This is a genomic window from Methylocystis sp. Se48, assembly GCF_056269425.1.
On record NZ_CM149850.1, the window covers coordinates 726,641 to 782,806 of the forward strand.

Annotated in this window: 47 protein-coding genes and 5 pseudogenes (1 of these 52 running past the window's edge); 26 read left to right on the plus strand and 26 right to left on the minus strand. The window is 65.9% G+C overall.

The annotated features are described in order from the left end of the window. Positions 1-57: 57 nt before the first annotated feature. Complete coding sequence (locus ACV959_RS03450) at positions 58-780, minus strand: VIT1/CCC1 transporter family protein (protein WP_475739579.1); 723 nt, start codon at positions 778-780, stop codon at positions 58-60. Between the two features lie 484 nt (positions 781-1,264). On the opposite strand from ACV959_RS03450, the gene ACV959_RS03455 reads away from it, so the two are divergent. Together ACV959_RS03455 and purB are read left to right on the plus strand one after the other, a co-directional pair. Further along, entirely contained in the window at positions 1,265-1,702 is a 438-nt protein-coding gene (locus ACV959_RS03455) for a DUF4345 domain-containing protein (RefSeq protein ID WP_475738530.1), read from the plus strand. A gap of 76 nt (positions 1,703-1,778) precedes the next feature. Next, on the plus strand, positions 1,779-3,122 hold the full coding sequence (gene purB, locus ACV959_RS03460; RefSeq protein ID WP_475738531.1) for an adenylosuccinate lyase: 1,344 nt from the start codon (positions 1,779-1,781) through the stop codon (positions 3,120-3,122). 3 nt (positions 3,123-3,125) lie between these two features. Here purB and ACV959_RS03465 read toward each other — a convergent pair whose 3' ends face one another. Together ACV959_RS03465 and ACV959_RS03470 are read right to left on the minus strand one after the other, a co-directional pair. Then, positions 3,126-3,632: a DUF2721 domain-containing protein gene (locus ACV959_RS03465; protein ID WP_475738532.1), complete on the minus strand. Its 507-nt coding sequence runs from the start codon at positions 3,630-3,632 to the stop codon at positions 3,126-3,128. 33 nt (positions 3,633-3,665) lie between these two features. Beyond that, a pseudogene (locus ACV959_RS03470) lies at positions 3,666-3,869 on the minus strand (AAA family ATPase); the annotation flags it as partial. A gap of 102 nt (positions 3,870-3,971) precedes the next feature. Here ACV959_RS03470 and ccmI point away from each other — a divergent pair. From ccmI to ACV959_RS03515, 9 genes are all read left to right on the plus strand, one after another. Further along, positions 3,972-5,108, plus strand: coding sequence for a c-type cytochrome biogenesis protein CcmI (ccmI, locus tag ACV959_RS03475; RefSeq protein ID WP_475738533.1), 1,137 nt, complete (start codon positions 3,972-3,974; stop codon positions 5,106-5,108). A gap of 148 nt (positions 5,109-5,256) precedes the next feature. Further along, positions 5,257-5,694, plus strand: a complete 438-nt coding sequence (gene ccmE / locus ACV959_RS03480; protein ID WP_475738534.1) for a cytochrome c maturation protein CcmE — start codon at positions 5,257-5,259, stop codon at positions 5,692-5,694. Between the two features lie 211 nt (positions 5,695-5,905). Beyond that, on the plus strand, positions 5,906-7,882 hold the full coding sequence (locus ACV959_RS03485; protein WP_475738535.1) for a heme lyase CcmF/NrfE family subunit: 1,977 nt from the start codon (positions 5,906-5,908) through the stop codon (positions 7,880-7,882). Continuing rightward, entirely contained in the window at positions 7,882-8,373 is a 492-nt protein-coding gene (locus tag ACV959_RS03490) for a cytochrome c-type biogenesis protein (protein WP_475738536.1), read from the plus strand. The genes ACV959_RS03485 and ACV959_RS03490 overlap by 1 nt, the downstream gene beginning before the upstream one ends. Positions 8,374-8,460: 87 nt before the next feature. Continuing rightward, positions 8,461-8,706, plus strand: coding sequence for a zinc-finger domain-containing protein (locus ACV959_RS03495; RefSeq protein ID WP_475738537.1), 246 nt, complete (start codon positions 8,461-8,463; stop codon positions 8,704-8,706). A gap of 15 nt (positions 8,707-8,721) precedes the next feature. Then, the gene (locus ACV959_RS03500; protein ID WP_475738538.1) at positions 8,722-9,912 is read left to right on the plus strand and encodes an FAD-dependent monooxygenase; all 1,191 of its coding nucleotides are present in this window, start codon (positions 8,722-8,724) and stop codon (positions 9,910-9,912) included. 126 nt (positions 9,913-10,038) lie between these two features. After that, positions 10,039-10,857 (plus strand): MipA/OmpV family protein, encoded by an 819-nt coding sequence (locus ACV959_RS03505; RefSeq protein WP_475738539.1) that lies wholly within the window; start codon positions 10,039-10,041, stop codon positions 10,855-10,857. 545 nt (positions 10,858-11,402) lie between these two features. Then, positions 11,403-12,032, plus strand: coding sequence for a transglutaminase-like cysteine peptidase (locus ACV959_RS03510; RefSeq protein ID WP_475738540.1), 630 nt, complete (start codon positions 11,403-11,405; stop codon positions 12,030-12,032). A gap of 92 nt (positions 12,033-12,124) precedes the next feature. Next, positions 12,125-12,760, plus strand: coding sequence for a transglutaminase-like cysteine peptidase (locus ACV959_RS03515; protein ID WP_475738541.1), 636 nt, complete (start codon positions 12,125-12,127; stop codon positions 12,758-12,760). 21 nt (positions 12,761-12,781) lie between these two features. Here the strand turns inward: ACV959_RS03515 and ACV959_RS03520 are convergent, their stop codons facing one another. After that, positions 12,782-13,315, minus strand: a complete 534-nt coding sequence (locus ACV959_RS03520) for a gamma carbonic anhydrase family protein (protein WP_475738542.1) — start codon at positions 13,313-13,315, stop codon at positions 12,782-12,784. A 181-nt stretch (positions 13,316-13,496) separates the two neighbouring features. On the opposite strand from ACV959_RS03520, the gene ACV959_RS03525 reads away from it, so the two are divergent. From ACV959_RS03525 to ACV959_RS03535, 3 genes are all read left to right on the plus strand, one after another. Then, positions 13,497-15,230 (plus strand): heparinase II/III family protein, encoded by a 1,734-nt coding sequence (locus tag ACV959_RS03525; protein ID WP_475738543.1) that lies wholly within the window; start codon positions 13,497-13,499, stop codon positions 15,228-15,230. A 66-nt stretch (positions 15,231-15,296) separates the two neighbouring features. Continuing rightward, complete coding sequence (purH, locus tag ACV959_RS03530; protein WP_475738544.1) at positions 15,297-16,889, plus strand: bifunctional phosphoribosylaminoimidazolecarboxamide formyltransferase/IMP cyclohydrolase; 1,593 nt, start codon at positions 15,297-15,299, stop codon at positions 16,887-16,889. A gap of 160 nt (positions 16,890-17,049) precedes the next feature. After that, positions 17,050-17,364 carry a cellulose-binding protein gene (locus tag ACV959_RS03535; protein WP_475738545.1) on the plus strand — a complete coding sequence of 105 codons (315 nt, stop codon included), beginning with the start codon at positions 17,050-17,052 and terminating at the stop codon, positions 17,362-17,364. A gap of 51 nt (positions 17,365-17,415) precedes the next feature. On the opposite strand, the gene ACV959_RS03540 is transcribed toward ACV959_RS03535, so the two are convergent. Further along, the gene (locus tag ACV959_RS03540) at positions 17,416-17,694 is read right to left on the minus strand and encodes a hypothetical protein (RefSeq protein ID WP_475738546.1); all 279 of its coding nucleotides are present in this window, start codon (positions 17,692-17,694) and stop codon (positions 17,416-17,418) included. 212 nt (positions 17,695-17,906) lie between these two features. Between ACV959_RS03540 and ACV959_RS03545 the strand changes: the two genes are divergently transcribed. Together ACV959_RS03545 and ACV959_RS03550 are read left to right on the plus strand one after the other, a co-directional pair. Continuing rightward, the gene (locus tag ACV959_RS03545) at positions 17,907-19,307 is read left to right on the plus strand and encodes a TadE/TadG family type IV pilus assembly protein (protein WP_475738547.1); all 1,401 of its coding nucleotides are present in this window, start codon (positions 17,907-17,909) and stop codon (positions 19,305-19,307) included. A gap of 29 nt (positions 19,308-19,336) precedes the next feature. Next, the gene (locus ACV959_RS03550) at positions 19,337-19,693 is read left to right on the plus strand and encodes a hypothetical protein (protein ID WP_475738548.1); all 357 of its coding nucleotides are present in this window, start codon (positions 19,337-19,339) and stop codon (positions 19,691-19,693) included. On the opposite strand, the gene prfA is transcribed toward ACV959_RS03550, so the two are convergent. Together prfA and ptsP are read right to left on the minus strand one after the other, a co-directional pair. Continuing rightward, positions 19,694-20,764: a peptide chain release factor 1 gene (gene prfA, locus ACV959_RS03555; RefSeq protein ID WP_475738549.1), complete on the minus strand. Its 1,071-nt coding sequence runs from the start codon at positions 20,762-20,764 to the stop codon at positions 19,694-19,696. A gap of 47 nt (positions 20,765-20,811) precedes the next feature. Further along, on the minus strand, positions 20,812-23,076 hold the full coding sequence (gene ptsP, locus ACV959_RS03560; RefSeq protein ID WP_475738550.1) for a phosphoenolpyruvate--protein phosphotransferase: 2,265 nt from the start codon (positions 23,074-23,076) through the stop codon (positions 20,812-20,814). A gap of 503 nt (positions 23,077-23,579) precedes the next feature. Here ptsP and ACV959_RS03565 point away from each other — a divergent pair. Together ACV959_RS03565 and ligA are read left to right on the plus strand one after the other, a co-directional pair. Beyond that, positions 23,580-26,453, plus strand: a complete 2,874-nt coding sequence (locus ACV959_RS03565; protein ID WP_475738551.1) for an EAL domain-containing protein — start codon at positions 23,580-23,582, stop codon at positions 26,451-26,453. A gap of 44 nt (positions 26,454-26,497) precedes the next feature. Then, positions 26,498-28,615 (plus strand): NAD-dependent DNA ligase LigA, encoded by a 2,118-nt coding sequence (ligA, locus tag ACV959_RS03570; protein WP_475738552.1) that lies wholly within the window; start codon positions 26,498-26,500, stop codon positions 28,613-28,615. Between the two features lie 78 nt (positions 28,616-28,693). Here the strand turns inward: ligA and ACV959_RS03575 are convergent, their stop codons facing one another. From ACV959_RS03575 to ACV959_RS03590, 4 genes are all read right to left on the minus strand, one after another. Then, the gene (locus tag ACV959_RS03575) at positions 28,694-29,341 is read right to left on the minus strand and encodes a sterol desaturase family protein (RefSeq protein WP_475738553.1); all 648 of its coding nucleotides are present in this window, start codon (positions 29,339-29,341) and stop codon (positions 28,694-28,696) included. Between the two features lie 4 nt (positions 29,342-29,345). Beyond that, a complete protein-coding gene (locus tag ACV959_RS03580) occupies positions 29,346-30,344 on the minus strand; it encodes a fatty acid desaturase (protein ID WP_475738554.1) in 999 nt (332 codons plus the stop codon). Then, positions 30,341-31,510: a hypothetical protein gene (locus ACV959_RS03585; protein WP_475738555.1), complete on the minus strand. Its 1,170-nt coding sequence runs from the start codon at positions 31,508-31,510 to the stop codon at positions 30,341-30,343. The genes ACV959_RS03580 and ACV959_RS03585 overlap by 4 nt, the downstream gene beginning before the upstream one ends. 63 nt (positions 31,511-31,573) lie before the next feature. Continuing rightward, a complete protein-coding gene (locus ACV959_RS03590; RefSeq protein WP_475738556.1) occupies positions 31,574-32,818 on the minus strand; it encodes an aminotransferase class I/II-fold pyridoxal phosphate-dependent enzyme in 1,245 nt (414 codons plus the stop codon). Between the two features lie 193 nt (positions 32,819-33,011). Between ACV959_RS03590 and ccmA the strand changes: the two genes are divergently transcribed. Then, positions 33,012-33,674, plus strand: a complete 663-nt coding sequence (gene ccmA, locus ACV959_RS03595; protein ID WP_475738557.1) for a heme ABC exporter ATP-binding protein CcmA — start codon at positions 33,012-33,014, stop codon at positions 33,672-33,674. Further along, the gene (gene ccmB / locus ACV959_RS03600) at positions 33,671-34,342 is read left to right on the plus strand and encodes a heme exporter protein CcmB (protein ID WP_475738558.1); all 672 of its coding nucleotides are present in this window, start codon (positions 33,671-33,673) and stop codon (positions 34,340-34,342) included. Before ccmA ends, ccmB begins: the two co-directional genes overlap by 4 nt. 24 nt (positions 34,343-34,366) lie before the next feature. On the opposite strand, the pseudogene ACV959_RS03605 reads toward ccmB, so the two are convergent. Both ACV959_RS03605 and ACV959_RS03610 read right to left on the minus strand, forming a co-directional pair. Further along, positions 34,367-34,756 (minus strand): annotated as a pseudogene (locus ACV959_RS03605) (IS5/IS1182 family transposase); the annotation flags it as partial. Positions 34,757-35,136: 380 nt separating this feature from the next. Continuing rightward, a complete protein-coding gene (locus ACV959_RS03610; RefSeq protein ID WP_475738559.1) occupies positions 35,137-36,633 on the minus strand; it encodes a CoA-acylating methylmalonate-semialdehyde dehydrogenase in 1,497 nt (498 codons plus the stop codon). Positions 36,634-36,744: 111 nt separating this feature from the next. On the opposite strand from ACV959_RS03610, the gene phhA reads away from it, so the two are divergent. Then, positions 36,745-37,620 (plus strand): phenylalanine 4-monooxygenase, encoded by an 876-nt coding sequence (gene phhA, locus ACV959_RS03615; RefSeq protein WP_475738560.1) that lies wholly within the window; start codon positions 36,745-36,747, stop codon positions 37,618-37,620. Positions 37,621-37,629: 9 nt separating this feature from the next. Here phhA and ACV959_RS03620 read toward each other — a convergent pair whose 3' ends face one another. Genes ACV959_RS03620 through hppD form a run of 3 tightly spaced genes read right to left on the minus strand, consistent with a single transcriptional unit; the run spans position 37,630 to position 41,049 of the window. After that, positions 37,630-38,637 carry a fumarylacetoacetate hydrolase family protein gene (locus ACV959_RS03620; protein ID WP_475738561.1) on the minus strand — a complete coding sequence of 336 codons (1,008 nt, stop codon included), beginning with the start codon at positions 38,635-38,637 and terminating at the stop codon, positions 37,630-37,632. Between the two features lie 7 nt (positions 38,638-38,644). Then, positions 38,645-39,940 carry a homogentisate 1,2-dioxygenase gene (hmgA, locus tag ACV959_RS03625; protein WP_475738562.1) on the minus strand — a complete coding sequence of 432 codons (1,296 nt, stop codon included), beginning with the start codon at positions 39,938-39,940 and terminating at the stop codon, positions 38,645-38,647. Next, positions 39,937-41,049, minus strand: coding sequence for a 4-hydroxyphenylpyruvate dioxygenase (gene hppD, locus ACV959_RS03630; RefSeq protein ID WP_475738563.1), 1,113 nt, complete (start codon positions 41,047-41,049; stop codon positions 39,937-39,939). Before hppD ends, hmgA begins: the two co-directional genes overlap by 4 nt. A gap of 116 nt (positions 41,050-41,165) precedes the next feature. Here hppD and maiA point away from each other — a divergent pair, with 116 nt between their 5' ends. After that, positions 41,166-41,801, plus strand: a complete 636-nt coding sequence (maiA, locus tag ACV959_RS03635; RefSeq protein ID WP_475738564.1) for a maleylacetoacetate isomerase — start codon at positions 41,166-41,168, stop codon at positions 41,799-41,801. Between the two features lie 33 nt (positions 41,802-41,834). Further along, positions 41,835-42,890: a 3-hydroxyisobutyryl-CoA hydrolase gene (locus ACV959_RS03640; protein ID WP_475738565.1), complete on the plus strand. Its 1,056-nt coding sequence runs from the start codon at positions 41,835-41,837 to the stop codon at positions 42,888-42,890. A 47-nt stretch (positions 42,891-42,937) separates the two neighbouring features. Here the strand turns inward: ACV959_RS03640 and fixJ are convergent, their stop codons facing one another. Further along, entirely contained in the window at positions 42,938-43,564 is a 627-nt protein-coding gene (gene fixJ / locus ACV959_RS03645) for a response regulator FixJ (RefSeq protein WP_475738566.1), read from the minus strand. Then, the gene (locus ACV959_RS03650) at positions 43,561-45,846 is read right to left on the minus strand and encodes a PAS domain S-box protein (protein WP_475738567.1); all 2,286 of its coding nucleotides are present in this window, start codon (positions 45,844-45,846) and stop codon (positions 43,561-43,563) included. Before ACV959_RS03650 ends, fixJ begins: the two co-directional genes overlap by 4 nt. Before the next feature lie 361 nt (positions 45,847-46,207). Here ACV959_RS03650 and ACV959_RS03655 point away from each other — a divergent pair, with 361 nt between their 5' ends. After that, positions 46,208-50,392 carry a PAS domain S-box protein gene (locus ACV959_RS03655; RefSeq protein ID WP_475738568.1) on the plus strand — a complete coding sequence of 1,395 codons (4,185 nt, stop codon included), beginning with the start codon at positions 46,208-46,210 and terminating at the stop codon, positions 50,390-50,392. Here ACV959_RS03655 and ACV959_RS03660 read toward each other — a convergent pair. Beyond that, on the minus strand, positions 50,303-50,944 hold the full coding sequence (locus tag ACV959_RS03660; protein WP_475736756.1) for an IS5 family transposase: 642 nt from the start codon (positions 50,942-50,944) through the stop codon (positions 50,303-50,305). The genes ACV959_RS03655 and ACV959_RS03660 overlap by 90 nt on opposite strands. Continuing rightward, positions 50,914-51,084: pseudogene (locus ACV959_RS03665) on the minus strand (hypothetical protein); the annotation flags it as partial. The gene ACV959_RS03660 and the pseudogene ACV959_RS03665, both read right to left, overlap by 31 nt. Positions 51,085-51,122: 38 nt before the next feature. On the opposite strand from ACV959_RS03665, the gene ACV959_RS03670 reads away from it, so the two are divergent. Continuing rightward, positions 51,123-51,479, plus strand: coding sequence for a response regulator (locus tag ACV959_RS03670; protein ID WP_475738569.1), 357 nt, complete (start codon positions 51,123-51,125; stop codon positions 51,477-51,479). A 138-nt stretch (positions 51,480-51,617) separates the two neighbouring features. Here ACV959_RS03670 and ACV959_RS03675 read toward each other — a convergent pair whose 3' ends face one another. From ACV959_RS03675 to ACV959_RS03695, 5 genes and pseudogenes are all read right to left on the minus strand, one after another. Then, on the minus strand, positions 51,618-51,923 hold the full coding sequence (locus ACV959_RS03675) for a response regulator (RefSeq protein ID WP_475739580.1): 306 nt from the start codon (positions 51,921-51,923) through the stop codon (positions 51,618-51,620). Continuing rightward, on the minus strand, positions 51,920-52,309 hold the full coding sequence (locus tag ACV959_RS03680; protein ID WP_475739739.1) for a hypothetical protein: 390 nt from the start codon (positions 52,307-52,309) through the stop codon (positions 51,920-51,922). The genes ACV959_RS03675 and ACV959_RS03680 overlap by 4 nt, the downstream gene beginning before the upstream one ends. Positions 52,310-52,613: 304 nt before the next feature. Then, positions 52,614-53,054: pseudogene (locus tag ACV959_RS03685) on the minus strand (DUF4118 domain-containing protein); the annotation flags it as partial. A 172-nt stretch (positions 53,055-53,226) separates the two neighbouring features. Then, a pseudogene (locus ACV959_RS03690) lies at positions 53,227-53,511 on the minus strand (potassium-transporting ATPase subunit B); the annotation flags it as partial. 96 nt (positions 53,512-53,607) lie between these two features. After that, positions 53,608-54,654, minus strand: a complete 1,047-nt coding sequence (locus tag ACV959_RS03695) for an RluA family pseudouridine synthase (RefSeq protein WP_475738570.1) — start codon at positions 54,652-54,654, stop codon at positions 53,608-53,610. A gap of 78 nt (positions 54,655-54,732) precedes the next feature. Here ACV959_RS03695 and ACV959_RS03700 point away from each other — a divergent pair, with 78 nt between their 5' ends. Next, positions 54,733-56,106 (plus strand): BaiN/RdsA family NAD(P)/FAD-dependent oxidoreductase, encoded by a 1,374-nt coding sequence (locus ACV959_RS03700; protein WP_475738571.1) that lies wholly within the window; start codon positions 54,733-54,735, stop codon positions 56,104-56,106. Here the strand turns inward: ACV959_RS03700 and ACV959_RS03705 are convergent. Further along, on the minus strand, positions 56,034-56,166 hold the 3' end of the coding sequence (locus ACV959_RS03705; RefSeq protein ID WP_475738572.1) for a DUF411 domain-containing protein. The gene runs 341 nt beyond the window's last position; the window shows 133 of its 474 coding nt (coding positions 342-474); the start codon falls outside the window, past its right edge — the gene reads right to left on this strand; its stop codon occupies positions 56,034-56,036. The two genes, ACV959_RS03700 and ACV959_RS03705, sit on opposite strands and share 73 nt — an antisense overlap.

Sequence of the window (56,166 nt, forward strand, 5' to 3'; positions counted from 1 at the left end):
TCGGCATATGGCGCGCGCCGAGCGCCTGCGACAGGGCTCGCGATGCAAGCCGCATGCTCACCCGAAGAGCGAGGCCAGATAATAGGCGGCGCCCGCTGCGAGGCCGCCGACGAGAAAGGTCTGGACGCCCGATTTCAGCGGATGCGCGCCCGTGAGCTGGCCCTTCACCGCGCCGAAAACGAGCAGCGCGACCCCGGTGACGGCCGCCGAATGGACGAGCGCCCGATGGACGTCGTCTTCGACCATGTAAGGCGCAAGCGGAATGAGGCCGCCGACGAAATAGGCCGCCGCGATGGTCGCAGCGCTCACCGGCGCGCGTTTGGGATCGGGCTTTTCGAGGCCGAGTTCGAAGCGCATCATGAAATCGACCCAGCGCTTCTTGTCCGACGAGAGCGCGGCGACGACGGTTTCGACCTCCGGCCGTTCGAGTCCGTATTCCGCGAAGATCTCGCGCAACTCCTTGCGTTCCTGTTCGGGAAGCCGCTCAACCTCGCCATATTCACGGCGCTCCTCGGAAAGGAAATGCTCATGCTCGCTCCGCGCGGCGAGATAGCCGCCGAGCCCCATGGCGATTGCGCCGGCGACGATTTCCGCGAGGCCCGCCGTGACGACGATCCGGGTCGAGGCGATGGCCGCCGTGATGCCCGCCGCGAGCGCGAAGGGCACGGTGAGTCCGTCGGCCATGCCGATGACGACGTCGCGAACGGCCTGGGAATTGAGGAAATGCCGCTCGACATGCTCGCCCGGCGCGCCCTTGGGACGAGGTTTGCCGAAGAGCAGCCGTCGCAACTCCTGCGTCCCCAGCACGCGCTCGAGCTCGACGACGGCGAAGAAGGGGATGAGCCCGACCGTGGCGATGATGGCGGTCATGAGAATGGCTTGCAGCGAACCGTCCCCGATGGTCGGGATGGCCTCCCTCACCGTCTTGCCGTGGAAGACGCCGAGCGCCGTCTCCTCGACGGCATGGAAGACAAGGAGCAGGGCGCCGAAAATGACGGATTTGACGACCGCCGGCAGCGCGACCGGCGCGTCCTCCTTGGGATCGCCGATATGGAGCTGCCGGCCGATGACGACGATCTTGGCGAGCGCGAACGCATTGATGAGCGCCAGACCCTGTTGGTAGGTCAGTAGATCCTCGTTGAAGATGAGAGCCTTGTGGAGCGAGAAGACGGTGAGCAGCGCCCAGAGGTAGAGGAAGACGACGAGAGTTTGCCGGCCTTCCTCCACCGCCCCCGCCTTTATCCGCGCCAGCCGATCCTGCTCCATGTCCGCCCCCTTCGCCTATGCTAACCTGCGCCGCCTTACGGGACAGCGAGACAAGAACATGCAGGTAAAGAAATATTTCCTCATCTTCGCCTTTTGCGCCGTGTCGGTCATCGCGCTGCTCTACGGGGTCTCGCCGCGCTGGTTTGCGGCGGTCTTCCTCGACGTGCAAGAGCTGGACCCCGATTTCGCGCACATTCTGCGCGCCGTCATGGGCCTGTATCTCGCGCTGGGCTGCTTCTGGCTCTACGCCGCTTTCGACCGCCGCTATACGAACGCGGCCGTGCTGACGACCGCGCTCTTCGCGGGCGGCCTCTTCGCGGGCCGGCTCGTCAGCCTCGTCGCGGACGGCAGGCCCGCGCCGCTGCTCATGCTTTATGTGGCGATGGAGGCGTCGCTTGTTCCGGTCGCGATCTGGGTCTTCCGCCTGCCGGATTGACCCCGCGGCGCGAATTTGCGAACCGAAGACGAGAAGGCCGCAGTCCGGCCTGGCTGTCCCCCTACTCCGAGGCCCCATGATCCCCCGCTATTCCCGACCCGAGATGACGTCCATCTGGGAGCCGCAGACGCGCTTCCGCATCTGGTTCGAGATCGAGGCCTATGCCTGCGACGCGCTGGCGGAACTGGGCGTCATCCCCAAGGAGAGCGCCAAGAATATCTGGGACAAGGCCGATTTCGTGCAGTTCGACGTCGCGCGCATCGACGAGATCGAGCGGGTCACGAAGCACGACGTCATCGCCTTCCTCACCCATCTCGCGGAATTCATAGGGCCGGATTCGCGCTTCGTGCATCAGGGCATGACGTCGTCCGACGTGCTCGACACCTGTCTCGCCGTGCAATTGTCGCGCGCCGCGGACCTGCTCATCGCGGACGTGGACGCGCTGCTCGCCGCGATCAGGAAGCGCGCCTATGAGCATAAATTCACGCCGACCATCGGCCGCTCGCACGGCATTCACGCGGAGCCGACGACCTTCGGGCTCAAAATGGCGCAGGCTTACGCCGAATTCACCCGCGCCCGCGAGCGTCTCGTGACCGCGCGCAAGGAGGTCGCGACCTGCGCCATCTCCGGCGCCGTCGGCACCTTCGCCAATATCGATCCGCGCGTCGAGGAATATGTGGCGCACAAGATGGGGCTCGTGCCGGAGCCCGTCTCCACGCAGGTCATTCCGCGCGACCGGCACGCCGCCTTCTTCGCGACGCTCGGCGTCGTCGCCTCGTCGATCGAGCGGCTCGCGATCGAGATCCGCCATTTGCAGCGCACGGAAGTGCTGGAGGCCGAGGAATATTTCTCGGCGGGGCAGAAGGGCTCCTCCGCCATGCCGCACAAGCGCAATCCGGTGCTCACCGAAAACCTCACCGGCCTTGCGCGCCTCGTGCGCGGCATGGCGATTCCGGCGATGGAGAATGTGGCGCTGTGGCACGAGCGCGACATCTCGCATTCCTCGGTCGAGCGCATGATCGGCCCCGACGCCACGGTGACGCTCGACTTCGCCCTCGTGCGTTTGACGAATGTCATCGAGAATCTTGTCGTCTATCCCGAGAGCATGAAGAAAAATCTCGACAAGCTTGGCGGTCTCGTCCATTCGCAGCGCGTGCTGCTCGCGCTCACGCAAAAGGGCGTCTCGCGCGAGGACGCCTATGCGATGGTTCAGCGCAACGCCATGCCGGTCTGGCAAAGGGCGTCCGGAGGACGCCCGTCGCAGGACGACAACCTGGAGGGCGAGTTCCGCGCGCTGCTCGGCCAGGACAAGGACGTGAGCGCGAAACTCTCGCCCGCGGAGTTGGATGAGCTGTTCGACCTCTCGTACCACTTCAAACATGTGGAAACGATCTTCCGCCGCGTGTTCGGCGCGGGCTGATCGCTAATCGATGCGCGGCGGGACCGGCTCCCGCCGCCAGCCATGCTTGCGCAGCTTGACGGCGTTGGCGTCGATCTCCGAATAGCCGAGCCGCACTTCCTGCGCGAAAACGATCAAGGCGGCGGTGAAGAGCGCCATGGCGATGACGAAGAGAAGCGCCGCGCCATATTCGTGGCGCAGGCGCAGCAGCGCCGCCGCGAAGGCGATGATGACGAGAAAGCTCGTCACAACGCAGCTCGCCACGCCCCAATAGATCGAGCGATGCACGAGCACGGCCCGCCTGCGCAGGATCGGCAGTTCGATCTTGCGGTGCGCCCTGGCGTCTTCCTCGTCGAGTTCGGCGAGGTCGCGCGAGCGGTCGACGATGCGGTCGAGACGCGACACCAGCACGCTCAGGAGCTGGGCCTCCGCCGCCAGCAGAAAGGCGGGACCGGTCACCTGGGTGATGACGTTGGAAAGCTGGTCGATCGTCGGCGCGTCTAAAAGGATCGTCGGTGCGTTGAAGGGCATGTGCGACCTCGCTTGGCCGCTTTATAGCAAAGGCCGGAGAGGCGCGCGCCAAGTTTCAGCGCGTCGGCCAGACCCATTTCGGCCCGTCACGCCGTCGCCATCGGCGAGGAGCCTCAGCGCGCGGTAAAGGCTCGACTTCCCCGCGCCATTGGCGCCAGTGACGATGGTCAGCGGCCCCGGTGCGAGGACCAGTTGGCGAATGGATCGGCAGCCTGAAATGGCGAGGTAGGTAATCATTGTTCCAAAAGTCTTTCGAGGCCCTCCTATGCCAACGATTCCATGCGGGGCAAAGCGCGTGGCCCTTCCATTAAGGTCCGCGAAGCCTTAAACAGCGCTTCCATGATCTGGCTCGTCTTTGCGCTTCTGACCGGCGCCGCCGTGATGGCGGTTCTGCTTCCCCTCGCCATGCGCGGCGAGGCGCGGGACGCCGCCGCCGCCGACATTGCCTTCTTCGAGGAGCAGATCGCCGAGATCGAGCGCGAGCGGGCGGAGGGCCGGCTCGACCCGGCGGAAGCAGAGGCCGCGAAGACCGAAGCCGCCCGCCGCCTGCTGCGCGCGGAGTCGGCTCCGAGGGCGGCCGCGGGAGGCGGGCGCAAGGCGGCGCTCGTCGCGGCGCTGGTCGCGATCGTCGCCATACCGGTGTTCTCCGTGCCCATGTATCTGCGCCTTGGCAAGATGGACATGCCCGACATGCCCCTGACCGCGCGGCTCGACGCCGCGCCCGAGAAGGGCGATCTGGCGGGCGCCGTCGCGCGCATCGAGCAGCATTTGCGCGAGCACCCCGAGGATGGCCGCGGCTTCGAGGTCGTGGCGCCCTTCTATCTGCGCACGGGGCGCGGCGAGGACGCGATCGAGGCCTATTCCCGGGCGTTGAAGCTTCTCGGCCCGACCGCGCATCGCCATGCGGCGCTGGGCGAGGCCTGCATGGTCGTCGCCGGCGGCAAGGTGACGCCCGAGGCGAAGGCCGAGTTCGAGGCCGCTCTGGCGCTCGACCCGAACGAGGTCATGGCGCGCTATTACCTCGCGCTCGGCGCGGAGCAGGCCGGCGAAAAGGAAAAGGCGATCGACATGTTCGCCAAGATGGAGGCGGAGGCCCCGGCCGACGCCGCCTATCTCCCGGCCGTGAAGCGCCGGCTGGCGGAGTTGCGCGGCGAAGCCGCGCCCGAGACGCCGCCCTTCGCCGAGGCTGCGCCCGCGCGGGGGCCCATGAGCGAACAGGGCAAGGCGATCGCCGCCATGCCCGCCGATCAGCGGCAGGCGGCGATCCGCGGCATGGTCGACCGGCTCGCCTCGCGCCTCGAGACGAATGGCGACGACGTCGAGGGCTGGCTCAGGCTCATCCGCGCCTATAGCGTGCTGGCGGAGACCGAGAAGGCGAAAAAGGCGCTCGCCGACGCCCGAAAGGCGCTCGCTGGCAAGAATGCCGAGGCGGCGAGAATCGACGCGCTGGCGAAGGAATTGAACATCGGGGGTTAGCGCCCTCTCACTGTCCCTTCCCCGCTAAAGCGGGAGAGTGGTCGCTCATGATCGGCGTGAGCGGCTGTGTCTAGGAAGGCCCGAGCCTAACCCCCTCTCCCGCGAAGCGGGGGAGGGCTGGGGAGGGGGCAAGGATCGGCGAAACGACATGACGCGCAAAGGCAAGAGACTCACCCTCATCATCGGGGCGCTTGCCGCTCTCGGCGTAGCGGCGGGCCTGATGTTGTTCGCGCTGCGCGACAATATCGTGTTTTTCTACACACCCTCGGAGCTCGGCCAGAAGCAGGTCGCGCCCGGCGCGCGTCTGCGCATCGGCGGGCTGGTGAAGGAAGGCAGCGTCGTGAAGAGCGGCAAGGACGTAAGCTTCACGGTCACGGACAAGACGAAGGATCTCGACGTGGCCTATACGGGCCTCCTGCCCGATCTCTTCCGCGAGGGGCAGGGCGTCGTGGTCGACGGCGTGTTGCAGCCGGACGGAAAATTCAGGGCCGACAGCGTTCTCGCCAAGCACGACGAGCGCTACATGCCCAAGGACGTCGCAGACAAGCTGAAACAGCAGGGCGTCTGGCAGGGAGAGAAGAAGTGACGACGCCTCTTCCGTCAGTGTCGGCGCTGCGTCGCCCCCCACCCTTCATCCCTCCCCGCCGCAAGCGGGGGGAGGGAGGCGGCTCGCGTCCAGCATTGGCGCTGTTGGTCGCGAGCATAAGCGACGCCGCGTCATCCCTTCCCCGCGTAGCGGGGGGAGCGGCAGGGGTGGGGGCGGTTCAGCTACGACAAGCGATGGAGAACGCCCGTCCATGATCGTCGAAACCGGACATTACGCGCTCGTTCTCGCGCTCGCTCTGGCGCTCGTGCAATTCGCCATTCCCTTCGCGGGCGCGCGGATGAACGACGCCGCGCTGATGCGCGTCGCGCGGCCCACGGCCATCGCGCAATTTCTCTTCGTGGCGCTTTCCTATGGCGCTTTGACCTATGCGCATGTCGTTTCGGATTTCTCGCTCGTCAATGTGATCGAGAATTCGCACTCGCTGAAGCCATTCGTCTATAAAATCTCGGGCGTGTGGGGGAACCACGAAGGCTCGATGCTCTTGTGGGTGCTGGTGCTGTCGCTCTGCGGCGCGCTGATTGCGGCGTTTTCCGCGTCCATGCCGGACAAGTTGCGCGCCGACGCGCTTTCCGTTCAGGGCCTGCTCGGCGCCGCCTTTTTGCTCTTCATCCTGCTGACGTCCAATCCCTTCGCGCGCGTCGACCAGCCGCCGTGGGAGGGCCGCGACCTCAATCCGATCCTCCAGGATCCCGGCCTCGCGATCCACCCGCCGCTGCTCTATCTCGGCTATGTCGGCTTCTCGATCGTCTTCTCCTTCGCGGCCGCCGCGCTCATCGGCGGACGCATCGACGCCGCTTGGGCGCGCTTCGCCCGGCCCTGGACCCTCTTCGCCTGGACGGCCCTGACGCTCGGCATCGCCATGGGTTCCTACTGGGCCTATTACACGCTTGGCTGGGGCGGCTTCTGGTTCTGGGACCCGGTCGAGAACGCCTCGCTCATGCCCTGGATCGCCGGCACGGCGCTGCTGCACAGCGCGGCGGTGATGGAGAAGCGCGAGGCGCTGAAGGTTTGGACGATCTTCCTCTCGATCCTCGCTTTCTCTCTGTCGCTCCTCGGCACCTTCCTCGTGCGCTCCGGCGTGCTCACCTCGGTGCACGCCTTCGCGAGCGACCCCGACCGCGGCGTGTTCATTCTGGGCATTCTCGTCTTCTTCATCGGCGGGGCGCTGGCGCTCTTCGCCATCCGCGCCGGGTCGCTCCCCGTCGGCGGCCTGTTCAGCCCGATTTCGCGCGAGGGCGCGCTGGTGGTGAACAACCTCCTGCTCTCGGCGAGCTGCGCGACAGTCGTGATCGGCACGCTTTATCCTCTTGCGCTCGAAGCCCTGACGGGCGAGAAGATTTCGGTCGGCCCGCCCTTCTTTAACACCGTTCTGATCCCGATCGCGCTGCCGCTCGCCCTGCTCATGCCCATCGGCCAGATGCTCGCCTGGAAGCGCGGCGACCTGCCGGCGGCGCTTCAGCGGCTGCGCGCGGCCTTCGCCATCGGCGTCTTCGCAGCGGCGCTGTTCGCCGCCTTCTACGGGACGCCCTTCCTCTCCGTCGTGACGGGCGGCGTCGCTGTCTATCTCGTCATCGGCGGCCTAAGCGACATCGCCCAGCGCGCGACTTTCCGCGCTTCTTCGGCGAGTTCCGTCTTCTCGCGCCTCGCCGGCCTGCCGCTGTCGGCCTGGGGCACGTCGATCTCCCATGCAGGCATGGGGCTGACGCTGCTGGGCCTCGCCGCGACGGGCTGGGGCGTCGAGTCGATCCTCTCCATGAAGCCCGGCGAGTATTACGACGTCGGGCCCTACAAGCTCGGGATCGAGGAAATCTCTCCGCGCCAGGGACCGAATTATTCGGAAGTCTACGCGGCGATGGCCGTGCGCGCGGGCGGCCAGACGATCGCGACGATCGAACCCGCCAAGCGCTATTATCAGGCGCGCAAAATGCAGCGCTCCGAGGCGGGCATCGTGACTTTGGGATTGGGGCAGGTCTACGCCGCGATCGGCGAGTCGCATCCCGACGGAACGATCGACGCGCGGCTCTACTGGAAACCTTTCGTGACGCTGATCTGGATCGGCGCGCTGGTCATGGCCTTCGGCGGCTCCCTCTCGCTCGCCGACCGGCGGCTGCGCATCGGCGTGGCGAAGCGCGCGAGGGCGGCGGCGACGCCGGAGGCGGCTGAGTAATGCGGAACAAAGATATCAGCGCTTATTTGGCGGGGGCGCTGGCGCTGGCGGCGATTCTGCTCGTCGCGCCCGCCCACGCCGTCACGCCCGGCGAGATGCTGCCCGATCCGGCCATGGAGGCCCGCGCCCGCGCCATCACGAGCGAATTGCGGTGCCTCGTCTGCCAGAATCAGTCGGTCGACGACTCCGACGCCGCGCTCGCCAGGGATTTGCGCGTCCTCGTGCGCGAGAAACTGAGGGAGGGGATGAGCGACGCCGAGGTGAAGGACTATGTCCACGCGCGCTACGGCGATTTCGTCCTGCTGCGTCCGCCGCTGAAGATGGGAACCATCCTGCTCTGGACCGCCCCCCTCATCGCGCTTGCCGCCGGGGCGGCGGCGGTCTGGTCGGCAGCGCGCCGGCGGCGCGGCGCGACTCCGGCTCCGGCGGCGCTGACCGCCGAGGAGCGCGCGAAGCTCGAGGCGCTGGGCGTCGACCCCGACGGCGCTTAGCGCCCCCTATCCAATTCCCCCGCGCTGCAATATAGGGGGCGGAAGCGATCCCGAGCCGCCCGCGCGGCGTCACCTGAAGAGCGGACCATGGCCGAACATTCCACGCCTCATTTCCACAATTCGCCCGGCGTCGCAGAGATTCGCGTGGGGGCGAAGGAATTCATGTGCATCGGCGCGCTGCCGCCCTTCGACCATCCGCACGTCTACATCGACATGGGCGCGGACAATCAGGCCGTCTGCCCTTATTGTTCGACGCTCTTCGTCTATGACGCGTCGCTTCATGGCGGGGCTGTTCCGGCCGAGTGCGTTTATCACGCCGAAGAGCCGGTCTAAGACGGCGAGCCCGGCGTGAGCGCCCCCATCGTCATTGCGGGCGCCGGGATCGGCGGGCTCGCCGCGGCGCTTTCCCTCGCCCGCGCCGGGAAGCGCGTGCAGGTTCTGGAGCGCGCGGCGAAAATCGAGGAAGTTGGCGCGGGGCTCCAGATCGCTCCCAACGCCGGCCGTATTCTGGCGGGGCTCGGGCTCGAGGGCGCGCTGGCCGACGCGGCGCTGGAGCCGGAGGCCATCAACATCCGTCGCGGCCGCGACGGCGCCGTTTTGGCGCGGCTCGATCTTTCCGATTCCCGCGCGCGCTGGGGGGCGCCCTTCCGCGTCTTCCACCGCGCCGATCTTCAGCAGGCGCTGCTGCGGGCGGCGCTCGCGAACGGGGCGATCGAGGTGCGCGCCGGCGCGCGGGTCGGCGATTTCGTCGAGCGTTCCGGCCTGCTTCAGCTCCGCGTTCACCGGCAGGACGGGCCGGAGGAGATCTTGGCCGCCGGCCTTGTCGGCGCCGACGGCCAGCGCTCGGCGGTGCGCGGACATCTGTTTCGCACGGAGCGCGACGCGCCCTTCTATTCCGGCGTCACCGCCTGGCGGGCGCTCGTGCCGGCCGAACTGGCTCCTGCGGCGCTGCGCGCCCGCGAGAGCAATCTCTGGATGCTGCCCGGCGCCCATGTCGTCCATTATCCCCTGCGGGACGGCGCGATCGTCAATGTCGTCGTCATCGTCGAGGAGCCGCCGCAGCAGGCCGGCTGCGCTTCGGTCCTGTCGCTCGCGGGGCCGGAACTGGCGCGCGCGCTCGATCCCCTGCGGCCGTCGGCCGAGCTCCGCGCGCTGGTCGAGGCCGGCGCCGCATGGCGTCACTGGCCGCTCTTTGCGCGGCCGCCCTTGAAGAGCTGGGGCCGGGGCGCGGTGACTCTGCTTGGCGACGCCGCCCACCCGATGCTGCCGTTCCTAGCACAGGGGGCGGCGCAGGCGATCGAGGACGCCGAGGCGCTTGGACGCGCCTTCGAGCGCCTCGGCGCGACGGCGGAGTCGGCCTTCGCAGCCTATGCAAGCGGACGGATCGTCCGGTCGTCGCGGGTCGTGCGCGCATCGCGGCGGCAGGGCGCCTATTTTCACCTGCGCGGTCCCGCGGCGGTCGCGCGCGATCTCGCCATTCGGGCGCTGGGCGGGCGCGGGATGCTGGCCCGGAACGCCTGGCTCTATCGCGGGTGCTGAAGCGCGTCTGTGGCGCTTGGGCAACAATTGCGGTTATGCGCCGAGTCGGCCCCGGCAGGCTGTGGCCAGAGCGGCTCGGGCTTGTTAAAAAACCGTCAAGAGAATGGGTTCGGGAGATTATTCCAGTTGCGGATCAATGCGCTCACACGCTTGGCCCTGGCCGTCGCCGCGCCTTTCTGCGGGAGCGCGGCCCTGGCGACCGACCTAACGCCGCCGCCCAAGACGGACGCCAATGGCTGGATCGTCACAGTGAGCGTCATCGGGGCGGTGTCGCCGAGCTTTCCCGGCTCCGGCCAGATGCGGCCCTATCCGTTTCCCGCGGTCGCCGTTCGACGCGTGGGCGAGCCGGAGACTTTTTCGACGCCGGACGAGGGTTTCGGCTTTCCGCTGGTCGACCTCGGCTATGTGCGCGCCGGGCCCGTCGCCAACTTCGTCTTCCAGCGCGGGCAACGCGACGGTCTTTTCGGCCTGCGCCGGATCGGGCTCACGCATGAAATCGGCGGTTTCGTCGAGGCCAATCCGATGGATCACTTCCGCGTCCGGGCGGAGATGCGGCAGGGCGTAGACGGCCACGAGGGCTTCGTCGCGGCGTTTTACGCAGACGCTTACGAGACGATCGGCAAGTTTCGCATCTCGGTCGGCCCGCGCATCAATTTTGGGGACAATAATTACGCCAACGCCTATTTCTCCGTGACGCCTTTCGAAGCAATGGTGAACGGACGGCTCACCCCTTACGTCGCGACCGGCGGCTTCACGGCGGCGGGCGGGATGGCGACGATCCGTTACGACATCAATGATCTCACCAGCGTTTCCGTTTATGGCGGCGGCCAGCGTCTGCTCGGCAGCGTCGGATCGAGCCCCATCCCCGACCTCATCGGGTCGCGCAACCAGTTCAACGCGGGTCTCGCCGTTTCCCGCTCTTTCATCGTTCCGAACCCGTTCTGAGCGAAATCCCGTCGCGCCGCCCGCGTTTGTCGGCGCTCCGCATCACGGCGGAGTCATTTGGCGTTGCGCGGTCCCCTGACCCCGCCGGCGATCGATCGGGGACGCTCCGGCCAATCGACCTTTTTCCTTAAACGATTGAAGGGATTTATCTTGCCGATTTTCGGCCGGGCTTCCAGCGCCGATCGCCGGGCGGGGCCGCCTGTCTCGTCGGGCGCCCCGCGCCGCCGCCGCCTTCATGTCGCCATAAAAATTTCCGCGAACCGCCTCTTGTTAACCCGGCCGCGCGCGCGGCGTTCACCAATCCGATCAGGAAGTTAAAGAGATCCTCGGCGCAAGGCCCGGCCGGGTCGCCAAGGACGAAAAAAGATCTTTCAATTACAACGGGATATTGCATAAATTCAAATTTTACGCAATTCCGCAAGCGGAAATTATACTTACTGGCGTTTGGCGGAAATCTAAACTCCTTCGCGTAAAATGCGGCAGAATTACTTTGAAGGACCGAAAACGAACGAACCTATTCTCGTCTCATCGAACGGAGGCGAGTTATGGTCGGCATCATCGGCAAAGCGGTTGTGGCTCTCGGCGTGGCGGGCGCGGCGCTTGCGACGGTGCGCGCCGAAAGCTTCGCTGGGCCGGAGGCGGCGAGCTTCGCGTCGCTGGGGCCCGAGACCAGCATTCCTTACGGCTGGGTCGATTTCTGCCAGCGCTACAAGGGCGAGTGCCAGGACGACGAGCGGGCGCCGCGCGAGATCGAACTGACCGGAACCGCTTTTCGCAAGATTTCGCGCATCAACGCCTGGGTGAACAGGAATATCGACCCCGTTTCCGACACGGACCACTGGGGCGCGATCGACGAATGGGATTATCCGACGGACGGCAAGGGCGACTGCGAAGACTACGCCCTGCTGAAGCGCCGCATGCTGATCGAGGAAGGCTTCCCGCGCGAGGCGCTGCTGCTCACCGTGGTCAAGGAGAAGAACGGCGACGGCCATTCCGTGCTCACGGTTCACACCAATCGCGGCGACTACGTCCTCGACAATCTGACCGATCAGGTGAAGCCCTGGACGAGCGTTCCCTACCGCTTCGTCAAGCGCCAGTCGCAGACGAACCAGAATGTGTGGGTGGCGATCGGCGCCCCGACCAGCGCCCCTCTCTACGTCTCGAATAAACCATAATTCGAGAACGCCCGCGCGCTCCGCTTGGCAAAGCGTCCCTAATCGTTAATGATTTCTTAACGGTTGGTTTCGTCGCGTAGGGTTGCGTTAGGATGTCTCTCGTCTCTCGTCGCGCCTCGCATCTCTTGGCTCTGGTCGCGGGCGCGCTCGGCCTGTCTCTCCTGCCTGCGTCTGCGCGGCCGACGGTCCGTCCGCCGGCGTCGACTTTCGCGCCGCTCGGACCCGAGACCAGCGTTCCTTTCGGCTGGGTCGATTTTTGCCAGCGCCATGCGACCGAATGCGCTGGCGCCGACTCCGCCCCGCGCGCGATCGCGCTCACGCCGGCGGCTTTCCGCAAGCTCGACAGCGTCAACGCGCTGGTGAACAACAGCGTCGAAGCGGCGTCCGACGTCGATCACAACGGCGCGGTCGATTTCTGGGATTATCCGAGCGACGGCAAGGGCGACTGCGAAGATTACGCCCTGTTCAAGCGCCGCCTCCTGATCGAGGCCGGCTTTCCCCGCGCCGCGCTGATGCTGACCGTAGTGAAGGACGCGCATGGCGACGGCCATTCGGTTCTGATGGCGCGCACGACGCAGGGCGATTACGTCCTCGACAATCTCGACGACGAGATCAAACCCTGGAGCCGCACGCCCTATCGCTTCGTGAAACGCCAGTCCCAGGAGAACGAGAACGTCTGGGTTGCGATCGGCGCGCCGACGAGCGCGCCAGCCTATGTCTCGAAATAGGCCTGCGGGCGGGCGGATCGCTCAGAACGGGATTTCCTTCAGGCCCCGCCCAAATCGCCGCCCGTTTTCCACATAATGTTTGGCCGAGGCGAGATGGCGCGCGCGCGCATCCTCGCCCAGTTCGCGAATCGCCTTGGCCGGCGCGCCGACGATCAGCGTATTGTCGGGAAATTCCTTCCCCTCTGTCACGAGCGCGTTTGCGCCGACGAGGCAGTTCTTGCCGATCCTTGCACCGTTGAGAATCGTCGCGCCCATGCCGATCAGACTGCCTTCGCCGATCATGCAGCCGTGCAGGATGACATTGTGACCGATGGTGCAATCCGCGCCGATCGTCAGCGGAAAACCCATGTCGGTGTGGAGGACGCTATTGTCCTGAATATTGGTGCGCTCGCCGATGGTGATCCATTCGTTGTCGCCGCGCAGCACGCAGCCGAACCAGATGTTGGCGTCGTCCTGAAGCGCGACGCGGCCGATGAGATGGGCGCCGGGGGCGACGAAGAAGCGGCCATTGGCCGGCAGGCGCGGCGCGATCCCATCGAGCTGATAAAGAGGCATTCGGTAGGCTCCTACGGAAGGGTCTGCGAGCAAATTGCTGTCTCGTTATGGTATGTTAGCGCATCTCCGCCGCCCGGCGCGACCCCCCTCGCGGGAATGCGCGCATTACGCTCGCGATCGAAAATGCGATATAAATGATTGCAGGCGCTTCGCTCTCTCGCTCGCGGGGAGCGCGCCGGCAATGGTCGATTTCTTGCGTCTCGAGCAGGCGCGTCGGCGAATTGGAGGACGCGACCTGAACGGCGGCTTGCGTGACCGGATGCGGTTGGCGGGATCCTTCGCGGCGAGAGCGCTCGCGCGCGGGGCGTCCGCGCCCTATCACATGGTCAAGTCCATGATCATCGCGACGCCGGAGCGGCTGCGGATCGCGCCGCCCGACATTCGCACCGCCGACCCGACCGTGGCCGATGAAATTTACGCCGGCTATTTCTCTTTTGCGGGCAAGACGCTGCAAAGCTATGGCGCGTCGCCTTTCACGCTCGCCGCGCCGTCGCCGGCCTGGCGGCGCGCCCTCACGGGCTTTTCCTGGCTGCGGCATTTACGCGCCGCCGACAAGGCGCTGGCGCAGGCGAACGCACGGGCGCTGGTCGCGGATTTCCTGGCGCTGAAGAGGCCGCCGGCCGATGATCCAGCGATGGAGCCGGCCGTCGTCGCCCGCCGCCTGTTGTCCTTTTTCGCCCAGTCGCCCGTGCTTCTCGACGGCGCAGACGTCGAATTCTACGACGTCTTCATGCTCTCGCTGGCGCAGAGCGCGCGGCTCCTGTGGCGCGCGCTCGCCACCGGACAGGCGATGGGCGCCGACCGTCTCCTCTGCGTCATCGCGCTCGCCCAATTCGCCGTTTGCGCCGACACGGGCCGCAAGATCGCCCCGCAAGTGAGTCGCATGCTCTCCGCCGAACTGGACCGGCAGGTTTTGAGCGACGGGGGCCATGTCAGCCGCAATCCGCAGGTCGCGGTCGACCTCCTGCTCGATCTGCTGCCGCTGCGTCAGGTTCTCGCCGCGCGCGGCCTGCAGACGCCGGGCGCCATGCTGCGCGCCATCGACCGGATGATGCCGATGCTGCGCATGTTGCAGCATGGCGACGGGTCGCTGGCGCTTTTCAACGGCATGGGCGCGACCGAACTCGACCGCGTCGCGAATGTGCTCGCACATGAGGATGCGCGCGGCGCGACGCCGCTGAAGGCGCCCTACGCCGGCTATCAGCGGCTGGAGGGGGCGGAGGTGGTCGTGCTGGTCGAGGCGGGGCCGCCGCCGCCGCCGGAATTTTCGCTGGCCGCGCATGCGGGATGCCTCTCCTTCGAATATTCGCTCGGAACGGAGCGTGTCGTGGTCAATTGCGGCGCGCCGTCTCCGCCGCACGAGGATTCCCGCGATCTCGCGCGCGCGACAGCCGCGCATTCGACGCTCGTCGTCGCTGACCGTTCCTCCGCGCGCATCGCCAGGCCGGGGGCGGTAGGCTGGCTCGGCGGGCGCATCGTCGACGGACCGCGCGTCGTCACGGTCGAGCGGCGCGAGGCGCCGGGCGCGACGACGCTCTCGCTGACGCACGACGGCTATGTCAGGGAGTTCGGCCTCGTTCACGCCAGGGATCTCGTGCTGGAGACGGACGGGACCATTTTCGCCGGGCGCGACCGGCTGCTTCCTGCGGAGGGCGCGCGCAGCCCCGGCGTGATCGAATACGCCATCCGCTTCCACCTCCATCCGCGCGTCCGCGCCGTGGCGCTTGGCGAGGCCGTCGAGCTGGAGCTTGCGAATGGCGCGCGGCTTCTCTTCGAGGCGGACGGCGTCTGGCCGCAGATCGAGGAGAGCATCTTCTTCGCGGCCCCCGCCGGCGCCCGCCGATGCGCGCAGATCGTGCTGCGCGGAAAAGCCGCGCCGCAGGCCGAGGCCAGCTGGTCCTTTCGCCGGGCGTGAGCGGTTCCGCCTCGCGGGGATGTGTGATAAGCGCGGCGCAAATTTCAGGGAAAGGGACCACGCCTCATGCCGGTCGATCAGCGTAAAGTCGCGCGCGCGCTTCTCTCCGTCTCCGACAAGACGGGACTCGTCGACTTCGCGCGCGCGCTGGCGAGCCATGGGGTCGAGCTCGTCTCGACCGGCGGCACGCGCAAGGCGCTCGCCGACGCCGGGCTCGCGGTGAAGGACATTTCCGACCTCACGCAATTTCCCGAGATGATGGACGGCCGGCTGAAGACGCTGCATCCGAAAGTGCATGGCGGTCTTCTTGCCATTCGCGAGAACCCCGAGCACGAGGCGGCGATGCTCGCGCACGACATACGCCCGATCGATCTGCTCGTCGTGAATCTCTATCCCTTCGAGGCGACGCTCGCGAAAGGCGCGCCTTTCGCCGACTGCGTCGAGAACATCGACATCGGCGGGCCGGCGATGATCCGCGCGGCCTCCAAGAATCACGACGACGTCGCTGTCGTGGTCGACCCCGCCGACTACGCCGCCGTCGTCGCAGAGATGGCCGATACCGGCGGCGCGACGACGCTTGCGACGCGCAAGCGCCTCGCGCAGAAGGCGTTTGCGCGCACTGCGGCCTATGACGCGGCGATCTCCAACTGGCTCGCGCAGGAGCTCGGGGAAGCGTCGCCGCCGGTTCGCGCTTTCGGCGGCAGGCTCTCCGAGCCCATGCGCTACGGCGAGAATCCGCATCAAGCGGCGGGCTTTTATCTCTCAGGCGACGCGCGCCCCGGCGTCGCGACGGCGCGGCAGACGCAGGGCAAGCAGCTCTCCTACAACAATGTCAACGACACCGACGCCGCTTTCGAATGCGTCGCCGAATTCGATCCTGCGCGCACGGCGGCCGTGGTCATCGTGAAACACGCCAACCCCTGCGGCGTCGCGGAAGGCGCGTCGCTCGAGGAAGCCTATCTCAAGGCGCTGCGCTGCGATCCCGTGTCCGCCTTTGGCGGCGTCGTTGCGCTCAATCGCACGCTCGACGCGCTGGCGGCGCGGGAGATCGTGAAGATCTTCACCGAAGTGATCATCGCGCCGGATGCGGAAGCCGAAGCGATCGAGATCGTGGGCGCGAAGAAGAATCTTCGGCTGCTGCTGACCGGCGGCCTTCCGGACCCCCGCGCGCGCGGCGTGAACTTCCGCAGCGTCGCGGGCGGCTTTCTGGCGCAGTCGCGCGACGGCGCCGTCGTCGACGACATGGATCTGAAGGTCGTGACGAAGCGGGCGCCCGGCGCGCAGGAACTGGCCGATCTGAAATTCGCCTATCGCGTCGTCAAGCATGTGAAGTCGAACGCCATCGTCTATGCGAAGGACGGCGCGACGGTCGGCGTCGGCGCGGGGCAGATGTCGCGCGTCGACAGCTCGCGCATCGCGGCTTACAAGGCGGCCGAGGCGGCGCAGGCGGCGGGTCTCGCCGAGAGCCTCGCCAGGGGATCGGTCGTCGCCTCGGACGCTTTCTTTCCCTTCCCCGACGGGCTGCTCGCGGCGGCCGCAGCGGGGGCGACGGCCGTCATCCAGCCGGGCGGCTCGATCAACGACAAGGACGTGATCGCCGCCGCGGACGAGAAAGGCCTCGCCATGATCTTTACCGGCGTGCGGCACTTCCGGCACTAAAGCGCTTTCTGCCGAGGCAAAAACCCGTCCGGCGCCGGAAAGCGCGTCAAAGGCGAAAGACCTGGGCCCCGATCCGAGGCCGTCCGATCGGAATGGGCGCTGGCCTTCCGGCGACGCGGCGGATAAGGTCGTACGACGTCGTCGTTTTCGGGAGTTTGGCATGCGTCGCGCATTTCTGTTGCCGGTCGGCTTCCTGATGGCTTTCGCGTCCGCGGAGGCTGTCGCCAAAGCGCGCAAACATGCGCCGGCGCCGCAACCCCCCGTGGCCGAGAACGGAGACGATTTTCCGATTCCGCTGCCCAAAGATCTCACGACGAACAAGGATTGGCTCGACGACGGGGCCGTCGATCCGGCCTCCGGCGCGCTGAAGCCCAATGCGCACGCAAACGACAATTATTTTCTCGAGCAGCAGGACTTCTCGAAAAACGATCCCACGCGCTTCACCGAACCCGGCAGCATTCTCGACAATCGCTGAAAAACGAAAGGGCCAGGCTCGATTGGACTGGCCCTTTGTCTCGCCCGTTCATCAGTCGCAGACGCGCACGCGGCGGAACCCGACGACGTCGCCCCAGTGATTATACACCGGACGGCGGCTGGCGTAGCAGTCGTGATAAATGACGTGATGTTCGGTATAGCCGCCGCCAAGTCCGCCGGCGGCCATCGCGCCCATCGCAAAGGCGCCCACGCCGATCGCCGCAGCGGCGCCGTCGCTGACCCAGGCGGCCGCCGGGGCGGTGGTGGAAACGATCGCGGCGCTCGACAGGCTGGCGACAAGAACGGTGGTGGCGGCGAATTTCCTGAACATGACGCTCTCCTCTTTTTCGGTGTCGCAGTTCCGTTCTGCGATGGAGAGAAGGTAGCCGCCGTCCTTCCTTTTGTTCGTGCGCCCGCGCACAGGCCAATGAATAGTTAAGATTAAGCGCGGTTGACGGTTTTTTCGATAGGTTTGAAAGCGATCATTGGAATCTCCCGAGCATATCGCCCCGGTAGCGCCAGAAAATTTTGCGGGGGACCGCTTTGCGTCACTGGATTGGATTGCGCCGGCTCGAACGCTTCGTTTGTCATTCGGGCGGCAATGTCGTCATGGTTTTCGGCCTGATGGTCGTGCCGGTCATGCTCTCGATCGGCGCCGCAGTCGACTACGGCCGGGCCAGTCAGACGCGAACCAGCCTGCAGACGGCGGTGGACGCCGCAGCCCTCGCGGCCGCCGCCGCGCAGCTCAGGGGCGGAAATCCGGCTCAGGTCGCCGCCAATTACGTGCAACAGAAGTTCGCCCATACCGGCAAAGCCGTCATCACGACGACTGCCTCCGACGTCAATCTCGGAACGGTCAATGTGCGCGCGGCCTTGTCGGTGCGAACCTCCGTGATGCGACTCATGCGCATTGAAACGCTTCCGGTGACGGCCAGTGCGACCGCGGCGATTGGCGCCGCCGGCAATCAGAAGATGGAGCTTGCGATCGCCTTCGACTCCACCGGCTCCATGAACCAGGGAGCGAGGCTCGAAACGGTGCGCGCCGCCGCGAAAACTTTGATCGACAAAGTCATGAAACTGCCAGGCGGCGGGGCCAATCCCAATGTGAAGGTGGCGCTCGCGCCCTTTACGACGCATGTGAACGTCGGAACGCAATATCGCGGCGCGTCGTGGCTGACGAACACGACGGACTATACCGAGACCTTGCCGGAGTCTTGCTATTACACCTATCCGGACATCGTCTACGGTCCGTCGACGCGCATCACGCAGACCTGTTACGCCGACGGCGTGCCCTATGATTGCAGCTTCGATATGCCGACGATCATCAGCTGGGGAACGCCGGTTCAGACCTGCTTCGCGCCCACCATCACCCACCGCTGGTTCGGTTGCGTCGGTTCGCAAAACAGTCCGGCGGACGAGGCCGATATAGCGAATGCGTCGAACAAGGTCCCCGCGCTTTTCGACATGCCGAACTGCCCGAGCCCGCTCATTCGCCTCGGGGCCGATCAGGCGTCGCTGAATGCGGCGCTCGACGGGATGGTCGCCAATGGCGAAACCTACATTGCGACCGGACTTCTGTGGGGCTGGCGGCTCCTGTCGCCGAATGCGCCCTTCGCCGACGGCGGCCCCTACGGCTCGACGAATAAGGTTCTCGTTCTCATGACGGACGGCGCCAACACCAATTCGGCGACCTATCCAGACCACTACGGAACCGACGTCGCGGCGTCGAACGACAAGCTCGTGAAGGTTTGCTCGGCGGCGAAGGCCGCGGGTGTGAAGCTTTTCACGATCGCCTTTCAGGTCACGGATGCGGCGATCCAGAATGTGCTCGCTCAATGCGCGTCGGGCGTTCCCTATTACTACAACGCGCAGACGAACGCCGATCTGCAGACGGCGTTCGCCTCCATCGGCCAGCAGCTCACCAACCTCCGCCTGGTCCAGTAAGCGGACGCGAACGAAACGGGGAAATGGAAATGACGAAACGCATCTTCCTAATATCCTGCCTTGCCGTCGCGACGGCGCCGGCCTGCGCGAGCGACGTATGGAGCGTCGTGGAGGGCCAGCAGGGCGCGGTGAAGGGAAACTGGCTTGTCGCGACGAAAGGCGATGAAATCACCGCGACCGCCAAAATGGCGGGCCCAGCAGGCGAAGTGACCTACAACGTTTCGGGGAAGTTGCAGAATGGCGTGTTTCTGTTGAAGCGGACGGCGGCGAGCGATCATCTCGATTGCGCCTATCAGGGGGCGATGAAAGGCGATGGCTCCATCGCTGGCGCGTCGATCTGTGGCGGACGGAGCGGGCCCTGGATCGCGCATCCGGCGAAAAAATAGTCAGGCGTCGTTCTGCGCGAGCAGCTTCTGCTGGTGGTCGGTGAGGAGGGCGTCGATGATCTCGTCGAATTCGCCCTCCATCACGCGGTCGAGCTTGTAGAGCGTCAGATTGATGCGATGGTCGGTGACGCGGCCTTGCGGGAAATTATAGGTGCGGATGCGCTCCGACCTGTCGCCCGAGCCGACCTGGCTCTTCCGATCCGCCGATCGCTCCCTGTCGAGGCGCTGGCGCTCGGCGTCGTAGAGGCGCGAGCGCAGCACGCTCAGGGCCTTCGCCTTGTTGCGATGCTGCGAGCGCTCCTCCTGCATCATCACGACGATGCCGGTCGGAACATGCGTGACGCGGATTGCGGATTCGGTCTTGTTGACGTGCTGGCCGCCGGCGCCGCCAGAGCGCATGGTTTCGATCTGCAAATCCTTGTCGTCGATCGCGACGTCGACCTCTTCCGCCTGCGGCAGCACGGCGACCGTCGCCGCCGAGGTGTGAATGCGCCCCTGCGTCTCCGTTTCCGGCACGCGCTGGACGCGATGCACGCCGGATTCGAATTTGAGCCGGCCGTAGACGCCGCGCCCCTGGATTTCCGCGACGATTTCCTTGAAGCCGCCGAGCGCGCCGGGACTCTCGGAGACGAGCTCCACGCGCCAGCCCTTCAGCGCGGCGTATTTCTGATAGGCGCGGAACAGATCCCCGGCGAAGAGCGCCGCCTCGTCGCCGCCCGTGCCCGCCCGAACTTCGAGAATGACGCTTTTTTCGTCCGCCTCGTCCTTGGGCAGCAGCGCGAGCCGCAGCGCTTGTTCAGCCGCCGCCAGCCGACCGCGCGCTTCGGCCGTTTCGGCTTCGGCGAGGGCGCGCATGTCGGCGTCGAGCGAGGGGTCCGCGAGCATCGCCGCGAGATCGTCCGCTTCGCGCTGCGCCGCGCGCCAGGCGCGGATCGCCTCGACGACCTCATCGAGGGTCGCCCGCTCGCGCGAGAGCGCGACGAAGGACTGCCCGTCGGCGCCGCTCGCGAGCTTCTCGCCGATTTCGTCGTAGCGGCGCAAAATGAGGTCGAGCTTGTCTTGTGCGAACATGCTGGGTCAGATCGTGAAAGGGCGCGGGTTGCGCGTCGGGCGCGCCGCTACAGGGGAATGTTGCGGGAGAGCGCGTAGTCGCGCAGCTTCTCGCGCACGGAGGGCGCGCCGTCGTCGGCCGCGAGCAGGCTCGCCAGAAACATCTGCGCCTCTTCGAGGTGGAGGCTGAGGATCATCGACTTCACCGGTCCGATCGCCGCCGGCGACATGGAGAGCGAGCGGTAGCCCAGCGCGATCAGCGCCAGCGCCTCCAGCGGGCGGCCGCCCATTTCGCCGCAGAGCGTCACCGGCGTTCCAGCGCGCAGGCCGGCGTCGGCCACGCGCTCCAGCGCGCGCAGCACGGGCGGCGAGAGATTGTCGTAACGCTTGGAGACGCGCGTATTGTCGCGATCCGCCGCATACATGTACTGGACGAGGTCGTTTGAACCCACAGACAGGAAGTCCGCGCGCGCGGCGATGAGGTCGAGCTCCCACAAGAGCGAGGGCACTTCCACCATGGCGCCGAGCTTCAGTGAGCGCGGCTCCGGGTAGTTGTGCCGCCGGATGTGTTCCAGTTCCCGCAGGGCGATCGCTTTCGCCGCCTCGAATTCCGCGACATTGGCGATCATCGGGAACATGATGCGCAAATCGCGGCCGGCGCCCGCCTTCAGCATCGCGCGCAGTTGCATCCGCAGCAGGCCCGGCCGGTCGAGGCCAATGCGGATCGCCCGCCACCCCAGAGCCGGATTCTCCTCCTCGATCTTCGCCATATAAGGGAGAATCTTGTCCGAGCCGATGTCGAGCGTGCGGAAAGTGACGGGCCGGTCGGGCACCGCGTCCAGCACGCCCTTGTAAAACCGGTGCTGCTCGTCCATGCGCGGGAACCGCGGCGCGAGCATGAATTGCAGCTCGGTGCGGAAAAGCCCGATGGATTGCGCGCCGGTTTCATGCACATGCGGCACGTCGATCGCGAGGCCTGCGTTCATGTTGAGCGAAATCGCCACGCCGTCCTTCGTGACCGCGGGCACGTCGCGCAGCTTGGCGTATTGCTCCTGCCGGCGCGCGCGCAGCCGCGCCTTTTCGGCGTAGGCGCTCTGCACGTCGGGCTGCGGGCGCACATGCACCTCGCCCGTAGAGCCGTCGACGATGATCGGGTCGCCCGTCTCGACGAGATCGATGATTCCGGGCACGAGGCCCACGGTCGCGACGCCGAGCGCGCGCGCCACGATGGCGACATGGCTCGTCGGCCCGCCTTCCTCCAGCACCAGGCCGCGCAGCCGCGCCCGGTCGTAGTCGAGCAGCGCCGCCGGCCCCATGGTGCGCGCGACGATGATGGCGTTTTCCGGCACGCTCGACGGATCGGCGACATAGCTTTGGCCCGTGAGCTGGTGCAACAGGCGGTTGGCGATGTCGTCGAGATCGTGCAGACGGTCGCGCAGGTAGGGGTCGGTCTGGCGCTGCATCCGGGCGCGCGCGTCGCTCTGGACGCGCTCCACGGCCGCCTCCGCCGTGAGGCCGGACATGACCGCCTCGCGCAGGCGGCGCACCCAGCCCCGGTCGTGGGCGACCATGCGGACGGTTTCGAGCACGTCCCTGTGCTCGCCGGCGCCCATCCGGTCGCCATGCGCCACGAGTTCGTCGATCGAGGCGCGCATGGCGTCGATCGCCTGTTCGAGACGCACGAGCTCGCGCGGCAGATCCTCGGCGACGAGCTGCTTCACGACGACGCGCGGCTCGTGGAGAAGCACGTGGCCGAGTCCGACGCCCTCGCACATCGGCGAGCCCCTGAGCGAGGCGGGCCGGTAGAGCGCAAGGTCGCGCGGATCCTCGATGGCCTGCAATTCGCCCGAGGCGATGAGCTCCGCAAGGAGCATCGCCGTCGTCTGGAGCGCTTCGACTTCCTCTTCGGAATAGACGCGGCGAACCTTGTTCTGGACGACGAGAACGCCCAGCGTCGAGCCGCCGCGCAGAATCGGCACGCCGAGAAAGGAGTGATAGGCTTCCTCGCCCGTCTCCGGCTTGTAGGCGAAGGCGGGGTGGTCCTGCGCCTCCGAGAGGGCGAGCGGCTCCGCGCTGCGGGCGATGAGGCCGACGAGGCCCTCGCCGGCGTGCATCGTCGTCTGGTGGACCGCCTCGCGGTTCAGACCCTCGGTGGCGTAGAGCTCCAGCCGCTGATCGGCGCGCAGGACGTAAACCGAACAGACTTCCGCAACCATGTTGGCCGCGATCTGAACGACGATCTTGTCGAGACGCGTCTGCGCGCTCACCGGCTCCGCGCTGATTTCGCGCAGCCGGCGCAGCAGAAGGCGGGGGCCGCCGAGAGCGCTACGCATCCGATCCATTCCCGTTTACGTCGCGACGCCCTCGGCAGGCCGTCGCGAAAAAATCGTCCTTCGCCCTTTTTGGAAATCCGCGCGCGCAGCGACGCCGACGTCCCCAAGCGTATATTGACGGCTTTCGCCGTCCGCAAGCGCAGCCGAGCTTTGCTCGCAAGGACCATACCGCATTTTGCGGCGGTTTGAATCGACTTGCGGATCGTTCGCGAAGGTTCTACTGCTTCCTTCGTAGGCGTCCGGCGAAGATAACGCCCGGCCGGCCGCAGGCAAGCGTCCCCGGCGGCTCGTTCCGTCCGGGCGATGCGGGGGCAAGGGCGTTTCGGGGCTTGAATCTGCGGAAACTGGCGCAGCGCGGCCGCGTTTCGCCAATTTCCGGTGAAAAATTCCGCGCAGTTCCGATTCAGGCGCTGCGAAGGGCGGGCGCGCCGCGTCCCATCGTTTATAAATGTGCCCGTCGGCCCGGAGCGCTACCGAGCAGAGCCCGCAATCGAGAAGAGAATGTGCGCCTCCCCAAGCTTCTGATCGCCCTCCTTCTGCTGGTCGCTTCCACGACCGCGGCCTATTGCGTCGACTCCGTGCGCGTGCCCCAGGGGGCGCGCGCGATCGACCTCACCCATGTGGTGGAAAAGCATTATTCGCAGAGCGACCGCCTGCAGGTGTCGACGGCGCCGGGGTCGGACGGCATCGTTCGCCGCATCGAGGTCGGCGCCCGCGAGGCGGGGAGCCGGCCGAACTGGATCGTTTTCGCGCTCACGAACGACACGGACGAGCAGATCGAGCGCCTCATCGTGGCGCCGCACTTCCGTCTTCAGGGCTCGGGCGTCATCTGGCCGGACCTCGGCGCGACCCGCATTTCCGCCATTACGGCGAGCCAGGGCTTTCCCCCCGAGGCCGAGGATTCCCCCGACGCGGACGTCTTTCGCGTGACGCTCGATCCCGGCACGACTGTCACTTACGTCGCCGAGCTGCGCACGCCCAATCTACCCCAGCTCTATCTCTGGGAGCCCGAGGCCTACAAGGACAAGGTCACGAGCCTCACGCTGTACAAGGGCATCGTCATTGGCATAGCGGGCCTGCTTGCGCTCTTCCTCACCATCGTCTTCGTCGTGAAAGGGGCGGTGATCTTCCCGGCGGCCGCCGCGCTCGCCTGGGCGGTGCTGGCCTATGTCTGCATCGATTTCGGCTTCTGGGACAAGATTTTCGGCACGGACGCCAACGCCGACCGCATCTGGCGCGCGGGCGCCGAGACGGTCCTCTCGGCGACGCTCGTCGTCTTCCTTTTCGCCTATCTCAATCTCAACCGCTGGCATGTGCGCGCCTGGCACGTGGCGGTGTTGTGGCTGCTGATTCTCGCCGATCTCGTCGGCCTCGCCATGTTCGACGCGCCGGTCGCGGCGGGCGTCGCGCGCATCTCGCTCGCGACCATCGCGGTCGTCGGCTTCGTGCTGGTGCTCTATCTCGCCTCGCACGGCTTCGACCGCGCGATCATGCTGATTCCCACGTGGTTCCTCCTTGTCGTCTGGGTGGCGACGGCGGGCTTCGCGGTGGCCGGCTGGATGACGAATGATCTCGTCGCCCCGGCGCTCGTCGGCGGCCTCGTGCTCATCGTCATGCTCATCGGCTTCACGGTGATGCAGAACGCCTTCGCGACGGGCGGCCTCTCGCATGGCGCGATCAGCGACGTGGAGCGCAAGGCGCTCGCCATGACCGGCGCCAATGAAATCGTCTTCGACTGGGACGTTCCCTCCGACCACATCTATGTGAGCCCGGAGGCCGAAGCGGCGCTCGGCCTCGACCGCGGCGGGTTGGAGGGCTCGGCTTCCTCCTGGCTCGATCTGCTGCATCCCTTCGAGCAGGACCGCTATCGCGCCTGTCTCGACACCCTTCTCGAACAGCGCCGGGGCCGCATCAATCAGGAGTTCCGCCTGCGGGCGGCCGACGGGCACTATCTCTGCTACCGCTTGCGGGCGCGCCCCGTCGTCGGCCCGGACGGGGAGGTGATCCGCGTCGTCGGCACTCTCACCGACGTCACCGACGAGCGCAACGCCCAGGAGCGGCTGCTGCACGACGCGGTGCACGACAATCTGACCGGTCTGCCGAACCGCGAATTGTTCTTCGACCGGCTGGAGGCCGCGCTCGTCTTCGCGCGCATGGAGAAGGACGTGCGCCCGACGGTGCTCGTCATCGACATCGACCGCTTCAAGCAGATCAACGAGCAGGTCGGCATCGCCATGGGCGACAGCATTCTGCTCACCGTCGCCCATCGCCTCACCCGGCTGCTTCAGCCGCAGGACACGCTGGCCCGCCTCAACGGCGACACTTTCGCGATCATCCTCGTCTCCGAGACCCACGCCGATCACGTCATCACGCTGGCCGATTCGGTGCGCCGCTCGCTCGCGACGCCGGTGCGCTTCACCGATCGAGAGATCGCGCTCTTCGCGTCCATCGGCATCGCGCTCTATGACCAGCAGATGCATCCGGGCGCCAACGACATGCTGGAGGACGCGGAGATCGCCATGCGCTACGCCAAGCGCATCGGCGGCAACCGCATCGAGGTCTTCCGGCCCTCCATGCGCGCCCAGCGCTCGGACCGCCTGACGCTCGAAGCCGACATGCGCCGCGCGCTGGAGCGCGGCGAGGTGAAGGTGTTCTTCCAGCCCATCGTGCGGCTCGAGGATCGCACCATCGCCGGCTTCGAGGCGCTGCTGCGCTGGGACCATCCGCGGCTCGGGCGCCTGGAGCCCGCCCAGTTCATCCCCATCGCCGAGCAGACCGGCCTGATCATCGATTTCGGCCTGCTGGCGCTCGAGCGCACGGCGCGCGAACTCGCCGCCTGGCAGCGCGCGCTCGCGGTCGATCCGCCGATCTTCGCCTCGGTCAACGTCTCCTCGCGGCAATTGCTGCGCCACGATCTGCTGCGAGACGTGAAAAGCGTGCTGATGCGCCACGACGTGACGAAGGGCAGTCTCAAGCTGGAGCTGACCGAGAGCCTCGTCATGGAGAATCCCGAATACGCCGCGCAGATGCTCGCGCGCATCAAGGAACTCGGGGCGGGACTCTCGCTCGACGATTTCGGCACGGGTTATTCGTCGCTTGCCTATCTCCAGCGCTTCCCCTTCGACACGATCAAGATCGACCGCTCTTTCGTGAAGCAGAGCGGCAAGGGCGCGCGGCCGGTGATCCTGCGCTCGATCATTTCGCTCGCGCAGGATCTCGGCATGGATGTCGTGGCCGAAGGCGCAGAGACGGAAGCCGATGCGATCGAGCTTTATCAGCTCGGCTGCGGCTATGCGCAGGGCTACGCCTTCGGGCGTCCGATCAGCGCGCAGGAGGCGCGACGGCTCGTGGGCGCGGCGCCAGAGGCGGCGGCTTGAGGCCTCGCGGCGGCGCGCAATGATGGAGCCGAGTCCGATAGAACATGACCAGAAAACCCGCCGCGCATTCCGTTCCCGTCGACCAGCTGTCGCGCCGCGACGCCCGCGCCGAACACGCGCGACTCGCGGAGGACATCGCGCGCTATGACAAGGCCTATTATCAGGAAGATGCGCCGCTCGTTCCGGACGCGGACTATGACGCCGCGCGCCGTCGCTACGAGGCGCTGGAAAAAGCCTTTCCCGAACTCGTCACGCCTGAGTCGCTGACGAAGAAAGTCGGCGCGAAGCCCAGCGAGAAATTCGCGAAAGTGAAACACGCCGTGCCGATGCTTTCGCTCGGCAACGTGTTCTCGGATGAGGAAGTCCACGATTTCATAGCGCGCGTGCGCCGTTTTCTCGGCCTCCCCGAGAACGCGTCGATCGCCTGCGCCGCGGAGCCGAAAATCGACGGGCTTTCCTGTTCCCTGCGTTACGAAAGCGGCCGCCTCGTTCAGGCGGCGACGCGCGGCGACGGATACGAGGGCGAGGATGTCACCGCAAATATTCGCACCTTGAAGGAAATACCGCATATTCTCCGCGACGGCGCGCCGGACGTGCTGGAAGTGCGCGGCGAGGTCTATATGACGCACGCCGATTTCGCCGCGCTCAACGCGCGCCAGCAGGCGGCCGGCAAGCCGCTCTTCGCCAATCCGCGTAACGCCGCCGCCGGCTCGCTGCGCCAGCTCGATCCGAAGATCACCGCCGAGCGCCCGCTGCATTTCTTCGCCTATGGCTGGGGCGAGGTGAGCGCGCTGCCCGCAAAGACGCAATGGGACATGCTGGAGGCGTTCAAGCGCTATGGCCTGCACGTCAATCCGCGCACGAAGCTTTGTCACAGCGTCGAGGAGATGCTCGCGCATTACCGCGCGATCGAGGCGGCGCGCGCGACGCTCGGTTATGACATCGACGGAGTCGTCTACAAGGTCGACGACGTTGCGCTTCAGGAGCGGCTGGGCTTTGTTTCCCGCGCGCCGCGCTGGGCGGTGGCGCATAAATTCCCCGCCGAGCGTGCGACGACGATTCTTCGCGACATTGAGATTCAGGTCGGCCGCACCGGCGCGCTTACGCCCGTCGCGCGGCTCGAGCCCGTCACGGTCGGCGGCGTCGTCGTGTCGAATGCGACGCTCCATAACGAAGACGAGATCGCGCGCAAGGACATTCGCATCGGCGACACGGTCGTGGTGCAGCGCGCGGGCGACGTCATTCCGCAGATCCTGGAAGTCGTAAAGGACAAGCGTCCCCGGGGCGCGAAGCCCTATCAATTCCCGCATGTCTGCCCGGTCTGCGGCTCGGCGGCCCTTCGCGAAATCGACGAAAAGACGGGAGAGGCGGACGTCGTGCGCCGCTGCACCGGTTCCCTCATCTGCCCGGCGCAGGCGGTGGAGCGCCTGAAGCATTTCGCCTCCCGCAACGCCTTCGACATCGAAGGGCTGGGCGACAAGCAGATCGAATATTTCTTCCAGGAGGGCCTGATCCGAACGCCTTCCGATATTTTCACGCTCGAAGAGCGTGACCGCAAAAGCCTCACGAAGATCAAGAATCGCGAAGGCTTTGGCGAGACCTCGGCGCGCAATCTCTTCGCGGCCATCGCAGCGCGACGGACAATCCCAATTAATCGTTTCCTTTATGCGCTCGGCATCCGGCATATTGGGGAGACAAACGCCCGGCGCCTCGCACGGCATTTCGGCGATTTCGAGAGTCTGCGGGAGACGGCGCGGGAGGCCGCGCCCGGCACGGAAGCGCGCGCGCGCATCGACAGCATCGACGGCGTGGGGCCGGTCGTGGCCGAGGCGCTGCACGATTTCTTCGCCGAGCCGCATAACGAAAAAGAGATCGACGCGCTGCTGAAGCAGGTGACGCTGGAGCCGATGCCGCAGATCGCGTCGTCCTCGCCGGTCGCCGGCAAGACGGTCGTCTTCACCGGCGGGCTCGAACGCCTCACGCGCGACGAGGCCAAGGCGCAGGCCGAGCGCTTCGGCGCGAAGGTCGCGGCGTCCGTGTCGAAGAAGACGGATCTCGTCGTGGCCGGTCCGGGCGCGGGGTCTAAACTCGCCAAGGCGCGCGAACTCGGGATCGAGGTGATTACCGAGGACGAGTGGTTTGCGCGGACGGGGCAGGGTTAGGCGAAATTCTCGCCGCTCCAATCCCTCCCCGCAAGGGGGAGGTGTGGAGAACGAGGCGAAAGTCCCGGATTGTCTCCATCAAACCGCCTTCGACCCCGGCGTATCGCCCTTCTGATAGGCCGTGCCGAACGCGTAATCCCACCAGATGGCGTGCACGCCGAAGCCCTTCTCCGCGTCGCGGAAATGATGGAGCATATGCAGGCGCTTCACTTGTCTGCCGAAGTCGGAGGTCGGCTGGCCATGATGCGTCCAGTAATGCACGCAGTCATAGATCACATAGCCGGTCATGAAGCCCGCGAGCACAGGCCAGGAGAAGGCCGGACCGAAGATCAGCCGGATGATCGCCAGCGCGATCAGCATGATCGGACCTGAGAGCAACGGCGGCATGACGAGCCGCAGCGGATCGTTGGGGTAGATGTGATGCACGCCGTGGATCAAAAACTGGAAGCGCGGGCCGAGGCCGAAGGGCAGAGGGAACACCGTGTGGAAGAGATAACGGTGGCCGAAATATTCGGTGAGCGTCCAAGCCACATAGCCGATGAGGAGGCCCAGAAGCAGCAGGCCCGCGCCGAGGGACGACAGCGAATATAAGGCGAGGCCGAGAATGATCGGCGTGTAGACGATGATCGGCGTGAGATGATGCACGCGCGAGAGCTTGTCGAGCAGGTCGCTCTCGAAGAGGCGCGGCGAGGCGTCGAGCGCTTCGGTTCTCGTTTCCTGCGTCATGATTTTACTCCGCGGCGGCGGCGATCGGCGCCGCCGTGCGCCCGGCGGCCTGCGTCACATTCTCCGACCGCGTGCCGAGCGAATAGGTCGGATCGAAAATGAAAGTGACGAGCAGCGCGACCCATGAGCGATGGCAGCGCAGATCGTCATAGAACTCCGGCGCCATGGCCTTCAACTCGGGCAGGCGGGTCCAGGGAATCTCGTGAAAGTCGTGATGCTCGTTGTGATAGCCGATGTTGAGCGCCACCTTGTTCAGCGGGCCATAATAATCGAACGTGCCCTGATCGGGACCAAAGGCGAAATGCTCTTGCACCCAGCGCGCCGAGAGCGGATGCAGGCCGCCGACCGAGAACCAGAAAGAGAAGAAGAGGTAGAGCAGGGCGTTCGGCCCGAAGGCCCAGAGCACGAAAAGATCGAAGGCGGCGATCACGGCGATGTTGATATAGGTCCATTTGCCCATGATCGGCACCGTGCCCTTGAGCCGCGACAGGCGCGCGAGCTGGATGGCGGGGAACGCAAAGAGCCAGGCGGCCTTGCGCCACGTGCTGTTGCCGACCCAATCCACCTCCCACCGGCTCGGGATGTCGGCGTCGTAATCGTAGGCCGAGAGATGCGAGTGGTGCTTGATGTGATAGCAGCGGAAGCCCATCGCGGTGGGGAAGGCGTTCGGCAGATCCGCGAGAATCGCGGTCCATTTGTTGGCGAGCGGGCTGTCGAAGACGCAGTTGTGGATGGCGTCGTGGATGACGACGAAATTGGCGTGATTGGCGAAGGCGCCGACGCAGATCGCCAGAATGAGCGAGAGCCACCAATAGGAGAGACCGAGCCAGCCCATCCAGGCGGCGATGAGCAACTGGCCGGCGAAAATCCCCGCCGTGATCTTGAAGGTGAGCGGATCCTTGCCGAAGAGGTCGCGCACCTGCGGATATTTCTCGAGGATCAGCCGGCGGCGCTCGACGTGCGAGCGGTCGGCGCCCTGGGCTGTGACCGAAATGGCGTTCATGGCGCAGTTTCCTTCGCGGTTTCGACTCGACCGAAACGCTTCTCGTAAATGCGGTGGACCTTGTCGATCTTGCCGCCGAACATCTCGATCGGCTTGCGCATCGCCAGATTGTCTTCGAGCACCCAGCCCGCCTCCAGACGCCGGAGCGAGAGCGCGGCGCCGCGCCGGCGCATCTCCTCGATCATGGCGAGGAGGATGGCGCCGCCGGTCGCGCTGTTCTGGAGCGCTTTTCGGGTGCCGAGCAACACGATTCGCGCGGTCTCGAATTTGTGGCCGCGCAGGCGCGAGACGAGTTTCGCGAGGCCGAAGGGGAAGAGCCGCCCGTCGAAGTCCGACACGATCTCGAACAGATTGGGCAGGGCGATGACGAAACTCTGCGGTTCGCCGTCGAGTTCCACGACGATGCCGAACTCGGGCGGCATGACGAATTTCAGCGCGTCGGCGGTCGAGTCGAATTCCGCCTTTGTGAAGGGCACGAAGCCCCAGTTCCCGCTCCAGCCGTCGTTGAACAGCGCCTCCATCAGCGCCGTCTCTCCGGTCTTGAGATTGTCGAGATCGAGCGGGCGGAGCCGGAGGCGGTCGCGCCATTCTTTTCGGTTGGAGATGCGCGGTTTCTCGCCGAGCAGCGCGTCGTCGATCGCGAATCGATAGGAGACGAGATCCTTCGCCTTCTCGTAGCCCAGCGCCTCAAGATGGCGCGAGAGATAGGGCGGATGCCAGGGCATGAAGATCATGGGCGTCGCCTCGAAGCCCTCGACCAGCATGCCGCATTCGCCGTTGATCGTCGGCGAGAAGGGGCCGTTGATGCGCGTCGCGCCCTTGGATTTCAGCCACGCTTCGGCGGCTTCCGTCAGGGCGCGCGCCACCTCGATGTCGTCGATGGCGTCGAGCGCGCCAAACTGCGCGGGGCTCGCGCCGACGGGCGTCACGTCCATGTAGACGTGAGCGGCGATGCGTCCAACCCATTGGCCGTCGCGGCGGGCGAGGAATTTCCGCTCCTCGACCAGCCTGTAATGCGGGTTGAGCACATGGGCGAAAAGCGTCCAGCGCTCGATGTCGAGCGGCGGCGCGAAGCCCGCCGCGCCCTTGTAGAGAAGGCGCGGCAGCTTGCAGAAGGTCGTAAAGCGCGAGAGCCCTTCGACCGGCACGATCTCGATTCTCGCCATATGAAAAGTCCTACGCGTCAAAGGCGCCGCGCGAAAGCGTCAAAACGACGCGGCCGCCGCCCGTCACGCCGCGGCGCCCGCCATGGCTGCGGCGACGATGCGCTGCGCCTCCTCCGAGACCGGGGGTATTTCCCGCAGCTCCTGGATGACGCCCCGGATCTCCGCCTCGGTATGATTGGCGGAGAAGAAGAAGCGCAGGCGCGGCCCGTCCTTCGGCACGCCGATGCGCACCACGGGCGGCACGTAATAGCCCTTTTCGAGCAGATGCCGCGCGGCCCACATGGTCTCGAGATCGCTCTCGAAGAGGATCGGCACCACGCCGCGGCCGATGGCCGGGCCGGTGGAGAAGCCGTTTTCATGCGCCACCTGGCGGAAGAGTTCGGCGTTTTGCGCGAGCTTGCCGATGCGCCAGGTCTCCTCCTGCATGAGCTGCAGCGCCGTGCGCGCGGCGGCGAGGATCACCGGCGAGAAGCCGACGCTGTAAACGAAGCCCGGCAAGGTGAAGCGGAACCAGTCGATCACTTCCTTGCGGGCGCAGACGTAGCCGCCGCAGGAGGCGAGGGTCTTCGACATGGTCCCGACGATGAGGTCGATGCGCTGGGGGTCGACGCCCTGATGTTCGGCGAGGCCCCGACCGCTTTCGCCCAGAACGCCGAGCGAATGCGCCTCGTCGACCATCAGCCAGATCTTGTATTTGTCCTTGATCTCGTAGAGGCGCGGCAAGTCGGCAGTGTCGCCGTCCATGCTGTAGACGCCTTCGACCACGACGAGCACGTTGCGATATTCCTCGCGGTGCTTGTGCAGCAGATGGTCGAGATGATCCATGTCGTTGTGGCGGAACTTCACGACATGGGCCGGCGCGCCCTCCGCGCCGTAAACGATGCTGTTGTGCGCGAGTTCGTCGATGAAGATCGCGTCGCGCTTGCCGTTCATCAGAAAGGCGATGGTGGTGACGTTCGCCAGATAGCCTGAGACGAGCGTCAGCGCGCTCTCCATGCCGATGAATTTGGCGATTTCCGCTTCGAACTGCTTGTGGGTCGTGCGTTCGCCGCCCACGAGCCGTGAGGCGAGCGCGCCAATACCGAGGCTGTCGACCTCGCGCTTGGCCTCCTCGCGAATGCGGGGATGGTTGGCGAGGCCGAGATAGTCGTAATTGGCGAAGCTGACGAAATGCGTCCCCTGCGCCTCGAACTCCGACCGCAGCTTGTCGATCTGGGCGAAGAAGGGGTTGTTAAATTCGAGCAGGGCGTTGCCCGCGAGGCGGAATCTCCGCGAGGCGTAATCCGTGAGGCTTCTGTGTCTCGTCACTGAATTCGCAGTCCCTGGATGCCGGGCGCGCCGCGCGCTCTTGGTCTGGAAGAATCAGGGCGCCCAAGGGGCGCCCAATGATTGATCGCGTCCCTTACCACTAGAGCCCCCGCTGCGCCAGTGCGCCGGACGGCCGCGGGGCGACGACGAAGACTATGGCGCTCGCGCTCCGCTTTCTCTATTGCCATTTCCCATGACGGAGACGCCTCATCGCCCCCACGCCGACTTTCATTCCGCCCTGCGGCTGCGCGTGGAGGGGCTCGTCGTCGTGCGCGGCGGCCGGCGGGTGCTCCAGGACGTGAGCTTTACGGTTTCCGGGGGCGAGGCGCTGGTGGTGACGGGCCGCAACGGCGCCGGCAAATCGACGCTGCTGCGGGCGATCGCCGGCCTCCTGCCGCATCTTTCGGGCGCGATCGCGCTCGACGGCGGCGCCCCGGAGACGGACCTGCCCCAGCAGGCGCATTATCTCGCCCACGCCGACGGCATGAAGGCGGCGCTCACGGTGGAGGAAAATCTCGACTTCTGGGCGAGTTATCTCGCCCGCGAGCCAGACGCCCGGAGCCGGCCGGTCGCAGCGGCGCTTTCGGCCGTCGGGCTGTCGCACGCCCTTCAGGCGCCCTTCGGCGCGCTGTCCGCCGGCCAGAAACGCCGGGCGGCGCTGGCGCGGCTGCTGGTCGCCTTCCGCCCTGTTTGGCTTCTCGACGAGCCGTTGACCGCGCTGGACAGGGGCTCGCGCGAAAAATTCGCCGCCGCCATGCGCGACCACTGCGCGAGGGGCGGAATCGTCGTCGCCGCCACGCACGAGCCCCTGGGGCTCGAGGAAGCGGGCGAACTCGCGCTGGGAGGCGCGCAATGACCTCTCCTCTCGCCGCGCTTTTCCTGCGCGAATGGCGCATCGCCCGCCGCGTGGGCGGCTCCGGGGCGATGGGCGTGGTGTTTTTCCTCACCCTCGTCGCCATCGTCCCCTTCGCCGTGGGGCCGGACCCGAATCTCCTGTCTCGCATCGGTCCCGCCATCCTGTGGATCGCGGCGCTTCTTGCGAGCCTGCTCGCCTTCGACCGGCTGTTCCAGGCCGACTCCGAGGACGGCTCGCTCGACCTTCTGCATCTCGGCGAGACGCCGCTGGAGCTCGCCGTGCTGGCGAAATGCGCCGCGCATTGGGCGGCGACGGGCCTGCCGCTCGTCGTCGCGGCGCCATTTCTGGGGCTGATGCTTCAGCAGGAGACGATGGCGCTCGCGGGCGTCGTCGCGACGCTGCTCGCCGGCACGCCGGCGCTCACGCTGATCGGCGCCATCGGCGCGGCGGCGACGGTGACGGTGCGCCGCGGCGGGCTGCTGATGGCGCTGCTCGTGCTGCCGCTCACGATTCCGGTGCTGATCTTCGGCGTCTCGGCGTCGGAGGCGGCGGCGGGCGGAACCGTGCCCTTCCTGTCGCCGTTCTCGATCCTTTGCGCGATCACCCTGGCCGCGCTGGCGCTGTGCCCCTTTGCGGCGGCGGCGGCGCTGCGGCATTTGGGGGAGTAAAAAGTCGCCCCTGAAGAACGCGGCTCACGCGGGGCTTGTTTGATTTTCTGACTTTTCCGGCTGGGCGAAGGCGCGGAGGAGGAAGGCGCACAAAAGCGCGAGCCATTTGAGCAGGCGCCGGAAGTTGTATCCGGCTGCGGCGAGGACGGCGCTGGCGGCGTCGCCGGTCGTATGGGCGAGGAAGTTGCGGCCCATTCTGGGGTCGGCTTTGAAATGTCCGATGACCGGTTCGACGGCGGAGCGTCGCCGCAGTTCGCGCTTGATCGTCGCGCCGATCTGTCGCTCCATCTCCGGCATCGCCACGGCCAGCGTGTGACCGTCATAGGGCGCGCCCGCCAGCGCCTTCACATGCGTGACGAACTGGCCGCCCTTCGAGGCGCGCAGCGTGGTCGCCGCCGACGCCTTGACGCCGAATCCAGCGCTCGCACAGGGCTTCGTCGGAGAGGTCGCGCATGCGCTTCAAGATCGCGAGCCCGGCCATCAACCGCGTCGAAGCGCTGCTCGAGAAAATCCCAGCCGATCGCCGCGGCGAGCTTCGGCAGCGGACGCCCCATGTCGACGGTCTGATCGAGCCGCGAGCGAAACACATCCTTCCGCCCGCTATCCCGCCGCTCCTTCGGCCGCATCGCGACTCTCCCTCGCCGATATCGAGGAGAGGACAGGTTCACAACAAACGCCGCCGATCAATTTGCAAGGAAACCGACCCAAACACAGGCGAAGCTTGCGAAAACGATTACGTCGACTGCGCCGAAAACCCCCTCACATCAGAGCCTTCCAAGTTGTTCACGGACAACTCAGGACATTGTCGGCATGACGAAACTGGCGCCTTCCCTGACGCCGCCCGGCCAGCGGGACGTCACGGTCTTGGTCTGCGTATAGAAGCGGAATGCGTCCTCGCCGTGCTGGTTGAGATCGCCGAAGGCCGAGCGTTTCCATCCCCCGAACGTGTAATAAGCGAGCGGCGTCGGGATCGGGGCATTGACGCCGACCATGCCAACCTGCGCGCGAGACGCAAAATCGCGGGCCGCATCCCCGTCGCGCGTGAAAATCGCGGCGCCGTTGCCATATTCATGCTTGTCGACGAGCGCGAGAGCCGTTTCGTAATCATTGGCGCGGACGATCGATAAGACAGGACCGAAGATCTCCTCCCTGTATATCCGCATCTCGGGCGTGACGCGGTCGAAGAGACAGCCGCCCATGAAAAATCCATTCTCATAGCCCTGCATCCTGAAGCCGCGGCCGTCGACGAGGAGCTGCGCGCCTTCCCTCACGCCGAGGTCGACATAGCCCCTGACGCGGTCCAGATGGGCTTTGGAGATCAGCGGCCCGAAATCTGCGCCCTCGTCGGTCGAAAGTCCGATCTTCAGGCCTTCGACTCGGGGGATCAAGCGTCGCAGAAGCTCGGCGGCGGTTTCGTCGCCGACGGGCACGGCGACGGAGATCGCCATGCAGCGTTCCCCCGCCGAGCCATAGCCGGCGCCGACCAGCGCATCGACCGTTCGGTCCATATCCGCGTCGGGCATGATGACCATGTGGTTTTTCGCAGCGCCGAAACATTGCGCGCGCTTCCCTGCGGCCGCGGCCCGCGCGTATACATATTCCGCGACATGCGAGGAGCCGACGAAGGAGATCGCCCGGACGTCCTGGTCGTCGAGCAGCGCGTCGACGGCTTCCTTGTCCCCGATGACGACGTTGAGCACGCCCGGCGGAAGTCCCGCCTCGATCATCAGTTCCGCGAGCCGCAGCGGCACGCTCGGATCGCACTCGGAGGGCTTCAGGACGAAAGCGTTGCCGCAGGCGATCGCAGGCGCGAACATCCACATCGGGATCATGGCGGGAAAGTTGAAAGGCGTGACGCCGGCGGCCACGCCGAGCGGCTGCCGCATGGAATACATGTCGATTCCCGGTCCAGCGGAATCGGTGAAGTCGCCCTTGAGGAGATGCGGCGCGCCCGCCGCGAATTCCACGACTTCAACGCCGCGTTGTATGTCGCCGCGCGCGTCGGCGAGCGTCTTGCCATGTTCGCGCGCGAGAAGCTCGGCCAGCGCCTCCATGTCGCGCGAGACGAGTTCGAGGAATTTGAACAGCACGCGCGCGCGGCGTTGCGGGTTGGTCGCGGCCCAGTCCCGCTGGGCGGTTCGCGCATTCGCCACCGCCTCGCGCGTCTCCTCCCGGCTGGCGAGCGGCGCCCGCGCGGCGACGGCGCCGGTCATCGGCGCGAAGACGTCGACGGAGCGGCCCGAGCGCCCCGGGACGCGGCGGCCGCCGATCAAGTGAGCGAGTTGCCGCATGTCGGAGGCTCCCTGTTCGTTTCTTTCCGCGTGCGCGCCCTGCGTCTTTCAGTCCGGGGCCGCTGACTTAAGTAACAAATATATAATCGCCAAAGAGGGAGGTCTCGCGAGATGGCCGACGCCTCACAGGAAAAAAACCGCTACGCGCTGTCGCCGCGCAACGCAGACTGGACCATCGAGCAGGATTGGGCCTCCTATACGGAAGAGGAGCACGACCGCTGGAGCCGTTTGTTCTCGCGGCAGATGCAGCTCTTGCCCGGCCGCGCCTGCGACGCCTTCCTCGCGGCGATAGAAACCTTGCGGCTGTCGCCCGCCGGCGTCCCCGATTTCGGGGAGCTGAGCGAACGGCTTTCCGCGCTAACCGGCTGGCGCGTCGTCCCCGTCGCGGGCCTCATTCCCGACGACGTCTTCTTCACGCATCTGGCCAACCGGCGGTTCCCCGCGGGCGCCTTCATCCGTCCGGAATGCGAGCTCGATTATCTGTCCGAACCGGACGTCTTTCATGATGTCTTCGGACATGCGCCCTTGCTGGCGGATCCTGTCTATGCGCGCTTTCTCGAGGCCTATGGCAGGGGAGGCGAACGCGCACTCGCGCGCGGGCAGTTGCACAATCTCGCCCGGCTCTACTGGTACACGGTCGAGTTCGGCCTGATTGAAACGGCCGAGGGATTGCGCATCTTCGGCGCGGGCATTTTGTCGTCGCCCGGCGAGACGATCTTTTCGCTCGAGGATGCGTCGCCGAACCGCGTCGCTTTCGATCTGCTGAGGATCATGCGAACGAAATATATCATCAGCGACTATCAGCAAACTTATTTCGTCGTGGATGGATTCGAGCGGCTGCTCGAGGAATGCTATCGCGATTTCGGGCCGCTTTACGACAGCCTTCGGGTTCTGCCCGACATCGAGGCGCATGAATCGATCGCCGCCGACCGCGTCCTCACGGCCGGCGATTTCCATTATTTCCGCGCGAAGGGACTCGCGGCCTGACATCCGTCGTTACGCAGCGACGACCTTCTGCTCGATCGCGCCGAAGATCGAATGGCGGTTCGCATCCAGCATCTCGATACGAACGACGTCGCCCGCGCGCAGAAAGGGCGTGCGCGGGCGGCCTTCGAGAAGCGTTTCGACCGTGCGCTGCTCGACAAGGCAGGAGTAGCCGAGGCCGCCCTGAGCGGCCGGCCGTCCGGGACCGCCGTCCTCGGAGCGGTTCGAAACCGTTCCCGAGCCCAGGATCGTCCCCGCGCCGAGCGCGCGGGTTCTGGCGGCGTGGGCGATCAACTGTCCGAAGTCGAAGGTCATGTCGGCGCCTGCGTCGGGGCGTCCGAGCGGCGACCCGTTGACCGAGGACAGCAGCGGCAATGACAGTTTCGCGCCGTCCCAGACGGCGCCGAGTTCGTCCGGCGTCGCTGCGACGGGCGAAAAGGCGGAAGCGGGTTTCGACTGAAGGAAGCCGAAGCCCTTGGCGAGTTCGTCCGGAACCAGCGCGCGCAGCGTGACGTCGTTGACGAGCATGACGAGCTTGACATGCGATCGCGCGGCTTCCGCCGAGACGCCCATCGGAACGTCGTCGGTGATCACGGCGACTTCCGCTTCAAGATCGAGGCCCTGCGCCTCGTCTTGCAGCGGAATCGCGTCGCGCGGCCCGAGAAATCCGTCGGAACCGCCTTGGTACATCAGCGGATCGGTCCAGAATCTCTCGGGAAGCTCGGCGCCCCGCGCTTTTCGCACGAGCGCGACGTGATTGACATAGGCGGAACCGTCGACCCACTGATAGGCGCGCGGCAGCGGCGCGGCGCAATCGCGCTCCCGGAAGCGAAACGTCGGGATCGTTCCGGCCTCGACCTGCGCGGCGAGCGCTGAGAGCGCGGGCGCGCAGCGGCTCCAGTCGTCCAGCGCCGCCTGCAAGGTCGGCGCGACTCTGTCGGCGAAAGCCGCGCGGGCGAGATCGCGGGAAACAACGGCGAGCCTGCCGTCGCGGCCGCCTTTCAACGACGCGAGTTTCATGCGCGCCTCATGGCCTGCCGTCGAAGCGTTTGCGCAGTCCCGACCAGCATTCCGGATAGTCCTCCTGCAAGGTTTCGAGCGCGACGGCGTAGGGCGTCGGATGCTGCGGCAACCGCGTCTCGATCATGAAGGCGAGCGTGTTTTCGAGCTTCGCCGGCTTCAGCTCCGCATGTGTCGCAAGCTCGACGGCGGCGGCGTCGGGTCCATGCGGGAGCATGGCGTTGTGAAGCGACGCGCCGCCGGGCGAGAAGCCCTCCGGCTTGGCGTCATAGGCTCCGAAAATCAGCCCCATGAATTCGCTCATGACGTTGACGTGAAACCATGGCGGACGAAAGCTGCGCTCGGCCACCTGCCAGCGTTCGGGGAAGATGACGAAGTCGACGTCGGGGACGCCCGCGCGAACCGAGGGCGACGTCAGCAGGCAAAAAATCGACGGATCTGGATGATCGAAGAGGCTCGCGCCGAGCGGCGAAAAATTTCGCGTGTCATATTTGTAGGGCGCATAATTGCCGTGCCAGGCGACGACGTCGAGCGGCGCGTGGGGAATGTCGCAGGCGTAAAATTCGCCGCCCCATTTGACGGTCAGGCGGCAAGGGCGGTCCGAATCCTCGAAAGCGGCGACGGGCGTGAGGAAATCGCGGGCGTCTGCGAGTCCATTGGCGCCGACGACGCCGCGATTTGGCAAGCAGAAGGGCGCCCCGTAATTCTCGCAGACATAGCCCCGCGCGGCTCCATCCGACAGGCGCACGCGGAATTTGACGCCGCGCGGAATCACGCAGCACTCCCGCGGCGCGACCTCGATCAAGCCGAATTCCGTATCGAAGATCAGGCGGCCATCTTGCGGAATGACGAGCAATTCGCCGTCTGCGTCGTAAAAATAATCGTCCGTCATCGATCGGGTCATGAAATAAAAACCCGCCGACGCGCCATAGCGCGCGTCGGCGTCGCCCGCTGTCGTCAGGGTCCGAACGCCCTCGATGAAGGTCAGCCTCTGCGCCGGGAGCGGCGGCGGTCCCCATCGCATTTGGCCGATGGCCGTCTTGCGCGCTTCTCCCGCGCGCGCGGTTCGCCAGAAGGGCGCCTCGGCGCGTATAAAGCGCCGCGCATGCAGGACGGAGGGGCGGATGCGATAAAGCCAGGCGCGCCGGTTGGATTCCGCCGGCGCGGTGAAGGCCGAGCCCGACAGCTGCTCCGCGTAAAGGCCATAGGGGCAACGCTGCGGCGAATTTTGCCCTCTCGGCAAGGCGCCCGGCAACGCTTCGCTTTCAAAGACATTGCCGAAGCCGCTCATATAGGCCGTCATTTCATCGCCCTTGGCGCCAGCGCCCCGCGCCTTAACTGATCTTCTTCGATCGACTCGAACAGGGCGCGGAAATTCCCTTCTCCGAATCCCTCGTCGCCTTTGCGTTGGATGAATTCGAAGAAGATCGGCCCGATCACGGTCCTGGAGAAGATTTGCAACAGGAGACGAGGCGGCGCGCCGGCGGCGTCTCCGTCGATCAATATGCCCAGCCGCCGCAGGCGCTCGATGGATTCGCCATGCGCCGGCAGGCGTTTTTCCACGGCGTCGTAATAGGCGGGCGGCGGCGCGGGCATGAACTCCAGTCCATTCTCGCGCAAGCGCTCCACCGTCTCGTAGATGTCCCGGCAGGCGCAGGCGATGTGCTGCACGCCCTCGCCCTTGTAGGCGTCGAGAAACTCCTCGATCTGGCTCGCGTCGTCGGCGCTTTCGTTGATCGGTATGCGGATTTTGCCGCAGGGGCTCGTCATCGCGCGCGAGCGAAGGCCCGTGAACCGGCCTTCGATGTCGAAAAAGCGAACCTGCCGGAAATTGAAGATGCGCGCATACCAGTCCGCCAGCGCATCCATGCGTCCGCGCCGGACATTGTGCGTCACATGGTCGATCGCGACGAGTCCCGCGCCGTAGGGTCTGGGATCGGCGCCGTCCGTCCAGCGGAAATCCACGTCCCAGATCGAGCCGCGCGCGCCATAGCGATCGACGAGATAGATATTCGCGCCGCCCACCCCTTCGATTGCGGGGATATTCAGCTCCATCGGGCCGGGCCGTGTAGGCGCGGCGGGGACGGCGAGCGTCCTGGCTCGTTGAAAAGCGAGGCCCGCGTCGCGAACGCGGAAGCCCATCGCGCAGACTGACGGCCCGTGAAGGCGCGCGAAATCCGCCGCAAAACTGTCGGGCTCCGCGTTGAGGACATAATTGACGTCTCCCTGACGATAGAGCGTCACATTCTTCGAGCGGTGGCGCGCAACCGCCGAAAAGCCTATGGTTTCGAAGAGCGCCGCGAGCCGGGCTGGTTCGGGATGCGCGAACTCCACGAATTCGAAGCCGTCGGTTCCCATCGGATTGTCGTCCGAGGGCGAGGAGTTGTGGGCGAGGGGCGCGAAGGAGATCATGTCGCCGCCGGGAAAATCGAGTGACTGTCTCTCAGCTATTGCGGCGCGCGCGCGTTTGAAGCCCTATCTTCAAGTCACGGCGCCGAATTTTCGTGCGGCGCCTGCGAAGAGGCGTCATGCTGCTCTATGACTATTTCCGGTCTTCCGCCGCCTACCGGGTGCGGATCGCGCTCGCGCTGAAGGGAATCGCCGTCGACCGGCGGTTCGTGCATCTGTTGCGCGAGGGCGGCGAGCACAGGAGCCCCGGCTATCTTGCCGCCAATCCGCAGGGACTGGTGCCGGCGCTGCAACTCGACGACGGAACGACGCTCACGCAGTCCCTCGCCATCATCGAGTATCTGGAGGCGACGCATCCCAAGCCGAAGCTGATCCCGGCCGATCCCGTTCTCGCCGCGAGAGCGCGCGCCGTCGCGCTCGCGATCGCCTGCGAGATCCATCCGCTCGGGAATCTGCGCGTCGTCTCCTATTTGGAAAACGAACTCGGGCAGAGCGCAGAGGCTGTCGCCGCGTGGCGGCGCCATTGGATTCTCGACGGTCTCTCCGCCGTGGAGAGGCTGATCGCGCCGGCGCCTTTCTGTTTCGGCGCCGAGCCGACGATCGCGGACGTCTGCCTCGCGCCGCAGCTCTTCAATGCGGAACGTTTCGGCGTCGAGATCGACGCCTTTCCTGGAATTGGCGTCGCCGGCGCGGCTTGCGCGCGGCATCCCGCCTTTCGCGCCGCCCATCCGTCCGTCCAGCCGGACGCCGCGTGAGAACGTTCTCGCGCGCAAAAAATCGAGGAAGCGATGACCGACGAACTTTTCGTGTCGCGAAGCGGCCGCCTCGGCCGCATTCGTCTCAACAGGCCGGCGGCGCTGAACAGCCTGACGCTCGCGATGGTGAGGGATTTCGCGCGCGCGCTCGACGACTTTGAGGCCGATCCATCTGTCGTGGCCGTGCTCGTGACGGGCGAGGGCGAGCGGGGCCTTTGCGCGGGCGGCGACATTCGCGCGCTTTACGATCTCCGCAACGGCGACAAGGACGATTACAAGGCGTTCTGGCGCGAGGAATATCGACTCAACGCGCGGATCGCTTCCTATCCGAAGCCCTATGTCGTCGTCATGGACGGCGTCGTGATGGGCGGCGGCGTCGGCGTTTCGGCGCATGGAAACCGACGGATCGTCACGGAGCGGACGCGGATCGCCATGCCCGAGACCGGCATCGGCTTCATCCCGGACGTCGGCGGCACATGGCTGCTCGGGCGTGGAGACGGCGTCGGACATTACATGGCCTTGTCCGGCGTCGCGGTCGGCGCCGCAGACGCCCTGCATGTCGGCCTTGCCGACCTTCATATGCCGTCGGCGCGTCTTCCCGAGGCGATTGAACGCCTGTCGTCGATCGCGGAGGCGGAAGAGATCGCGCCGGTCCTGCGCGACCTCGGAAAGGACGCCGCACCCGGCGGGATAAAGGAACAGAAGACGCTTCTCGACCGCGCCATGTTCGCCGTCGACGTCGAAACGGTGCTGGAAACACTCGACCGCGACGGCTCGGATTTTGCGCGCGGCGCCGCGGCGGCGATCAGGCGCGCGTCGCCCACGAGCGTCAAGGTCACGCACGCATTGCTGAAACTGGCGCAGACGGCGGACCGGCTGGAGACATGTCTCGTCCATGAATATCGGGCGGCCTGCAGCCTTCTATACGGTCGCGATCTTTACGAAGGGATTCGCGCCGCGGTGATCGACAAGGACAGGCGCCCGCAATGGTCGCCTGCGACCCTCGACGAAGTCGACGGGGCGACTGTCGCGGCGATTCTGCGTGGAACGGGCGATCCGGATCCGACATTCGCCGAACAGCGGCGATAGTCGTGCGCGAAGCAATTGCTCAAGCCGCTTGGCGCCGCCGCGTGTGACTAATTGCCGTCCGGCTTGCCGCCGCTTTCGGCCGCGAGCGCCATTTTGACAAGTTCGGCGAGATTTCCTGCCTGCATCTTGGCCATGATATTGGCGCGATGAACCTCGGCTGTGCGAATGCTGATGCCGAGATCATGCGCGATGATCTTGTTGGACAGACCTTTCAGAAGGCCTGCGAGAATGTCGTTTTCGCGCTTCGTCAATGTCGCGAGGCGGCTCTTGACGACGGCTGCTTCCCGGCTCCGCGTCTCTTCGGCGTCTCGCCGCTCCAGCGCCGCGTCGACGGCCGCGAGGAGAGCGTCGTCCTCGAACGGCTTCTCCAGCAGATCGACCGCCCCGAGCTTCATCGCCTCTACGGCCAGCGGCACATCGGCGTGCGCCGTCAGAACGATGACGGGAAGCGACAGACGCGATTCCTTTAGTTTGGCGATCAGCTCGATGCCGTTCATCTCCGGCATGCGCACGTCGGTGATGACGCAACCTTCGTCGCGGGAGCCGATCTGTCTCAAGAACGCCGCCGCCGACTCGTACTCGCGCACCCTGTAGCCCTCCGCGCTCAGGAGCATGCCGACCGCGTCGCGCACGGCGGCGTCGTCGTCGACGACGTGAATCACCTTATCGATCATGAAACCTTATCCGAATTCTGCAAGGGGAGGGTGAAACTGAAGAGGGCGCCGCTCCCCTTGTTCCGTTCCGCCCAGATTCGTCCGTAATGCGCTTCGACGATGGATCGAGACACCGAGAGCCCGATACCCATGCCCGAGGCCTTCGTCGTAGTGAAGGGCTCGAAACAATCTTCTTCCGAAGACCCGTCGAGACCGCATCCCGTGTCGAGAACATCCACGCGAATGACGCGATCGTCCGGATTGCTCGTCGAAATGACGAGTTCTCGTTTTTCATTTGTTTGCATCGCCTCCAGAGCGTTCTGGATCAGATTTTCGAGGACCTTTCGGAGCTGCGCGCGGTCGGCGACAACCTGATCGCTCGTCGCGCCGCACTTCAGGCGTATCTCCGCGGGCGGCTCGAGCTCCTCCAGCCTCGCCGCTTCGCGAATGACTTCGTGGACGCCGACCAGCGTCTTGTCCGGTTCGCCGCGTTGCACAATGTCCCGAAGATTGGTGACGATGCGGCCAGCCCGCAGCGTCTGCGTCGTCGCCTTGTCGAGGATTTCCAGCAGTTCGGGATCGTTGATCCGGGTCTTGTCGAGGCGCCGTCGCGCAACCGTGAGGTAAGTCGACGTGGCGGCGAGCGGCTGATTGATTTCATGCGCGAGCGTCGCCGCCATGTCGCCGATCGCCGCCAGGCGGTCACGATGCAATTTCTCTATTTTCGCCTCGATCTTGCGTTGTCTGGTCAAGTCCTTGACAAAAGCGACGAGAGGGCGCTGCCCGTCGAAGCGCGCCTCGGAGATCGATATCTCCGCCGGAAAGCGGGCTCCAGACTTGCGAATGCCGTTCACCCGCCACCTTTCGCCCGCGTTGTAGGCTGAAATGGCGAAGGCGCCTTCTCGACGCGATTCCTTTTCTTCCTCCACGAGCGTGGAAACGTTCAGCCCCGCCATCGCAGCGGCCGCATAGCCGAACATGGCGGCCCCCGCCTTGTTGACGGATTGGATGACTCCGGTCGAGTCCATCGTCAGCACGGCGTCCTGCGCGGCGTCGATCGTCGCCTGAAGGCGCGCGGCGGTCTCCGCGAGCGAGAGCTCTGCGCGTTTGCGCGCCGTGATGTCCGAGGCGTATCCATGCCAGACGATCTGTCCGTCGCGCTCCCGAACCGGCGCCGCCTGGGCTTCCAGCCAGACCGGGCCTTTTTGGGCATGGTCGAAACGAAACTCCGCGATGCAGAGCGACATGTCCTGCGCGGACCTGAACAGGCGCGCGTTGAGATCGTCGAGGTCTTGCTTGTGGATTCTGCGAAAGAAGACGCGGGCGTCGGCGCAGATGTCCGCGGCCTCGACGCCGAAGACGTCGATCGCTTTCGGCGCCACGTAGCGATAGGCGACGCGTTGGTTCTCGTCGAGGTGGAAGGAGCCGACGACGCCGGGAGCCGCGAGCGCGACGCTCGCCAATTGCTCCGAGATTCGCGCGCGTTCGAGCAGCGCCTCGGCCGCGGCCTTTTCGTCCGTGACGTCGCGCGAAACGCCGACGACGCGGACCGGCTTGCGGTCCTCGAAAAGGGTTTGTCCGCGCGTCGCGATCCAGCGGATCGCTCCATCTGAAGGCCGGCGAATTCGGTATTCGGAGAGGTAAACGCCGTCGCCGTGCGGATCGAAGGCGGAGAGATAGGCCGCGCGCGCGGATGCGGCGTCCTCTTCGAGAATAAGATCGTAGATCGATTTCGGCGTGACGACGGCGTCGGGCGGCAGGCCGTAAATTGCTTTCGTTTCTGGCGTGACGGCGCCGATGTTGTCCCTGACGTCGAGATCCCAGGCGCCGATGGCGCCGGCGGCGAGCGCCACCTGAAAATGCTGGTTCGCCACCTGGAGACGCTCCGCGGCTTCGCGTCGCGCCCGGGCCTCGCCTAATCTGAGGCGGGTGCGATGCAGCACCTCGGTCGCGACGGAGAACATCGCGCATGTCGCCATGAACAGGACGAGACCGTAACTGTTGGCGGCGGCGTTCATCGGCGCAAAGGAAACGTGGGCGACGACTGCGCTCGCGACGGTCGCGAAAAGACCGGGAAGCAGGCCCCCGAGCAGGGCTGCGACCTCGACCGCCGGGTAAAAAGTCGCATAGGGCAATTGCGCGCCTACCGCCGGAGGCATGGCGAGGCGCGCGAGCGTCGCCAACGCCACCGCGGCGCAAGCCACCGCGAGCCGCGCCGGCGGCGCGGCGGCGTAGGCCGAGGCAAGCCACCGCGTCGCAAGTTCGAAACGCCGCCTGGTCTTTTGAGAGGCAAGGAACCGCATGAGAATTACAGGATGAGTTGGCGACTAATGGCAGACTGCGCATCCGTGTGACCGGACTTCTCCTTTTGCGTTGATCCGCGGCGAGGCGTTTTGCATGAATAAATATAATTATATCCCATTTTTGTTTTGCTTCTGTCGACACCCTGCTACAATTTTTTCGAAGTAACTAAAGCGTGACTGTTTTGTTCGAGAATCCGGGATTTTCGGCAAAACGGCGCGATAAACCATGCGTTATCGTCGGCGTTTAACTGTCGTGCGTCGGGAGCGAATGCTCAGCTTCCGCTTTTGGCGGGATTAAATCCGACAACATCGACATGGTCGAATGAAGGGCGGCCGGCGCGCGTTCGGCCGGGGGTTCGAATTGATCATCGAAAAGAGTCGCGTCGGTAAAGACGGAGACGGCGCCGAGATCCTGCGCGGCGTGGTCGACGCCTTGCCGGACGGTGTCGCCGTCCTTGACGCCCGCGGGGTCGTCGTGTTCGCCAACAGGCGATGGCTGCAAGGCCGCGCGCCGCATGCGCCGGGCCATTGTTACGCCCCTGTCGGGGCCAATCTCATCGAGGCGCTGCGCGCCGGGTCGCAGGCGGACGCCTCCTTCGCAGATCGGCTCCGGGACGGGCTCGAGGCGCTGCTCGCGAGAGAGCAAAGCCGCTTTTCTCTTGAGTATCCGGTCGATGCGCCAGGGGGGCGCGAATGGTTTCTGTTCGAGGCGGAACCGTTCGAAGCTGGCGGCGTGATGTTGCGGCGCGCCGACATCAGCGGGCTCAAGCGCGAGAAGGAGGCGGAGCCGCGCGGCGAGGCCGACGACAGGCGTCAGCTCGGCGATTTGGCCTGGGTTTATCACAACGCGCCGATCGGTCTGTGCCTCCTCGATCTGGATTTGCGTTATGTTCGCATTAACCGCGCCCTCGCCGAACTCAACGGCCAACCCGTCGAGGCGCATATTGGCAGATCGGTCGATGAGCTCGTGCCAGCGCTCGCGCCCCGCGTCAAGCGCGTGACACGGCGAATCCTCGCCACCCGGCGCGCTTGCAGGAACGTTGAGTTTCGGGGTGAAACAGCCGCGCGGCCGGGCGCGCTGCGCTACTGGAATTCGAGCTGGCATCCCATTTTAGACGCCAAGGGAAATATTGTCGGCTTCGGCGCGGTCGTCGAGGAAACGACTGAACGGCGGGCGGCGGAAAAGGCGCTTCAGGAAAGCGAACGGCGTGAGCGCCGCCGCGCCGCCGAGCTGCAAGCGATTTTCGACACCGCGCCGATCGGCCTCGCCATCACCGTCGATCCGCGCGGCGAGAGAATCGCCGGCAATCGCGCGCTAGAGGCGACGTTCGGGCTGCCCGAAGGCGCGGAGCTGTCGACAACGGCTCCTGCGCCTTTTCGCGCCTTTCAGGGCGAACGCGAAATTCCGGTCGCGGACTTGCCGATGCAGCGCGCCGCGGGCGGCGAAGTCGTCGCCGGAGAGATTCTGGAGATTGCGCCGGTCGACGGCCGGCGCGTCACCGTCTTCGCCAAAGCCACGCCGCTTTACGACGAGGCGGGCGAACCGCGCGGCGCTGTCGGCGCCTTCCTGGACATCACCAAGATCAAGCGCGCGGAGAAGGTTCTGCGCGACAGTGAGGCGCAATTCCGCGCGATGTTCGAACTCACCGGCGTTGGAATGGCGCAGGCGGACTATCAGACGGGACGCCTGTTGCGCGTCAATGAAACGCTGGCGCGGATGCTCGGCTATGCGCGCGAGGAACTGCTTGAAAAAAGCTTCATTGATTTCATGCATCCCGACGACCGCGCCGCCGATTGGGAGCGCTTCGCGCGCATGGCGCGCGCCGAGACGCGGACCTACGACGTCGAGAAGAGGTGTGTTCGCAAGGATGGGTCTTGCTTCTGGGTGCGCGTTGCCGCAACGCTGATCGGCGACCCCGGCGCGCCTGGAACGCGAACGCTCGCGGTGATCCAGGACGTCAGCGCCCAGAAGCGCGTAGAAAGCGACCTGCGCGAAAGCGAGGCGCGCCTCCAGCAGGCGCTCGATGCGGCGAACGCTGGCGTATGGGAGTATTTTCCGCAAACCGGCGTTTTCACGGCCTCCGCGCGCGCCAAGGCGTTGCACGGGCTGGGCCCGGATACGGAGCTTACCTGCGAGCGCGCGCTCGCCGCCGTAGCTCCCGACGATCAACGCGCCGTGGAGGCTGCAATGCGGAATTCGCTGGAAACCGGCGCGCAATTCCTGGTCGAACTGCGCGCGCCGTTGCCGGATGGATCCTTGCGCTGGCTGTCGTCGATCGCCGAATTGCGTGGCGAGGGCGCCGGCCGGCGCTTCGTCGGCCTCGTTCAGGACATCGACGAACGCAAACGCAACGAGGTTGCGTTGCGCGAGAGCGATGAGCGTCAGGCTTTCCTGCTCAGGCTCACCGACTGTCTTCGCCAGCTCGTCGACACTGGAGAAATTCAGGCGGCCGCGTGTCGCCTGCTCGGCGAACATCTTGGGGTGAATCGCGTTTGTTACGCGGATATCGACGGCGACGAATTCATCGTCCGGCAGAGTTACGCGAAGGATGTCGCGCCGTTCATGGTCCGAATGCTCCTCTCCGATCTTGGAGAAGCGCTGATCGATTCCTTCCGGCGCGAGGAAACGGTCGCGATCGAAGACGTGTTCGCTGACCCGGCGTTCACGGCGGAGGAGCGGGAAAGATTCAGGGCCGGCGACATCGCAGCTCTTGCGAGCGTGGTGCTGACCAAGCAGGGCCGTTGGGTCGGCGCGCTCTGTGCGCACAACGCGACGCCGCGTTCATGGAGCGCGCTCGAAATTCGTCTCGTGCGGGACGTCGCAGAGCGCATCTGGTCCGCCACCGAGCGCGCCCGCGTGCAGGCCGCCTTGCGCGAGAGCGAACTGCGGCTTCAGCTCGCGCTCGAATCCGGCGACATCGGGATTCACGAATGGCGGCTCGACAGCGGCGAAGTGATCTGGGACGAGCGCATGAGGGCGCAGTTTCTCCTGCCCCCCGGCGCTCCCGTGAGCCATGAGGATTTCCTGAGGGCCATTCATCCGGCCGACCGCGCGACCGTCCAGGCCGAGATTGAGCGGGCGACCGCGCCCCGCGGCGCCGGCCGGTACGCCTGCGAATTCCGAATTGCGAGCGGAGACGACGCCGCTGATCGCTGGATCGCGATGACCGGTCAGGCGTTCTTCGCGGGGACGCGCGCGATCCGGGTGGTCGGTACGGCGCAGGACATCACGAAAAGGAAGCGCGCCGAGGCGGAACGTCAGAAATTCGTCTCGCTCGCGGAGCAGAGTCTCGATTTCATCGGCATCTGCAACATGAGGTTCCAGCCCCGTTACGTCAATCCAGCGGGCTTGCGTCTCGTCGGCCACGACGATCTCGATCATGCGATGCAGGTCGAGGTGAGGGACTATTTCTTCCCGGAGGATCAGGATTTCATCTACAAGGAGTTCTTTCCCCGCGTGATGCGGGAAGGCCACGCCGCTGTCGAAATCCGCTTCCGCCATTTCAAGACCGGCGAAGCGTTGTGGATGCTTTACAACGTTTTCTTCCTGCGGGATCCCGAGGGCGAGCCGATCGGACTCGCCACGGTGAGTCGCGACATTACCGAACGCCGACGGTTCGAAGACGCGCTGAAGGCCGCCGACCGGCGCAAGGACGAGTTTCTCGCGACGCTCGCGCATGAGTTACGCAATCCTCTCGCGCCGATTCGTAACGCCGTCCATGTCCTGCGTCACGAGTCCGACGTCGGCGCTGGCCACCGCGCCCGGCGCGACCTCGCCCTGCTTGCGATGATCGAGCGGCAGACGGAGCATCTCGTGCGGCTCGTCGATGATCTTCTCGAAGTCTCGCGCATCACGCGCGGCAAGATCGATTTGAAGAAGCAGAGGATCGACCTTGCCGAGGTGTTGCGGCATGCGCTGGAAACCGCTACGCCGGCGGTCAGCCGTGGCGGGCACCATCTCGACCTGGCCTTGCCGCCCGAGCCGCTTCTCGTCGACGGCGATCCGGTGCGCCTCGCCCAAGTCTTCACAAACCTGCTCAACAACGCCGCGAAATACACCGAGCGCGGCGGAAACATCTGGGTCGCCGCCCGCCCCGAGGGTCGAGACATCGTTGTGACGGTTCGCGACAGCGGGGTCGGCATTCCGGCGGACATGCTGCCCCGGGTTTTCGACCTCTTCACCCAGGTCGACCGCACTCTCGGGCGCGCGGAGGGCGGGCTCGGCATCGGTCTCGCGCTGGTCCGCAGCCTCCTCGAACTGCATGGCGGAACCGTCGAGGCGCAGAGCGAAGGACTCGGGCGCGGCAGCGTTTTCGTCGTCCGGCTGCCGGCGGCGACAGGGGCTGAAACGGAGGATGCGATGTCAGAAGCGCCGGCCACAGCAAAGGCCGCTGTCCCGCGGCGCGTGCTGGTCGTCGACGACGACCACGACGTCGCTGACAGTCTAGCGATGTTTCTAGGCCGTGTGGACGAATTTGATCAAGCAGAGGCCCGCAGCGAAACTGACGATGGACCGGAAGTTTCGGGCTGTCTTTTCGCAGCGTAGGGCGACGCGCTTGAAACGTTTGATGCGTCCCATGCCCTGCTCGATGCGGGCGCGGGCTTTGTAGAGCGTCCTGGCGAAGAATTTCGGTTTGACTTTTTCATTGGCCTTGTGCGGGATGACGGGCGCGACGCCGCGCGCCCTCGCCGCCGCGCGATTGGCCTTGCTGGCGTAGCCTTTGTCGCAAATCGCGGCGCGCGGCTGAATATCGGGGCCGATGTCGAGAAGCGTTTCGAAATGCGGCGCGTCGGCAGCCTCGCCGCCGGTCAGATCGAAAGCGATGATGTCGCCCGACGCGTCCGACTTGGCGTGGATTTTCGTGGTGAACCCGCCGCGCGAACGCCCGAGCGCCTGCGCTTCTTGCCCCCTTTGGCGCCTGCGGCCGATACGTGCGCGCGCACGATGGTTGAATCGAACATCTGGATGAGATGCGCCGTCGAACTCATGGAGGCGAGCGCATCCAAGAAGGCTTCGAACACGCCGGCCTTGCTCAACCGGTCGAAGCGCTTCCAGACGCTGTTCCAGTTGCCGAACCGTTCCGGCAGCGCGCGCCATCGCACGTTTTCGACCGTGAAGAAATGAAGCGCTTCGAGGAAACGGCGGTCATCCTCGCCTTTGCGTCCGCGACGCGGAAGGCAGGCACGAAACACCGCGAGCGTATGCGCCCAGTCTTCCTCATCCATCCGCGTCGACATGGCTTCTGGTCTCCGACTCAGTCGGAGCCCTATGAATCATGCCTGATTCCGCGTGGGAATCCCCAAGCAATCTTCAATCGTCAATTCGTCCACACGGCCTAGAAACCTTTGGCGCGGAGGTTCGCGTGGCCTATGACGGGATCGAAGGTCTAGATGCGCTCGCATCCTTCCGGCCCGAGCTTGTCTTTCTCGATCTCGGCATGCCGCAGATGGACGGTTACGAAACGGCGCGGCGGATCCGCGCCTCGCCGGAAGGACGGGACGTCCTGCTCGTCGCGCTTTCCGGTTGGGGCGAGGGGCAAGTCTCGGACCTCGCGCGCGACGCCGGCTTCGATCGGCAGCTCACGAAGCCCGCAAGTTTCGAGGCGCTGCAGGAACTGCTGGCGTCCCGGTAAGCGCGCCTTCGCGCGCGACGCAGCAGATCATTCGCTTCCGCAGGCCGTATCGGCGTCGAGAAGCGGCGCCCCGCGCCCGCCTCTGTCAGAATTAAACGAGGCGCGGCCGGATCGTCTTCGATTTTTGCGCGCAACTGTTCAATGAAGACCCGCAGATATTGCATGTCGTCGCGATGCCTTCTCCGCTTCACGATCGCGCGCCGAGAGAATGAACATCGGAATTTTCGAGGAGCAACGCGCCTCGCGTAAGACCGCGTTGCCGTCCTTGTCAGAAAGCCCGAGGTCGAGCAAGACGACGTCGGGCGCGGCGGCGGCGATCATTCCCAAAGCGTCCCGGCCGCTTTCGGCCTCAAGGAGGTCATAGCCGCACGCCGTCAGCGCCGGACGCAGCACGCGCAAAATTTGCGCCTCGTCGTCGACGATGAGAACGCGAACGCCACTCACGCCGCCATCCCTTTGCGCGGCTGTTCGGGAATGGGGAAACGCATGAGAAAGCATGCGCCGCGTCGCCGAACGGCGGGACTCTGCGCCGCCGCCATGATCGATGCGAGCGGCGTCCGAAGATAGTGCGAGAGCGACGAGAGAAGCGTCGTGCGCAGCTTTTTGTTTTCTTCGAGAGCTGCCGCGTTGACGGCCTCTCCGACGAGAAGGGAGCGATCGATGGCGATCGCGGTTTGTTGAAGAATCGACGTGAGCAACCGCTCGTCGCCCGCCGGGTGCGGCTCCTGCGAAAACTTGGACTCGAAGGCGGCGACGCCGACGACGCCCCGCGAGGTTGCAAGCGGACGAAACTGGAAAAGCGCACATTGGGCAGCGTGCCGATTCGCCATCCCGCTGGCTCAGCCTTTTCGAACGCCCAGCGAGCGGCGCTGATTTCCGCGACGTCGAGCCGGTCGAGCGGCGGCCATGCTGCGCAAATGCGCAACTCGCGCCGTCCCTCGGCAGGAGCGGAAGCACGCAGCGCGCACCGAGCGTGCCTTGCGCATGAATGGCGGAGATCCACAGGATGTTGTCGAGACTGGCCGCGCCTGAAATTTTACGCGAGAATTCGAGCAGCGATTGCGCGGATTGCGCTCGCGTTCGCATGTTCTGCGATTGCTCGCGCACACGAGCCGCCAGGGTTCCCGTGATGATGGCGACGACAAGAAAAACCAGAAGCGACAAAAACTCTTGGGCCTGCGTGATGGCGAACTGAAGTCTCGGCTCCGTAGCGAAAATCGAGATGACGGATGCGGCGATCGCAGTCCATAGGCCGAAACTCACGGCGCAAAACGCAACCGGGACCAAAAAGACGAGGGACAGGGACGGGGCGGGGAGACCCAGCCAGATCTCGAATATATGCGCCAAACCTGCCGCGATCGCGACCGACGTCGCGGCGGCCGCGGTGTCCATCCAGACGCCGACGCCGGTCGACGCCGGTCGTGGACGAGCTTTGACCACAGGCTTGGATCGACTTTCCGTTACGACGTGGACCGCGATATCCGTCGAGCGCCGGACGATCTCGTCCGAGAGCGATTTGCCGAGCATCCGCCGGACCCATCCGGCGCGTGATCGCCCCAGGACGATCTGCGTCATGTTTTCTCGCCGCGCAAAGCGGAGCGTTTCGCCAGCGAGACCGTTTCCTGAAATGCGTTCGATCCGGGCGCCGAGGCGCTGGGCCAGGCGCAAGGCGTCTTCGATGGTTTTGACGCGCTGTGCGTCCCGTTCTGCCTCGCCGGGCGGTTCGACGTAAAGGGCCGTCCACGACGCGTTCAATCCGGTCGTGAGCCGAGCCGCAGCTCGCCGACAGCAAACCGCCGATCGTCGTGGGAATGAGACAGACGAGCAGCGCGATGCGGACGGTGAGCGAGAGCGTGGCTCCCGAATATCTGGCGAGCGGCCACAGCGTTGCGCAGACGATCGGGAAGACGATCGTCAGCCCCGACAGGAGGATCGAGAGCGCAAGCTCATTGGGCGTCTTTCGACGTTCCGCGCTTTCCACCAGCGCAATCATGCGATCGATGAAAGCGGATCCGGGCGCAGCCGAGGTTCGCGCCACGGCCTCCATTCGCGTCCCCTCCAGCGGCGGCGCGGGCGCGGCGGCGGAGACGCAGAGCCGGACACGGAATGTGACGCTGACCGCAGCGCCTTAAGCGCCGCGGTCCGTGTTCCGATCCGTCGCCTCCAGCGCCACCATCAAAGCCGCGAGATCCTCCGGCAGCGCGCTCTCGAACGTCATCTCCTCGCCGGTGACCGGGTGTTCGAAGCCGAGCGTCGCGGCGTGCAGCGCCTGACGGCCCAGCGCCGCCACGGCTTCGCGCGCCGACTGGGGCAGTTTCGCGACCTTCGTCTTGAACCCCGCGCCATAGGTCGCGTCGCCGATCAGCGGATGGCCGATATGCGCCATGTGGACGCGAATCTGGTGGGTGCGGCCGGTCTCCAGCTGGCAGCGGACGAGCGCGGCGACGCCGTAATCCGCGACCTTCTCCCAATGGGTGATCGCCTCGCGCCCGCGCGACTCGGGCACGACGGCCATTTTTTCACGCTGGATATTGTGGCGGCCGAGAAAGGTCTCGATCGTCCCATGCGCCCGGTCCGGGACGCCCCAGACGAAGGCGAGATACTCGCGCGTGAGCGAAAGGGTGCGCCCATGGTCCGCGAAGAGCGCCGAGAGGCCGTGATGGGCGGCGTCCGTCTTGGCGACGACGAGCAGGCCGGTCGTATCCTTGTCGATGCGGTGCACAATGCCGGGCTTCTTGACGCCGCCGACGCCGGACAGGCTCTCGCCGCAATGGGCGATGAGGGCGTTGACCAGCGTGCCGGTCTCGTGCCCGCTTGCCGGATGCACGACGAGTCCGGCGGGCTTGTCGATGACGATCAGGTGATCGTCCTCGTAGACGACGTCGAGCGCGATGTCTTCGGCCTGCGGTTCGGCGGGCTCGGGCGGGGGGATTTCCAGCGTCACGGCGTCGCCCGCGGCGAGCTTCTTCGCCGGGTCGCGCGCCGGCGCGCCGCGCAGGCCCACGCGGCCTTCCTCGATCAGCGCCTTGATTCGGCTCCGGGAAAGATGCGCGGCGACGAGCTCCGGCCGCTCCGCGAGGAAGCGGTCGAGCCGCGCGCCGGCGTTGTCCTCGCCGACAAGAAAATCATGGGTTGAGCCGGCTGCGTCCTTTTGCTGCATGTCTTCCAGCGTCATTCAAAGAGTTCTTCCGGGCAGGGGCGCGCTCGTGCTAACAGAAGCGCGAGAAAAACGCCGGCAGAAGCGTGACAAGAGATGGGACAAATCCATCCCCCAGGTGAATTTACCGCCGCCGCTCCAGTGGAGGCCGCTCACATTCAGGACGCCGCCGCACCGTTCTGCGCCGTGATCGGCGCGGGGCCCGCCGGGCTTTTTGCCGCCGAAGCGCTCGCGCGCGCCGGCGCGCATGTCGTCATCTATGAGCACAAGCCGAGCCCCGCGCGCAAATTTTTGATGGCCGGACGCGGCGGGCTCAACATCACCCACAGCGAAAATCTCGAACGTTTCATCTCGCGTTACGGCGCGGCCGCCAGACGCGTCGCCCCCTTCATCCGCGCCTTCCCGCCGCAGGCGCTGCGCGATTTCTGCGCCGAACTCGGCGAGCCGTCCTTCGTCGGCTCCAGCGGCCGCGTCTTTCCCGCGAGCTTCAAGGCCTCGCCGCTGCTGCGCGCCTGGCTCGCGCGGCTCGCGGGGCTCGGCGTCTCCATCGCCACGCGCCACGCTTTCGCCGGTTTCGCCGGGAAGGGCGCCCTTCGGCTGAGGGGCCCCGACGGCGAGACGATCGTCCGGCCCGCCGACGCGGTCGTGCTGGCGCTCGGCGGCGCCTCTTGGCCGAAGCTCGGCTCCGACGGCGCCTGGACGGGCGGCCTGAGCGCGGCGGGCGTCTCCGTGGCGCCGCTCACGGCGGCGAACAGCGGCGCGCTGATCGCCTGGAGCAATCTGTTCCGCAGCGACTTCGAGGGCCAGCCGATCAAGACCGTTCTGCTCCGCCATGGCGACGCCACCGCGCGCGGCGACGTGGTCGTGACCCGCACGGGCCTCGAAGGCGGGCCGGTCTATGCGCTGTCCTCCCGCCTGCGGGAGGCGGCGGCCCAGGAGGGCGGCGCGACGCTTCATGTCGATCTGCGGCCGGACACAAGTCTCGCCTGCCTCACCCGCAAGCTCTCGCGCCGGCAGCCCAAGCAATCGCACGCGACGTTCCTGCGCCGCGCCGGTTTCGCCAAGGTCGAAATCGGCCTGCTGCGCGAGGCGCGGCCGGAAGGCCTGCCGCGCGACGCCGCGGCGCTGGCCGCGCTCGTCAAGAACGCCCCGCTGAAAGTCACCGGCGTCGCCGGGCTCGAGCGGGCGATTTCCTCGGCGGGCGGCGTCTCCTTCGACGAGGTCGACGCCGACCTCATGCTCAGGAAAATGCCCGGCGTTTTCGTCGCGGGCGAGATGCTCGACTTCGACGCGCCGACCGGCGGCTATCTGTTGCAGGCGGCCTTTTCGACCGGCCTCGCCGCGGGAAGAGGCGCCGCGCGCTACCTGGGACTCGTGCGCAGCGGCGCAGGAGCGTTTCAGACGGGCTTGTCGCCGAGCCACTTGCCGAATTCGCGCGCTCCGGAGGCGTCGAACAAATACAGCGTGTAGGCCTCCGGCTCGCCCATCTCCATGCCGGGCGACCCCATGGGCATGCCCGGCGCGGCGAGG

Bases quoted from the DNA above. Each gene is read 5' to 3' on its own strand.
- ACV959_RS03580 (WP_475738554.1), bottom strand. From the start codon at position 30,344: ATGAACGCCATTTCGGTCACAGCCCAGGGCGCCGACCGCTCGCACGTC.
- prfA (WP_475738549.1), bottom strand. From the start codon at position 20,764: ATGTTCGCACAAGACAAGCTCGACCTCATTTTGCGCCGCTACGACGAA.
- fixJ (WP_475738566.1), bottom strand. From the start codon at position 43,564: ATGATCGATAAGGTGATTCACGTCGTCGACGACGACGCCGCCGTGCGC.
- phhA (WP_475738560.1), top strand. From the start codon at position 36,745: ATGGCCGACGCCTCACAGGAAAAAAACCGCTACGCGCTGTCGCCGCGC.
- hmgA (WP_475738562.1), bottom strand. From the start codon at position 39,940: ATGACGGCCTATATGAGCGGCTTCGGCAATGTCTTTGAAAGCGAAGCG.
- ptsP (WP_475738550.1), bottom strand. From the start codon at position 23,076: ATGCGTAGCGCTCTCGGCGGCCCCCGCCTTCTGCTGCGCCGGCTGCGC.
- ACV959_RS03540 (WP_475738546.1), bottom strand. From the start codon at position 17,694: ATGTTCAGGAAATTCGCCGCCACCACCGTTCTTGTCGCCAGCCTGTCG.
- ACV959_RS03660 (WP_475736756.1), bottom strand. From the start codon at position 50,944: ATGGCGCGCGCTGCCGGAACGGTTCGGCAACTGGAACAGCGTCTGGAA.
- ligA (WP_475738552.1), top strand. From the start codon at position 26,498: ATGACCAGAAAACCCGCCGCGCATTCCGTTCCCGTCGACCAGCTGTCG.
- ACV959_RS03485 (WP_475738535.1), top strand. From the start codon at position 5,906: ATGATCGTCGAAACCGGACATTACGCGCTCGTTCTCGCGCTCGCTCTG.
- ACV959_RS03695 (WP_475738570.1), bottom strand. From the start codon at position 54,654: ATGACGCTGGAAGACATGCAGCAAAAGGACGCAGCCGGCTCAACCCAT.
- hppD (WP_475738563.1), bottom strand. From the start codon at position 41,049: ATGATCTCCTTCGCGCCCCTCGCCCACAACTCCTCGCCCTCGGACGAC.
- ACV959_RS03680 (WP_475739739.1), bottom strand. From the start codon at position 52,309: ATGGCGAATCGGCACGCTGCCCAATGTGCGCTTTTCCAGTTTCGTCCG.
- ACV959_RS03510 (WP_475738540.1), top strand. From the start codon at position 11,403: ATGGTCGGCATCATCGGCAAAGCGGTTGTGGCTCTCGGCGTGGCGGGC.
- ACV959_RS03455 (WP_475738530.1), top strand. From the start codon at position 1,265: ATGTCCGCCCCCTTCGCCTATGCTAACCTGCGCCGCCTTACGGGACAG.
- ACV959_RS03700 (WP_475738571.1), top strand. From the start codon at position 54,733: ATGGGACAAATCCATCCCCCAGGTGAATTTACCGCCGCCGCTCCAGTG.
- ACV959_RS03550 (WP_475738548.1), top strand. From the start codon at position 19,337: ATGACGAAACGCATCTTCCTAATATCCTGCCTTGCCGTCGCGACGGCG.
- ACV959_RS03620 (WP_475738561.1), bottom strand. From the start codon at position 38,637: ATGAAACTCGCGTCGTTGAAAGGCGGCCGCGACGGCAGGCTCGCCGTT.
- ACV959_RS03525 (WP_475738543.1), top strand. From the start codon at position 13,497: ATGGTCGATTTCTTGCGTCTCGAGCAGGCGCGTCGGCGAATTGGAGGA.
- ACV959_RS03495 (WP_475738537.1), top strand. From the start codon at position 8,461: ATGGCCGAACATTCCACGCCTCATTTCCACAATTCGCCCGGCGTCGCA.
- purB (WP_475738531.1), top strand. From the start codon at position 1,779: ATGATCCCCCGCTATTCCCGACCCGAGATGACGTCCATCTGGGAGCCG.
- ccmE (WP_475738534.1), top strand. From the start codon at position 5,257: ATGACGCGCAAAGGCAAGAGACTCACCCTCATCATCGGGGCGCTTGCC.
- ccmI (WP_475738533.1), top strand. From the start codon at position 3,972: ATGATCTGGCTCGTCTTTGCGCTTCTGACCGGCGCCGCCGTGATGGCG.
- ACV959_RS03490 (WP_475738536.1), top strand. From the start codon at position 7,882: ATGCGGAACAAAGATATCAGCGCTTATTTGGCGGGGGCGCTGGCGCTG.
- ACV959_RS03640 (WP_475738565.1), top strand. From the start codon at position 41,835: ATGACCGACGAACTTTTCGTGTCGCGAAGCGGCCGCCTCGGCCGCATT.
- ACV959_RS03585 (WP_475738555.1), bottom strand. From the start codon at position 31,510: ATGGCGAGAATCGAGATCGTGCCGGTCGAAGGGCTCTCGCGCTTTACG.
- ACV959_RS03670 (WP_475738569.1), top strand. From the start codon at position 51,123: ATGCCTGATTCCGCGTGGGAATCCCCAAGCAATCTTCAATCGTCAATT.
- ccmB (WP_475738558.1), top strand. From the start codon at position 33,671: ATGACCTCTCCTCTCGCCGCGCTTTTCCTGCGCGAATGGCGCATCGCC.
- maiA (WP_475738564.1), top strand. From the start codon at position 41,166: ATGCTGCTCTATGACTATTTCCGGTCTTCCGCCGCCTACCGGGTGCGG.
- ACV959_RS03610 (WP_475738559.1), bottom strand. From the start codon at position 36,633: ATGCGGCAACTCGCTCACTTGATCGGCGGCCGCCGCGTCCCGGGGCGC.
- ACV959_RS03465 (WP_475738532.1), bottom strand. From the start codon at position 3,632: ATGCCCTTCAACGCACCGACGATCCTTTTAGACGCGCCGACGATCGAC.
- purH (WP_475738544.1), top strand. From the start codon at position 15,297: ATGCCGGTCGATCAGCGTAAAGTCGCGCGCGCGCTTCTCTCCGTCTCC.
- ACV959_RS03535 (WP_475738545.1), top strand. From the start codon at position 17,050: ATGCGTCGCGCATTTCTGTTGCCGGTCGGCTTCCTGATGGCTTTCGCG.
- ccmA (WP_475738557.1), top strand. From the start codon at position 33,012: ATGACGGAGACGCCTCATCGCCCCCACGCCGACTTTCATTCCGCCCTG.
- ACV959_RS03515 (WP_475738541.1), top strand. From the start codon at position 12,125: ATGTCTCTCGTCTCTCGTCGCGCCTCGCATCTCTTGGCTCTGGTCGCG.
- ACV959_RS03575 (WP_475738553.1), bottom strand. From the start codon at position 29,341: ATGACGCAGGAAACGAGAACCGAAGCGCTCGACGCCTCGCCGCGCCTC.
- ACV959_RS03520 (WP_475738542.1), bottom strand. From the start codon at position 13,315: ATGCCTCTTTATCAGCTCGATGGGATCGCGCCGCGCCTGCCGGCCAAT.
- ACV959_RS03650 (WP_475738567.1), bottom strand. From the start codon at position 45,846: ATGCGGTTCCTTGCCTCTCAAAAGACCAGGCGGCGTTTCGAACTTGCG.